General features: G+C 66.8%; 60 protein-coding genes (1 of these 60 running past the window's edge). 23 read left to right on the top strand and 37 right to left on the bottom strand.

Annotated features, from left to right (window positions below):
* A protein-coding gene (locus BM282_RS06015; protein WP_089877971.1) for a small ribosomal subunit Rsm22 family protein crosses the window boundary here: on the top strand, window positions 1-206 show its final stretch. It extends 1,234 nt beyond the left edge of the window; 206 of the gene's 1,440 nt are visible here — the last part of the coding sequence; the start codon falls outside the window, past its left edge; its stop codon occupies window positions 204-206.
* A 152-nt stretch (window positions 207-358) separates the two neighbouring features.
* A complete protein-coding gene (surE, locus tag BM282_RS06010) occupies window positions 359-1,162 on the top strand; it encodes a 5'/3'-nucleotidase SurE (protein WP_089877968.1) in 804 nt (267 codons plus the stop codon).
* A 56-nt stretch (window positions 1,163-1,218) separates the two neighbouring features.
* Here surE and BM282_RS06005 read toward each other — a convergent pair whose 3' ends face one another.
* Window positions 1,219-1,422: a hypothetical protein gene (locus BM282_RS06005; protein ID WP_089877965.1), complete on the bottom strand. Its 204-nt coding sequence runs from the start codon at window positions 1,420-1,422 to the stop codon at window positions 1,219-1,221.
* 87 nt (window positions 1,423-1,509) lie between these two features.
* On the opposite strand from BM282_RS06005, the gene BM282_RS06000 reads away from it, so the two are divergent.
* Complete coding sequence (locus tag BM282_RS06000; protein WP_175501407.1) at window positions 1,510-1,941, top strand: VOC family protein; 432 nt, start codon at window positions 1,510-1,512, stop codon at window positions 1,939-1,941.
* Window positions 1,942-1,956: 15 nt separating this feature from the next.
* On the opposite strand, the gene BM282_RS05995 is transcribed toward BM282_RS06000, so the two are convergent.
* The 5 genes from BM282_RS05995 to BM282_RS05975 form a co-directional block, all read right to left on the bottom strand.
* Window positions 1,957-2,814, bottom strand: a complete 858-nt coding sequence (locus tag BM282_RS05995; RefSeq protein ID WP_089877960.1) for an alpha/beta fold hydrolase — start codon at window positions 2,812-2,814, stop codon at window positions 1,957-1,959.
* Between the two features lie 63 nt (window positions 2,815-2,877).
* Window positions 2,878-3,321 (bottom strand): ester cyclase, encoded by a 444-nt coding sequence (locus BM282_RS05990; protein WP_089877957.1) that lies wholly within the window; start codon window positions 3,319-3,321, stop codon window positions 2,878-2,880.
* Window positions 3,322-3,440: 119 nt separating this feature from the next.
* Window positions 3,441-3,950 carry a quercetin 2,3-dioxygenase gene (locus BM282_RS05985; RefSeq protein WP_217642688.1) on the bottom strand — a complete coding sequence of 170 codons (510 nt, stop codon included), beginning with the start codon at window positions 3,948-3,950 and terminating at the stop codon, window positions 3,441-3,443.
* 107 nt (window positions 3,951-4,057) lie between these two features.
* Complete coding sequence (locus tag BM282_RS05980; protein WP_089877954.1) at window positions 4,058-4,486, bottom strand: ester cyclase; 429 nt, start codon at window positions 4,484-4,486, stop codon at window positions 4,058-4,060.
* Window positions 4,487-4,762: 276 nt separating this feature from the next.
* On the bottom strand, window positions 4,763-5,365 hold the full coding sequence (locus BM282_RS05975) for a class I SAM-dependent methyltransferase (protein WP_089877951.1): 603 nt from the start codon (window positions 5,363-5,365) through the stop codon (window positions 4,763-4,765).
* Window positions 5,366-5,610: 245 nt separating this feature from the next.
* On the opposite strand from BM282_RS05975, the gene BM282_RS05970 reads away from it, so the two are divergent.
* A complete protein-coding gene (locus BM282_RS05970) occupies window positions 5,611-5,856 on the top strand; it encodes an AbrB/MazE/SpoVT family DNA-binding domain-containing protein (protein WP_089877947.1) in 246 nt (81 codons plus the stop codon).
* A complete protein-coding gene (locus BM282_RS05965; RefSeq protein ID WP_089877944.1) occupies window positions 5,853-6,239 on the top strand; it encodes a PIN domain-containing protein in 387 nt (128 codons plus the stop codon). Before BM282_RS05970 ends, BM282_RS05965 begins: the two co-directional genes overlap by 4 nt.
* A gap of 371 nt (window positions 6,240-6,610) precedes the next feature.
* Here the strand turns inward: BM282_RS05965 and BM282_RS05960 are convergent, their stop codons facing one another.
* The 4 genes from BM282_RS05960 to BM282_RS05945 form a co-directional block, all read right to left on the bottom strand.
* Window positions 6,611-7,396 carry an alpha/beta fold hydrolase gene (locus tag BM282_RS05960; protein WP_089877941.1) on the bottom strand — a complete coding sequence of 262 codons (786 nt, stop codon included), beginning with the start codon at window positions 7,394-7,396 and terminating at the stop codon, window positions 6,611-6,613.
* Between the two features lie 373 nt (window positions 7,397-7,769).
* The gene (locus BM282_RS05955; RefSeq protein WP_089877938.1) at window positions 7,770-8,066 is read right to left on the bottom strand and encodes a chorismate mutase; all 297 of its coding nucleotides are present in this window, start codon (window positions 8,064-8,066) and stop codon (window positions 7,770-7,772) included.
* On the bottom strand, window positions 8,063-8,917 hold the full coding sequence (locus tag BM282_RS05950) for a shikimate kinase (RefSeq protein ID WP_089877935.1): 855 nt from the start codon (window positions 8,915-8,917) through the stop codon (window positions 8,063-8,065). Before BM282_RS05950 ends, BM282_RS05955 begins: the two co-directional genes overlap by 4 nt.
* Before the next feature lie 84 nt (window positions 8,918-9,001).
* Window positions 9,002-9,472, bottom strand: coding sequence for a MaoC family dehydratase (locus BM282_RS05945; protein ID WP_089877932.1), 471 nt, complete (start codon window positions 9,470-9,472; stop codon window positions 9,002-9,004).
* A gap of 114 nt (window positions 9,473-9,586) precedes the next feature.
* Here BM282_RS05945 and BM282_RS05940 point away from each other — a divergent pair, with 114 nt between their 5' ends.
* A complete protein-coding gene (locus BM282_RS05940) occupies window positions 9,587-10,015 on the top strand; it encodes a DUF5796 family protein (protein ID WP_089877929.1) in 429 nt (142 codons plus the stop codon).
* On the top strand, window positions 10,015-10,245 hold the full coding sequence (locus BM282_RS05935) for a DUF7508 domain-containing protein (RefSeq protein WP_089877925.1): 231 nt from the start codon (window positions 10,015-10,017) through the stop codon (window positions 10,243-10,245). The genes BM282_RS05940 and BM282_RS05935 overlap by 1 nt, the downstream gene beginning before the upstream one ends.
* Before the next feature lie 44 nt (window positions 10,246-10,289).
* Here the strand turns inward: BM282_RS05935 and BM282_RS18445 are convergent, their stop codons facing one another.
* Window positions 10,290-10,430, bottom strand: a complete 141-nt coding sequence (locus BM282_RS18445; protein WP_175501405.1) for a DUF7128 family protein — start codon at window positions 10,428-10,430, stop codon at window positions 10,290-10,292.
* A 203-nt stretch (window positions 10,431-10,633) separates the two neighbouring features.
* On the opposite strand from BM282_RS18445, the gene BM282_RS05930 reads away from it, so the two are divergent.
* The gene (locus BM282_RS05930) at window positions 10,634-12,781 is read left to right on the top strand and encodes a CDC48 family AAA ATPase (RefSeq protein ID WP_089877922.1); all 2,148 of its coding nucleotides are present in this window, start codon (window positions 10,634-10,636) and stop codon (window positions 12,779-12,781) included.
* A gap of 106 nt (window positions 12,782-12,887) precedes the next feature.
* Window positions 12,888-13,211, top strand: coding sequence for a hypothetical protein (locus BM282_RS05925; protein WP_089877919.1), 324 nt, complete (start codon window positions 12,888-12,890; stop codon window positions 13,209-13,211).
* Window positions 13,212-13,216: 5 nt separating this feature from the next.
* On the opposite strand, the gene BM282_RS05920 is transcribed toward BM282_RS05925, so the two are convergent.
* From BM282_RS05920 to BM282_RS05900, 6 genes are all read right to left on the bottom strand, one after another.
* Window positions 13,217-13,930, bottom strand: a complete 714-nt coding sequence (locus tag BM282_RS05920) for a class I SAM-dependent methyltransferase (protein WP_089877917.1) — start codon at window positions 13,928-13,930, stop codon at window positions 13,217-13,219.
* Window positions 13,931-13,979: 49 nt separating this feature from the next.
* Complete coding sequence (locus tag BM282_RS05915) at window positions 13,980-16,826, bottom strand: DEAD/DEAH box helicase (RefSeq protein WP_089877914.1); 2,847 nt, start codon at window positions 16,824-16,826, stop codon at window positions 13,980-13,982.
* A gap of 57 nt (window positions 16,827-16,883) precedes the next feature.
* Entirely contained in the window at window positions 16,884-17,009 is a 126-nt protein-coding gene (locus tag BM282_RS18745) for a transporter (RefSeq protein ID WP_217642687.1), read from the bottom strand.
* 85 nt (window positions 17,010-17,094) lie between these two features.
* Window positions 17,095-17,886: a metallophosphoesterase gene (locus BM282_RS05910; RefSeq protein ID WP_089877911.1), complete on the bottom strand. Its 792-nt coding sequence runs from the start codon at window positions 17,884-17,886 to the stop codon at window positions 17,095-17,097.
* A 1-nt stretch (window position 17,887) separates the two neighbouring features.
* A complete protein-coding gene (locus BM282_RS05905; protein WP_089877909.1) occupies window positions 17,888-19,876 on the bottom strand; it encodes a hypothetical protein in 1,989 nt (662 codons plus the stop codon).
* On the bottom strand, window positions 19,873-21,147 hold the full coding sequence (locus BM282_RS05900) for a Single-stranded DNA binding protein (RefSeq protein WP_089877906.1): 1,275 nt from the start codon (window positions 21,145-21,147) through the stop codon (window positions 19,873-19,875). Before BM282_RS05900 ends, BM282_RS05905 begins: the two co-directional genes overlap by 4 nt.
* A gap of 81 nt (window positions 21,148-21,228) precedes the next feature.
* On the opposite strand from BM282_RS05900, the gene BM282_RS05895 reads away from it, so the two are divergent.
* Complete coding sequence (locus tag BM282_RS05895; protein ID WP_089877903.1) at window positions 21,229-21,609, top strand: DUF7510 family protein; 381 nt, start codon at window positions 21,229-21,231, stop codon at window positions 21,607-21,609.
* Window positions 21,610-21,640: 31 nt separating this feature from the next.
* Here the strand turns inward: BM282_RS05895 and BM282_RS05890 are convergent, their stop codons facing one another.
* Window positions 21,641-22,078 (bottom strand): universal stress protein, encoded by a 438-nt coding sequence (locus tag BM282_RS05890; RefSeq protein ID WP_089877899.1) that lies wholly within the window; start codon window positions 22,076-22,078, stop codon window positions 21,641-21,643.
* 92 nt (window positions 22,079-22,170) lie between these two features.
* A complete protein-coding gene (locus BM282_RS05885; protein ID WP_089879434.1) occupies window positions 22,171-23,202 on the bottom strand; it encodes a glycosyltransferase family 4 protein in 1,032 nt (343 codons plus the stop codon).
* Window positions 23,203-23,304: 102 nt separating this feature from the next.
* On the opposite strand from BM282_RS05885, the gene BM282_RS05880 reads away from it, so the two are divergent.
* Window positions 23,305-23,967, top strand: coding sequence for a 2,5-diamino-6-(ribosylamino)-4(3H)-pyrimidinone 5'-phosphate reductase (locus BM282_RS05880; protein WP_089877896.1), 663 nt, complete (start codon window positions 23,305-23,307; stop codon window positions 23,965-23,967).
* A gap of 103 nt (window positions 23,968-24,070) precedes the next feature.
* Window positions 24,071-24,409 (top strand): thioredoxin, encoded by a 339-nt coding sequence (gene trxA, locus BM282_RS05875; protein ID WP_089877894.1) that lies wholly within the window; start codon window positions 24,071-24,073, stop codon window positions 24,407-24,409.
* Here trxA and BM282_RS18440 read toward each other — a convergent pair whose 3' ends face one another.
* Window positions 24,410-24,583, bottom strand: a complete 174-nt coding sequence (locus tag BM282_RS18440) for a hypothetical protein (RefSeq protein ID WP_175501403.1) — start codon at window positions 24,581-24,583, stop codon at window positions 24,410-24,412. It lies immediately after the preceding gene.
* A 226-nt stretch (window positions 24,584-24,809) separates the two neighbouring features.
* The gene (locus BM282_RS05870; protein WP_089877891.1) at window positions 24,810-25,133 is read right to left on the bottom strand and encodes a NifU family protein; all 324 of its coding nucleotides are present in this window, start codon (window positions 25,131-25,133) and stop codon (window positions 24,810-24,812) included.
* 148 nt (window positions 25,134-25,281) lie between these two features.
* Between BM282_RS05870 and BM282_RS05865 the strand changes: the two genes are divergently transcribed.
* A complete protein-coding gene (locus tag BM282_RS05865; RefSeq protein ID WP_089877888.1) occupies window positions 25,282-26,007 on the top strand; it encodes a ribosome assembly factor SBDS in 726 nt (241 codons plus the stop codon).
* A gap of 33 nt (window positions 26,008-26,040) precedes the next feature.
* Here the strand turns inward: BM282_RS05865 and BM282_RS05860 are convergent, their stop codons facing one another.
* Window positions 26,041-26,373 carry an FUN14 domain-containing protein gene (locus BM282_RS05860; RefSeq protein ID WP_089877885.1) on the bottom strand — a complete coding sequence of 111 codons (333 nt, stop codon included), beginning with the start codon at window positions 26,371-26,373 and terminating at the stop codon, window positions 26,041-26,043.
* Window positions 26,374-26,656: 283 nt separating this feature from the next.
* On the opposite strand from BM282_RS05860, the gene hflX reads away from it, so the two are divergent.
* Entirely contained in the window at window positions 26,657-28,015 is a 1,359-nt protein-coding gene (gene hflX, locus BM282_RS05855; RefSeq protein ID WP_089879432.1) for a GTPase HflX, read from the top strand.
* 57 nt (window positions 28,016-28,072) lie between these two features.
* Here the strand turns inward: hflX and BM282_RS05850 are convergent, their stop codons facing one another.
* From BM282_RS05850 to BM282_RS05840, 3 genes are all read right to left on the bottom strand, one after another.
* Window positions 28,073-31,240 carry a PGF-pre-PGF domain-containing protein gene (locus BM282_RS05850; RefSeq protein WP_089877883.1) on the bottom strand — a complete coding sequence of 1,056 codons (3,168 nt, stop codon included), beginning with the start codon at window positions 31,238-31,240 and terminating at the stop codon, window positions 28,073-28,075.
* 139 nt (window positions 31,241-31,379) lie between these two features.
* Complete coding sequence (gene moaC, locus BM282_RS05845; protein WP_394327786.1) at window positions 31,380-31,892, bottom strand: cyclic pyranopterin monophosphate synthase MoaC; 513 nt, start codon at window positions 31,890-31,892, stop codon at window positions 31,380-31,382.
* Window positions 31,889-33,322 carry an NAD(P)H-hydrate dehydratase gene (locus tag BM282_RS05840; RefSeq protein ID WP_089877880.1) on the bottom strand — a complete coding sequence of 478 codons (1,434 nt, stop codon included), beginning with the start codon at window positions 33,320-33,322 and terminating at the stop codon, window positions 31,889-31,891. The genes moaC and BM282_RS05840 overlap by 4 nt, the downstream gene beginning before the upstream one ends.
* 149 nt (window positions 33,323-33,471) lie before the next feature.
* Here BM282_RS05840 and BM282_RS05835 point away from each other — a divergent pair, with 149 nt between their 5' ends.
* From BM282_RS05835 to BM282_RS05820, 4 genes are all read left to right on the top strand, one after another.
* Complete coding sequence (locus tag BM282_RS05835; protein ID WP_089877878.1) at window positions 33,472-34,653, top strand: MFS transporter; 1,182 nt, start codon at window positions 33,472-33,474, stop codon at window positions 34,651-34,653.
* Window positions 34,654-34,725: 72 nt separating this feature from the next.
* The gene (locus BM282_RS05830) at window positions 34,726-35,346 is read left to right on the top strand and encodes a helix-turn-helix domain-containing protein (protein ID WP_089877875.1); all 621 of its coding nucleotides are present in this window, start codon (window positions 34,726-34,728) and stop codon (window positions 35,344-35,346) included.
* A gap of 3 nt (window positions 35,347-35,349) precedes the next feature.
* Window positions 35,350-36,867 carry a S8 family serine peptidase gene (locus BM282_RS05825; RefSeq protein ID WP_245758316.1) on the top strand — a complete coding sequence of 506 codons (1,518 nt, stop codon included), beginning with the start codon at window positions 35,350-35,352 and terminating at the stop codon, window positions 36,865-36,867.
* A gap of 46 nt (window positions 36,868-36,913) precedes the next feature.
* Window positions 36,914-39,265: an ATP-dependent DNA helicase gene (locus BM282_RS05820; protein WP_089877872.1), complete on the top strand. Its 2,352-nt coding sequence runs from the start codon at window positions 36,914-36,916 to the stop codon at window positions 39,263-39,265.
* 29 nt (window positions 39,266-39,294) lie between these two features.
* Here the strand turns inward: BM282_RS05820 and BM282_RS05815 are convergent, their stop codons facing one another.
* Both BM282_RS05815 and BM282_RS05810 read right to left on the bottom strand, forming a co-directional pair.
* Window positions 39,295-39,477, bottom strand: coding sequence for a DUF7576 family protein (locus BM282_RS05815; RefSeq protein ID WP_089879425.1), 183 nt, complete (start codon window positions 39,475-39,477; stop codon window positions 39,295-39,297).
* A gap of 57 nt (window positions 39,478-39,534) precedes the next feature.
* The gene (locus tag BM282_RS05810; RefSeq protein ID WP_089877869.1) at window positions 39,535-40,911 is read right to left on the bottom strand and encodes a CRTAC1 family protein; all 1,377 of its coding nucleotides are present in this window, start codon (window positions 40,909-40,911) and stop codon (window positions 39,535-39,537) included.
* Window positions 40,912-41,093: 182 nt separating this feature from the next.
* Here BM282_RS05810 and BM282_RS05805 point away from each other — a divergent pair, with 182 nt between their 5' ends.
* The gene (locus BM282_RS05805; RefSeq protein ID WP_089877866.1) at window positions 41,094-41,333 is read left to right on the top strand and encodes a DUF7511 domain-containing protein; all 240 of its coding nucleotides are present in this window, start codon (window positions 41,094-41,096) and stop codon (window positions 41,331-41,333) included.
* 36 nt (window positions 41,334-41,369) lie between these two features.
* On the opposite strand, the gene BM282_RS05800 is transcribed toward BM282_RS05805, so the two are convergent.
* The 3 genes from BM282_RS05800 to BM282_RS18435 all read right to left on the bottom strand — a co-directional run bounded on the left by BM282_RS05800 (window position 41,370) and on the right by BM282_RS18435 (window position 43,897).
* Complete coding sequence (locus BM282_RS05800) at window positions 41,370-43,118, bottom strand: helix-hairpin-helix domain-containing protein (protein ID WP_089877864.1); 1,749 nt, start codon at window positions 43,116-43,118, stop codon at window positions 41,370-41,372.
* Between the two features lie 74 nt (window positions 43,119-43,192).
* Window positions 43,193-43,441, bottom strand: coding sequence for a UPF0058 family protein (locus BM282_RS05795; RefSeq protein ID WP_089877861.1), 249 nt, complete (start codon window positions 43,439-43,441; stop codon window positions 43,193-43,195).
* A 294-nt stretch (window positions 43,442-43,735) separates the two neighbouring features.
* A complete protein-coding gene (locus BM282_RS18435; protein WP_175501401.1) occupies window positions 43,736-43,897 on the bottom strand; it encodes a DUF7563 family protein in 162 nt (53 codons plus the stop codon).
* A gap of 234 nt (window positions 43,898-44,131) precedes the next feature.
* On the opposite strand from BM282_RS18435, the gene BM282_RS05790 reads away from it, so the two are divergent.
* On the top strand, window positions 44,132-46,480 hold the full coding sequence (locus tag BM282_RS05790; protein WP_089877858.1) for a sensor histidine kinase: 2,349 nt from the start codon (window positions 44,132-44,134) through the stop codon (window positions 46,478-46,480).
* 118 nt (window positions 46,481-46,598) lie between these two features.
* Complete coding sequence (locus BM282_RS05785) at window positions 46,599-48,407, top strand: bacterio-opsin activator domain-containing protein (protein ID WP_089877855.1); 1,809 nt, start codon at window positions 46,599-46,601, stop codon at window positions 48,405-48,407.
* Between the two features lie 138 nt (window positions 48,408-48,545).
* Here the strand turns inward: BM282_RS05785 and BM282_RS05780 are convergent, their stop codons facing one another.
* The 6 genes from BM282_RS05780 to BM282_RS05755 form a co-directional block, all read right to left on the bottom strand.
* Window positions 48,546-48,950, bottom strand: a complete 405-nt coding sequence (locus tag BM282_RS05780; protein ID WP_089877852.1) for a response regulator transcription factor — start codon at window positions 48,948-48,950, stop codon at window positions 48,546-48,548.
* Window positions 48,951-49,056: 106 nt separating this feature from the next.
* Window positions 49,057-49,257: a DUF7835 family putative zinc beta-ribbon protein gene (locus BM282_RS05775; RefSeq protein ID WP_089877849.1), complete on the bottom strand. Its 201-nt coding sequence runs from the start codon at window positions 49,255-49,257 to the stop codon at window positions 49,057-49,059.
* A gap of 106 nt (window positions 49,258-49,363) precedes the next feature.
* The gene (locus BM282_RS05770) at window positions 49,364-49,771 is read right to left on the bottom strand and encodes a helix-turn-helix domain-containing protein (protein WP_089877846.1); all 408 of its coding nucleotides are present in this window, start codon (window positions 49,769-49,771) and stop codon (window positions 49,364-49,366) included.
* Between the two features lie 107 nt (window positions 49,772-49,878).
* Complete coding sequence (locus BM282_RS05765; protein WP_342712442.1) at window positions 49,879-50,361, bottom strand: YeeE/YedE family protein; 483 nt, start codon at window positions 50,359-50,361, stop codon at window positions 49,879-49,881.
* A 55-nt stretch (window positions 50,362-50,416) separates the two neighbouring features.
* A complete protein-coding gene (locus BM282_RS05760) occupies window positions 50,417-50,923 on the bottom strand; it encodes a YeeE/YedE family protein (protein ID WP_089877841.1) in 507 nt (168 codons plus the stop codon).
* A 3-nt stretch (window positions 50,924-50,926) separates the two neighbouring features.
* On the bottom strand, window positions 50,927-52,159 hold the full coding sequence (locus BM282_RS05755) for an MBL fold metallo-hydrolase (protein ID WP_089877838.1): 1,233 nt from the start codon (window positions 52,157-52,159) through the stop codon (window positions 50,927-50,929).
* A 248-nt stretch (window positions 52,160-52,407) separates the two neighbouring features.
* Between BM282_RS05755 and BM282_RS05750 the strand changes: the two genes are divergently transcribed.
* On the top strand, window positions 52,408-52,665 hold the full coding sequence (locus BM282_RS05750; protein ID WP_089877835.1) for a sulfurtransferase TusA family protein: 258 nt from the start codon (window positions 52,408-52,410) through the stop codon (window positions 52,663-52,665).
* Window positions 52,666-52,667: 2 nt separating this feature from the next.
* The gene (locus BM282_RS05745) at window positions 52,668-53,282 is read left to right on the top strand and encodes a DsrE/DsrF/DrsH-like family protein (protein WP_089877832.1); all 615 of its coding nucleotides are present in this window, start codon (window positions 52,668-52,670) and stop codon (window positions 53,280-53,282) included.
* 6 nt (window positions 53,283-53,288) lie between these two features.
* Here the strand turns inward: BM282_RS05745 and BM282_RS05740 are convergent, their stop codons facing one another.
* Complete coding sequence (locus BM282_RS05740) at window positions 53,289-54,092, bottom strand: N-acyl homoserine lactonase family protein (RefSeq protein ID WP_089877829.1); 804 nt, start codon at window positions 54,090-54,092, stop codon at window positions 53,289-53,291.
* Between the last annotated feature and the right edge of the window lie 19 nt (window positions 54,093-54,111).

Genomic DNA, 54,111 nt, shown 5'->3' with positions numbered 1-54,111 from the left:
ACCCGCTGTTCAAGGTGGGCGACGGGAGCGAGCAGGTCGAACACTACGCCGTGTTGACGAAGCGCGACTCGCTGAACGAGTGGGTCGCCCGCGCGGACTACGGCGACGTCATCGCGTTCGAGAACGTGCTCTGTCTGTGGAACGACGACGAGGGCGCGTACAACCTCGTCGTGGACGCGGAGACTGTCGTCGACCGAGTGGCGTGACGGTCGGACGCCGGTCGGTCGCAGACGGACGGAGGTAGACGGACGGGTGCAGACGATTCGGTCGCGGACGAGTCGGTGAGGACCGTCCGCCGCGGCCGACGACAGACCGCCGCGAGCGGTACACCTTTGCGCGGTCCGCCGTACCGAAGCACATGAGCGATTCGCTCTCTATCCTCTTGACGAACGACGACGGCATCGACAGCACGGGGTTTCGAGCGCTGTACGAGGCGTTCGACGGGTTCGCCGACGTGACGGCCGTCGCCCCCGCCGACGACCAGAGCGCGGTGGGACGACAGTTGTCCAGAGACGTGGACGTGACCGAACACGAGTGGGGGTACGCCGTCCACGGGACGCCCGCCGACTGCACCGTCGTCGGTCTCGAAGCCCTCTGTCCGGACGTCGACATGGTCGTCGCCGGATGTAACAAGGGCGCGAACCTCGGCGCGTACGTCCTCGGACGGTCCGGAACCGTGAGCGCCGCCGTCGAAGCCGCGTTCTTCGACGTCCCCGCGATAGCCGTCTCGTTGTACGTCCCCGGCGACGGCGACGTGCCGTGGTCCGAGAAGGCCGAGGACGTCCACGACTACCGCCACGCGACGGCGGCGGCGACGTATCTCGCGAAGAACGCGCCTGCTGCGGGCGTCTTCGAGGAGGCCGAGTACCTGAACGTGAACGCCCCGATGGTCGACGGCGACGGCCCCGTCCCCCTGCAGGTCACGACGCCGTCGACGATGTACGAGATGACCGCGCGTCACGACGGCGAGAACGGCCGAATCACGCTCCACGACGGCGTCTGGGAACGGATGCGCGAGAGCGACTTCCCCGACCCCGACGGCACCGACCGTCGCGCCGTCGTCGAGGGCCGGGTGTCGGTGTCACCGCTGACCGCACCGCACACGACGAAACGGCACGACGCGCTGGACTCGCTGGTGGCGTCGTACGACGGCGCCGACTGAGTCGGATAGGGGGCCCGTCGGCTACGAGTCGGTCGGTTGACTAAGGGGCCTGTCGGCTACGAGTCGGTCGGTTCTTCCCGGTCGTCGTCCACCGACGAGTACCCCGACGGGACGCCCCCGAGTGCGACGATAGCGGCCGGTATCAGGGCGACGACCGTCCACATGAGTAGTTCGGCGGGTCCGGCACCGGTCGTCACCGCCGAGGCGACGCCTCCGACCGCGACGAGGAGGCCGACGCCGACGGCGAGTTTCGTACGCATACGCAGACTATCACGAACGGCTATAAAACAGTTCGTGTCAGTCCATTCATGAATCACTTTCATCGTCGGGACTCACGTCTGTCCCTCATGGACCCTTCGGTGACGGAGACGTACCCGACTTCACTGTTCGTCCGACTGACCGTCGGCCGCCTCGACGCCTCGGTGGCGTGGTACCGTGCGGTCGGCTTCCAGACGGTGTCAGAGAGTCCCAAGATGGCGCATCTTCGGTACCGAGCGGACGCCGACGTGATGCTCGTCTCCGGAACGACCGGTACACCGCGCGGCAGCGGTGTCGCCGTCTATCTCACCCTCGACGGCGAGTCGGTCGACGACGTGGCCGAACGGGTAGCCGACGCCGCCGTCTCGGGAGGCGAGGGGCCGTACGAGACGTCGTGGAACACCCGCGAACTCGTTCTCACTGACCCGGACGGCTACCGCCTCGTGTTCTCCGAAGTGGTCGACGCGGACCGGTCGGTCGACGACGCGGCGGACTCGAACCGAGAGGACCGCCGCGTGTGACGGCCGCGAGGTTCGCTACTCCGACGGGTCGGCGTCCACCTCGGTGTCCTCGGTCGGACGAGACACCGCTTCGAGGAACCGTCGCACGCTCGCGGTGAAGTACTCCGGGTCGTCGAGGTTGCAGGCGTGTCCCGCGCCGGGAACTTCGTCGACGTCCACGTCCGAGAGCGACGCCGCCAACCGGGCGACGTGGGCTTTGACGGCCGGGAGGCCGTGCTCACCGAACAGCACGAGGCTGGGAGCCCGTATCGCCGAGAGGTCGACGGACTCCTCGTGGAACCGGGCCATCGACTTCGCCACCTTGGCGAACTCGGCCGTCGCCATCGACGGTCCGGAGTCTCGGAGTCGCTGGACGTTGTCGTAGTCGCCGCCGGAACCGGGAGCGAATCGCTCCGTCAGCCAGACGTTGGCCCGTTCGACGCGTTCGAGGCCGAACAGCCGAACCGGGAGGACGAGGGCGTTCAGAACCACGCGACGGAGCAGCCAATCGCCCGCCCCGACGAAGGGTGCGGTGAACGGTTCGGCGAGTATCACCCCCGAGACGTCCTCGGGGTACTGTGCCGCGTACGTCTGGGCGACCATCGCACCCATCGAGAGGCCGCAGACGACGGGACGGTCCAGTTCCAGCGCGGTGAGAAGCGCACGCAGGTCGTCGGCGTAGCGCGCCACGGAGTACCTCGCCGCCGACGAACCGCCGGTCATCCCGTGCCCGCGAACGTCGTAGACGACGGTCGTGTAGTCGTCGCTCAGCGCCTCGACCTGCGCGTCCCACAGCGAGTGGTCCAGCATGGAGGCGTGGACGAACACTATCGCGGGGCCGTCCCCGCGTCGTTCGTAGTAGGTGTCTATGTCGTCCGTTCGAACCGTCGGCATCGGGGAGAAGACGCGCGCTGAGGGCATGAACGTGCAGGAAAAAGCGGCGTCTCGACGCCCACCTCACCCCAGTGGGAGTTCGAGACCGAGTTGCTCGACGAGCGTCGCCATGCTCGCCGCGTCCTTCAGTTCGACGACGCGCCCGTCGCGGAGGCGTCGGAACGAGAACCCGTCCACGGCTATCTCGTTGCCCGTCGGTTCGACGCCCCGGAACGTTCCGCGGTGAGTCCCGCGGAGCGTCCACCAGACGAAGACCACGTCTCCGTCGGCCGCCAGTTCGTTCACCTCGGCGCTCGCGTCCGGGAATCCCTCGTCCCACTCCGCGTGGACCGATTTGATGTCCTCACGTCCCACGAGGGGACCTTCCGAACCCGTTCGCTTCGTTCCGACGACCACGCTCTCGGCGTACAACTCGTCGAGAACGTCCAGGTCGTCTCCGTTCCACGCCTCGTCTATCTCTCGCCGTACGACCGCTCTGTTCTCCGCCTCCGATTCTATCGTTGACATGTTCTCACCCCTGCATCGACAGCCCTCGCGCGTGGCACGAGCTATCAGTAAACGTACGTTAGTCGCCGTCATCACTCTACCTCCACTCGTTTGGGCGGGAGAACGTCCCGTTCGGGAGACTACGCCTCGAACGGCGGCGGCCCGAGAATCTCCAGTTCGTACGTCTCCAACACGTCGTTCAGCCGTTCGAGTTGCGCGTCTGTCGGGGTCGGGTCCGGAAGCGAGAGGTCGTGTGCCGGGTCGCCGACGGCCTCGAAGAACGACTCGCCGCCCGCGTTCCGGACGATGTAGTATCTGCTCGCGTCCTCCTCGACGCGGAAGGCGTGCGGCTTTCCACGAGGTCCGAACGCGACGTCGCCCGGCCCCACGTCCATCGTCTCTCCGTCGACGTGGACGGAGAGGCGGCCGTCGACGACGACCCACAGTTCGTCCTCGGCGTGGTGGACGTGCAACGGCGTCTGCATTCCGGCGTTCGCCCGTTGTTCGATGAGTCCGTACGCACCGGCCGTCTCCTCGCCGGTGGCCTTGACGAACGTCAGGCCGCCGAACATGTTGAACCGGTCCCCCTCGTCGGCGCGGCGGACGAACGGAACCGCGCCCTCGTCTCCTGGGTACTGTGCTCGTGCCATCGCAAAGAAGAGAACGCATCGTCTCGGCATCAAGAGAGACTGATACGTGTTAGATCGGGTCCGAAAGCGGAGTCGCTCTGGGACCGGTCGGCCGCACCCGTCTCCGGTCAGTCGTTCTCGCGACCAACCTGACGGCTCATCTCCCTCGGGTCGTAGTACACCCGTTCGCGCTGGATTCGCCCGTCTTCGACCGTCAGCGCGTCGGCGTACCCGATTTCGACGGGCCGTCCGGTCGGCGCAACGCCGTCGAACACGCCGTCGTGCGTCCCGCGGAACGTACCTTCGAACATCGCGACGCCGTCGCCGACGACGAGTTCGTCTATCGTCAACTCGAAGTCGGGGAACCCCGTCGCGTAGCGCTCGACGAGCGACTTCAGGCCGTCTCTGCCGCGTACTTCTCTCCCCGGTGCACCGGATTCGACCATGACGAACGACGTCGAGACGAGGTCCGAGATATCGTCGTACGCCCTGTCGTTCCAGAGTCCGACGTACGCTCGGACGGTTTGCTCGACGCTTCGAGTCGCTTTCGGTTGCATACTCACACCCCCACTAGAGAGAGGACGCGCGGGGACAAATACGTGCGTAGCGGGAGCGAGCGACGACTCACGGGGCGGCGACGAAGCGGAGTCGGCGGACGAGGAAGAGAGACTCGCGAACGTGCGTTCGGTCGTGAGAGCGGGCGACGGCGCGGCAGTCGTTCGAGCGCACCTTCGCTCGCCTCGTGCATATCCTCGACCGGATTCCGGAACTCCCACGGAAGGGGGCCAGCGAGGGAACGTCGTCGCCGCGTATGCTGTGGCCTGTCCGTCTGCCTATCCAGTCGTTCGAGAAGCGACGAGGACGCCCACGGAGCCACTGACGATTTCCACGTCCGTGAGCGTGAAGCCCGCATCGGCGAGCAGATTCGCGACAGTTCCCATCTGCGGGAGTCTCTCGTAGTCGCCGCGGGGTTCCGCTGGCCCGAAGAACATCTTGTCGGCGACGACGAGATGGCGGGGATTCAGCGACGAGATGCCTTCGATTGCGGCCCGCAACTCCTCTTCGCCGCCCTCGTCGTACGCCATGTAGAGCGCGTAACTCGCGACGACCACGTCCACCGCCTCGTCCACGTTCGGTTCCCGAAACGACCCGTGGCCGAACGAGACGTTCTCAACGCCTCTCTCCGTCGCCTTCTGCCGAGCGTATCGAAGCCACTCGTCGTTGACGTCGCGCCCGAGGACGCGTTCGCAGTTCGGTGCGAGTTCGAAGGCGACGATTCCGGTTCCGGTCCCCACGTCGACGACAGTGTCTTCGCGGCGGATAGGGGTGTGTTCGACGGCGTACGACACGCACGTCTGGTACGCCTCGTCCGCCGCACTATCTTCGTCGTAGTCTCTCGGGGTATACCCGTGAGAGCGTTCCCCTGACTCGCTCATGGCTACTCAGCCGTAGCGACGGCGGAGCATAAGGGTTCCAAGAGTTATCGTTGACAGGTCACGAGGGAGTGACGTGCTGTCGGTCGGTACGCGTCACCAAACACCACCTCGAACTATCGGTTCTCACCCTGTTCGGCCTTGTTCAGGACAGTGAAGTCTATCATGGGTTGTCACGAGTCACACTCCGTACCATAGAGATATATCTAGTGGTAACGTTCAACTCTCGTGCCATCGTAGTCTATCCTATGTCAGCAGAGACGGACCGACAGGGGCGACTGTACATCCCCAAAGAGGTACGGAAGAAGTACGGTGAGAAGTATCACATCGTGACGTACGAAGATAGAATCGAACTCATCCCGGTCGCAGACGACCCGCTCGCTGCAGTCCAAGAGGCGGCAGGTGGCCTCCGTGATGCGTCCATCGAGGAGATTCGAGAAAACGTCGAATCGGAGGCGAAAGCCAACGCCGGAGAGAAGGATAGCGATAGATGACGGTGTACGTCGAGACGGACTTCTTACTCGCACTTGCCAAAGATTCAGATTGGTTGCAGGGGTCGACGGAAGAAGCACTCGATAAATACGAGGTCGAAACGTCGGCGTTCTCGTATCTCGAACTCGTCCTCGCCCGCGAACGCTACGAGTTCGACTTCGTTCCGCTGGTGGCGAACCTGCTCGAACTCGTCCCAGTGCGAGACGAAGAAGAGAAACAAATCGTCCTGAAGGGAGTCAACTACTACGACGAAGGGATGACACCGTTCGATGCGTTCCACGCGGCGACAGCGGAGACGCGAGGCATGGACGTACTCTCGTCAGAGAAAGACTACGAAGACATCGACGTGTCGAGAATCCAGTTGGAACCGACCGACGAGGAGTGAGTTTGATTCGACTCACTGCCGGACCACATTGTGAGTCGAGACTACAACCACGAGTCCGACGAAGAGGCCCGTAAAGGAGAAATTCGCCACCACGCCCTCCGATTCGAGTACGTAATCGATGCCGGCGTCCGACGTTAATCCTTGGCCAATCATCGGTCAGAACCAGAGGAAGGCCCAAACCGGAACACCACATCTGAATCGGGAATGAAACGCCGACTCACATCCGTTTAGTGCTATCTAGACTCGCGTTGCTCGGCCTTGTTCAGTTCAATAACTCACGTAACACGGTCGCGTGTACTTTTCCGGTATCCAAGTATCCCTTCTGTGGTAGTTGGTGATCGTTCATCTCTCTCGCGTCCGAACAGTTGTGTTCACTCGTCGTTCGCAGTGCTCGTAAGGATTAGTTCGGTCGCCTCGTCGGGAGCGTCCCAATGAGGGTAATGCCCACTGTCCTCGAACCAGTACAACTGAGCGTTGGGGAACCTGTCCAGCGCGCGTTTTGCCTGCCTGGGCAGGGTAACTCGATCCTTGCGCCCCCATCCGATTACGACCGATCCCGGTGTGGAGTCCGTCCCCGGTTGGCTCGGGCCGAACGCCAACCGACGAAGTAGTTCGTCAAACGACGGCGAGTCGGCGAAGGTCCGCATCTCCTCCCGTGTGACCTCGGCGGAGAGGTCCCAGGGCCGTGCCGAGAGCTGAATCAGGAGCATGGTCCGACCGACGGCACTCCCCATCAGCCGGTCCATCACGGGTTGGAGGAGGCGAACGAGACGTATCGAGGGGGCGAGCGTCGCGTAGAAGAAGTACCGCTCCCACCCCTTCCAGAACCCACCGGGATCGAGTGCAACGGTTGTGCCGACCTCCCCGCGGCGCGCGAGTTCGAGGACGAGTCGCGCTCCCATCGAGTTGCCGACCACGTCGACGCCGGCGAGGTCGTTCGCATCGAGAAACGAAGTGACGGCATTGGCAAGGGTGTCGATGGATACTTCACCGGAGAGCGCCGGCGTCTCCCCGTGACCCGGGAGGTCCACTGCGACGACTTCCCGTTCGGCGGCCAACCCGTCGAGGATGGGGGTCCACGTCCGCCAACTCCCGCCCAGTCCGTGGATCAAGAGTAACGGTTCACCGGACCCGCGACAGACGTGATTCATCTCCATACACTACTAGGGAGGCTCCAGGGTTGTATCAGTTCGTGTACGAAATCGAAACTCGTCGTCGCGTGCCGCTCGCGGTTGTCCACGAACAGCGATTCTGCGTCAGGGGATGTTGGCCACTGAACGACATCTGATTGAACGGAATACGGTCGCAATCCGACCGTCTTGTCGAGGCCCCTCGGCAGGGACTCGATACCGCTGGCGTCCCTGACTCGTGAGTCGCCAGTCGAGCCCCGCCAGTCGATGAGTCAGGCAGTCGACCGACCGACGGTTGCGTCGGGGCCCAGCAGGAGGGTCCCGTCCAGTGACTCGAGGCCGATGTTGTACTCGTTAGCTCCGTAGATACAGGTGCGTAAACGGGACGTCCGGGTCCCTACTACCTGCTTTCCCGCTGCTCTACCTTGTTCATCTCGATGAGCAACCGGAAGATGGCCTTCACGAGGTTCGAGTCCACCTCGAAGTGCGCCGCGTTCTTTCCTGCGCGTTCCATCACACGCTCCTCTTGGGATTCGTCGGTGGTCGGCAGGTCCTTCTCGGCTTTCACCTGCGCGACGGTGTCGGCGACGTACGTCCGCCGCGCGATGAGTTCGACGATGCCGCGGTCGATGTCCTCTATCTCTTCGCGCAGTTCGTCCAGGTCCATCTCTTCGGGTCGTGTCTCGTTCTGTGTCATCGGATTCGTCCTCCGTCGTTTCGCGTCGTCGTCAGCCACGTCGCCCCCGGTCGGTCGCCCCACAGGTCGCGGACGGGGTCCAGCGCACCGCTCTCACTCTCCGCGACGGCGACGACGCTCGGTCCCGTCCCCGAGAGCGAGACGCCCGCCGCGTGAGGCATCGCCTCCACGGCGGGGTCGGTGGGGAAGTCCAGCGCCGCCGAGAACGCGAGGCCGTTGACCGTCATCGCCTCGGCGTACCGGCCGTCTAAGGCGAGTTCGGCGACGAGTTCGGCCATCGGCGCGACGTTCGCGCAGGCGTCGACGTCGGCGTCGGCGCTGTAGGCGCGTTCGTGGGGCGTCCAGACGAGGACGTCCCACTCGACCGAGTCCCGGGAGAGCAGTTCGTCCTCGGCGTTGTTCGTCACCGTCACGCCGCCGAGCATCGACGCCGAGGCGTCGTCGAACGCGCCCGTCACCGTCACGCCCGCGTCGCGGGCCGCTCTGACTCCGAGCCGACACGCCTCCTCTCTGTCGGGGTCGACGCCGAGTGCGTCCGCGGTGGCGAGCACCGCGGCGTTCGCGGCGGCGCTGGAACTCTTCAACCCGGCGGCCATCGGCAGGTCGCTCTCGGTGCGGACGGTGCCGCCGTAGTCGTCGTCGCCGTATCGCTCGACGGCGAGTTCGACGCAGCGCTCTATCAGGCGCGTGTCGGCGTCCTCGTCTTCGGCGACCGACCCGCGAACCGCGTCGGTGTCGTCGAGTTCGACGGTCGCAGTCGTCTCTGCGTCGATAGCGAACGCGGACCCGACGCCCGTGGCGAGTGCGTTCAGAACCGTCCCGGCACCGAGGGCGACTGCGCGGCCGTGCATACCTGTACGGAATCGAGCGGAGTCAAAGGTGTAGCGGTCCCCGCCGTATTGGCCTCTGTCTGCGCGGTCGGTCTGTGCGACCCCTCACGCCGCGATACGAACCATCCCGAGCACCGTCCACGTGACGACGACGTCGCCGTCGGCGTTCGTCCCCGTGACGTCCACGTCGACGTACCCCCGGTCGGGGTTCGACTCGGAGACGCGCTTGGTCGTCACCTCGACCGAAACCGAGAGCGTATCGCCCGGCCGAACGGGTCGGTGCCAGCGCAACTCGTCGACGCCGCGGCCGCCCATGAACGCGACGCGCGAGAAGAACGCCTCCGTCGCCAGACGGTTGCAGGCGCAGTAGGTGTGGAGGCCGCTGGCGACGAGGCCGCCGAACATCGAGTCGGCTCCCGCATCGTGGTCGAGGTGGAACGGTTGCGGGTCGTACTCGCCGGCGAAGGACGTAATCTCCGCTTCGGTGAGCGTCGTACTCCCCCGCTCGAACGTGTCGCCGACGGCGAGTTCGTCGTACGTGAGCGTCGTCTCGGTGGCGGCCGATGAAGCGTCCATACCTCCTTCGACACGACGAACGACAAATCGGCTCCGCTTTCGACGTCGGTGCCGTCCACGCCTTCGACCGACCGTACCGCGCATCTTTTCACCGCACCGGCGTAATCTCGACCAATGAGTGCGCGAAACGACGTTCCGCCGAGTACGCTCGGCGTCGAACTCCTCGACCACGGCGTGCAAGTCGAGTACCTCGACGGGCGAACGACGCTCTATCACGGCGTCCCGGAAGCGGTGACGGGGACGCTCACGACGCGTCCCGCGAAGGAGACGCACGTCCTCGTGACGGACCCGACGGAGACGGAGGGCGTGATGATGTACGTGAACGACCTGAAGACGCACGACGACATCCTCGAATCCACGGGCGTCGGGCGCGTCGTCCTCGAACCCGACGAAGAGGAGGAACTGTTCCCCGGCGTCACCGTCCGCCGAACGGGCGGGATGCGAACCGAAATCGAAGCGGACCCCGAGGTGGCCCGCGGCCGCGTGTTCGTCTTCGAGGAGGACGACTGGGGGGAGTCCTCCTACGAGTTCGTGACCGAGTGATGGCGCTCCGAAAACGCTGGCGGTCGCTCGAACGCAAGACGGTGGGCGCGGCACCGGACGCCTACGGCGTCGTCGAGTTCGGCGACGACGACGGCGACGTGCTTCGGGCCGCCGCCGGGTTCCTCCCGGACGAACTGCGCGAAGAACTCTCCTACGGCGACGCGACGAAGGTGCGCTGGAAGCGCGCGCAGTCGGCCGACCACGCCGAGCGACTGCTCGCAGACCTGTAGTTATCGCGGCCGCCGACGCCGACTGCCGCGTCGTCGGTCGGCGTCTACTGGAGGTACGACGGGGTGTCGTCATCGCTGTCGCAGTTCTCCTCGTGCATCTCCGCGTCAGTCTGCGAGTCGAACAGCAGTCCGCACTCCTCGCAACGGTACCACGTCGCGTCGTCTTTCTGAGTCGTGGACACCATACGTTGAGATGTGGTAGCACGAATGATAACGTTTCTGCCAACTCGGGGCCTCGGACCGCGTCGTCCGACCCGTCGCGGTCGTCCGGAGTGGCGTCGCCTCGTCGCGGTCAGTCCGTCGCAGTCGCGCCATCGGAGTCGGGCGGTCGCGCGGCGAACACGTCGTAGACGCTACAATAAAGGCCGGCGGACTCCAAGCCGACACCATGCCAGACGACGAGGGTCTCGAACTCACCGTCCGCGGTGCCGAGAAGCGCGACGCCGGTCGGGGAATCGCCCGCCTCCCCGAGTCGGCCAGACAGCGACTCGGCGTCCTCAGCGGCGACACCGTGGTCGTCGAGGGGTCCCGCGAGACGGTGGCGAAAGTGTGGCCCGCAGGCGGTGGGACGCCCGACGGCGTCGTCCTCATCGACGCCGACACGCGCACGAACGCCGACGCGAAGATTGGCGAGACGGTCCGGGTCCGGAAAGTCGACGTCGAAGACGCCCGGTCGGTGACGTTGTCGATGCCCGACGACGTGGCGTTCACCGACGACGACAGAGCGGTCGAACTCATCAAGCGGGCGATTCAGGACAGACCCATCCAGTCGGGCGGCCAGATTCGTTTCGAGTCGCTGAGCGCGGACCCGTTCGTCGTCAGCGAGACGAGTCCCGACGGGATGGTCCGCGTCACGGGCGACACCCGACTGAAACTCGGAAAGAAGGGGACCGTCAGTCGCGTCGTCACCAGCGTCTCCGGCGGCGAGGACGAGGACGCCCCGACTGGGGTCACCTACGAGGACATCGGCGGACTCGACGAGGAGTTGGACCTCGTCCGCGAGATGATCGAACTCCCCCTCTCGGAACCCGAGGTGTTCGCGCACCTCGGCGTCGACCCTCCGAAAGGCGTCCTGCTTCACGGCCCGCCGGGAACGGGCAAGACCCTCATCGCCAAAGCCGTCGCCACCGAGGTGGACGCGACGTTCATCACCATCTCCGGCCCGGAGATAATGTCGAAGTTCAAAGGCGAGTCCGAGGAGAAACTCAGAGAGAAGTTCGAGGAGGCGAGAGAGAACGCCCCGGCCATCGTCTTCTTCGACGAGATAGACTCCATCGCCACCAAGCGGGACGACGGCGGCGACGTGGAGAACCGCGTCGTCGGCCAACTGCTCAGCCTCATGGACGGCTTGGACGCCCGCGGCGACGTCATCGTCATCGGCGCGACCAACCGCGTCGACTCGTTGGACCCGGCCCTCCGCCGAGGCGGGCGGTTCGACCGCGAGATAGAAATCGGCGTCCCGAACGAAGTCGGCCGCCGCGAGATTCTGGAGGTCCACACCCGGCGGATGCCGCTTGCCGACGAGGTGGACGTGGACCGACTCGCCGCGCGGACCCACGGCTTCGTCGGTGCCGACTTAGAATCGCTCTCGAAGGAGGCGGCGATGACGGCACTCCGGCGCGTCCGCCGCGGCGGCGAGAGAGTCGAGTTCACGGACCTCGAAGTCACCCGCGAGGACTTCGAGGCGGCGATGGCGGCGGTCGAACCCTCCGCGATGCGCGAGTACGTCGCCGAAGCCCCGACGACGACGTTCGACGACGTGGGCGGTCTGGAGGAGGCGAAACGCACGCTCGAACGGGCGGTGACGTGGCCGCTCACCTACGCGCCGTTGTTCGAGGCGGCGAACACCTCGCCGCCCTCCGGCGTCCTCCTCCACGGGCCGCCGGGAACGGGCAAGACGCTTCTCGCGCGCGCCATCGCGGGCGAGAGCGAGGTGAACTTCATCCACGTCGCCGGACCGGAACTCCTCGACAGATACGTCGGCGAGTCCGAGAAGTCCGTCCGCGAGGTGTTCGAACGCGCCCGACAGGCCGCGCCCGCCATCGTCTTCTTCGACGAGATAGACGCCATCGCGGCGAACCGCGACTCCATGGGGTCCGACTCCGGCGTCGGCGAACGCGTCGTCTCGCAACTGCTCACCGAGTTGGACCGCCTCGCGGACAACCCGAACGTCGTCGTCCTCTCGGCGACGAACCGAAAGGACGCGCTCGACCCGGCCCTCCTCCGGCCCGGCCGCCTGGAGTCGCACGTCCTCGTCCCCGACCCGGACGTGGACGCCCGACGGGCCATCCTCGGCGTCCACACCCGCGAGAAACCCCTCGCCGAGGACGTCGACTTAGACGAACTCGCCGCGCACATGGACGGGTTCTCCGGCGCGGACATCCAGGCCGTCTGCCGCGAGGCGACGATGCGCGCGATAGAGGACGTCGCAGAAGCGTACGAGGGCGCGGAAGCGAACGACCACGCCGACGAGATTCTCGTCACGCAGGAACACTTCGACGCCGCCCTCGGCGTCGTCTCGGCGGCCGACGACTGACTGCTCGCCTCCCGAGACTGTCTCGCCGCCGCGCAATACGGAGTTATCTGACCTTCTCGCTAGTATGCGGTATGTACACAGTAACCGATGAGAGAGAGGGTCGGCCGTGAGCACCTCCGGATGGCGACGACGCGTCGGAGACGAGTGGGGACAGTTGACCGGCGGTCCGCTCTCGGCGACGTGGTGGCTCACCCGCGCCGTCCTCCGCGTGGCGTTCATGGAGGCCATCTTCATGTTCATCATGCTATTGAACACGCGGCCGGAGGTGCTGGAAGGAGTCATCGCGGGGTCGGAACCGTGGTGGGCGCTCCTCGTCGCCATCGTCACGACGCCGATACTGTTGGGCGCGTTCCTCTTCGTCGCCGTCGTCTCGTTCGTGCTCCCGTTTCTCCCCCGGCGCGACCCGTCGCGTCCCGGCGCGTGGCGCTGAGGGGTTCACTTCTCCAGTCGCGCTCTGTAGTATCCCGTTCCGCCGTCGCCGTAGGTTACCTCGGTGACGTTCCACGCCGTCCCCTCGCATGCGTCGCGGAGTCTCTCGGGCGAGAACGGGCGAAATTCGAGGAGCGGTCCGACCAAGTCGCGGCCGCGGTACTCCACTCGGAACCGTCGACGCCCGATACCGTCCTTGTCCGTCGGACGATTACCGTGTGAGCGGCCGGTTCGCTCGGGGTCGTACGAGTCTATCGACGCTTCACCCGTCGTCGTCGTGACGCGAGCGAGTTCTCTGAGGAAGTCGCGGAGTTCCGTCCTCGACTCCGCGAGCGTTGCCTGCGTGCCGTTCACCAGCGCCGTCTCGAACATCTCGTCACGGACCGGCAGGTGAAACATATCGGCGACGAAGGCGTCGACGCCGCGGGCGCGGGTCGTCCGAACGGCCATCCGACTCGCGTCGAAGGCGACGACGCGGCCGCGTTTTCCGACGAGTCGGGCGTAGCTTCCGGAACCGCATCCCACGTCGAGCATCGGCGTCCGGAGGCCGTCGACGAACGCCCGTTCTCCCGCCGACCACTCCTCGTACGGCGTGAAGTAGAACTCCTCGATGGACGCGTCCCACGTCTCTCCGGACTCGGGGTCGTAGTGGACGCACGACCCGTCGTAGTCGTCGTGCAGGAAGTCCCACATCGCCGTCCCGAGGGCGTCGTCGGCCACGCCCGGAACTCGAACGGGGAACGTGATAAGCGTTCGATAGGTGTGCGAGTCAGTCCCAGAACGACTGCGTCCGGGCGTACTGTCGCTCCTGTTCGAGGATGTCGCGGTAGAAGTCGTCCTCGTCCTCGCGGAGTTTCCCGATGATGCGGGCGGCGTTGTGGGGGCCGACGCCGCGGGCCGCGAGGGCGACGACGGCCTGGTGGCCGTGGCTCTGGACGAGACTCGCCGAGCGATACGCGCGCTTCTTCAGTCGGTCCTGTTCCTCGTCCGGGTCGTTCGCGCGAACGGCTTTCACCGTCTCGTCGTCCCACGGGTTGAGACAGGCGATGCGCGTCGCCCCGCACTCGGGACACTCCGGTTGGTCGCGGACGCGGCGCACCTTCCGCGTCGTCTTCCAGTCCGTACAGTGCAGACAGAGGAGGATGACCCGGTCGTTCTGGATGCGCTCGCGGATGGCCTGGATGACGCTCGCGTCGGCGTTCTCGGGGACGAGCAGTTCCCTCCCGCTCGACTGCCCGTCGATGCCGATGGGCGTCCGTTCGCGCGCCGTCTCAAGCGACACCTCGCCGGCCCGTAGCTTCCGGAGGAGGGCCGCCGTCTCCGACACCGCGAGGTCCACGTGGAACACCTCTCTGACGGCTTCGTCGTAGATCGGCGTGTCTTCGAGGGCGGCCATCAGTCGGTCGCCGCCGAAGCGTTTGTTCCCCTGATAGCGTTTGAGCGCGCCGAACTTCGCGGCCACCTGCGCCAGCGTGAACTTCAGCGACTCGGAGTGTTTCAACGCCAGTTCGAGGATACCCTCGACGTGTTCGGGGTCCGTCGTCTCCAACACCTCCGCGAAGTCGTGGACCGACGCCTTCGGCGGAATCTCGAACTCGACGCGGTAGGCGTCGGTGTCGATACCGATGGAGGACCCGGTTCGCTGGCCGACCAGTGCCGCGAGCATCCGCCCGAGCGTCTCGTTCACGCGGTGGCCGTAACAGGAGTTGAGCACGACGGTCCGCCCCTGTCCTTCGAGAACGAGACGGTCGGCCGTCGGAACCGGCAACTCGGTCTCGACCTGTCGCTCCGTCGGCTTCAGCGACTTCGAGACGGTGCGTTCGTCCGTCGGATACCGGTGGAGGAAGTCGCGGGCGACGGCGGACCGTTCGCCGCCGCGTTCGAACTGACGGGCCGCCGTCTCGCGTATCTCGCCCACCTCGCCGGCGACGTGCGCGGGGACGGGAATCTCCGACCCGGTCCACGACGGTACCTCGCCGCCGGGGTCTTCGATGGGCGTCACGTTCACCTCCGCCTCGTCGTCGTCGATGTCGTTGATGCGCCACATCTCGCCGCGTTGGATGAACGACGCGCCGGGTTCGGCGAAGTTGACGACGAACCGTTCGTCCAGCGTCCCTATCTGCCGACGCGAGGACATATCGTACACGTCGTACGTCTCCTCGTCGGGAATCATCGACAGGTTGGCGTAGAAGTACTGCCACGTTCCACTCGACTTCTCTAAGACGTCCTTCTCCTCGTCGACCCAGAGGAGACGGTTCTTCGACAACTCGCGGACGATTTGGCGGAACGTCTCCTCCTCCAAATCGCGGAACGGGTACGCCGCCCGAACTAGTTCGTACGTCTCTCGGGCCGACACCTCGCCCTCGTCCATCACGACGCCGACGACCTGATTCGCCACGGTGTCGAGACTCGCGTGGTGGATGCGCGCGGGTTCGACCTCACCGGCCTCGGCCTTCCGCGCGATGGCGAGTGCCTCGTGGGTGTCGTCCGGCGAGGACGTGACGATGGTCCCGCGAGAGGTCTGGTCGCGGCGGTGACCCGCGCGGCCGACTCGTTGGAGGAGTCTCGACACCTCTCGGGGACTCCCGTACTGGACGACGTGGTCGACCCGCCCCACGTCGATACCGAGTTCCATCGAGGAGGTACAGACGAGGGCGTCCAACTCGCCCGCCTTGAACCGGTCTTCCACGTCGATGCGGACGTCCTTCGAGAGCGACCCGTGGTGGACCTCGATGGGTTCATCGAGCGTCTTAAAGCGCGACCCGAGTGCCTCCGCGGTCTGACGGGTGTTGACGAACACCAGCGTCGACTCGTGGTCGCGGACGATGTCGCGCACCACGCGGACGTGACTCGCTATCTCGTCGTCGGTGGCCAGTTTCCCGGCGAGTTGCTGGTCTTCGCGCGTCACGTCGGGGCGAACGACGGTGAACTCCACTTTGCTCCCGGCGTCGACTTCGACTATCTCGAAGCCCCTGTCGCCGGTGAGGAACTTGCCGACTTCCTCGGGTGACCCCACCGTCGCGGAGAGGCCGATTCGCTGGAAGGGACCCGCGACCCGCCGAAGGCGTTCCAGGCCGATGGTCAGTTGCGCGCCGCGTTTCGCCGAGGCGAGTTCGTGCACCTCGTCGACGACGACGTGGCGCACGTCGGACAGCGCCTTCCGCAACTTCTTGCCGGTCAGCATCGCCTGTAGCGTCTCCGGCGTCGTCACCAACACGTCCGGCGGGTCGTTCGCCTGTTTCTGTCGCTGGTACTGCGTCGTGTCGCCGTGACGGACGTCCACGTCGACGTCCAACTCCTCGCCCCACCAGTCGAGTCGTTCTCGCATGTCGCGGTTCAGCGCCCGGAGCGGCGTGATATACAGCGCGGAGAGTCCCTCGCGGTCTTCGGGGTCGGATTCGACTATCGAGTCGAGGACGGGAAGCATCGCCGTCTCCGTCTTCCCCGTCCCGGTGGGGGCGATGACGAGGGCGTTGTTCCCGGCCGAAAGCGGGGGAATCGCGCGACGCTGTGGCTCCGTGGGGGTGGTGAAGCCTCGTTCCGAGAGCGCCGCCCGAACCGTGTCGCCGAGCGCGGTGAACGCGTCCATTCCGCGCGCGGCACTCGCGTCTCCCATCGTCCCTCGTAACGGCGCGAGCGGATTAAGCACACCGCTCGCGGTGGTCTCGTCGCGTTACTCGACGAGGAACCGGTAGGCGATACCCGCGAGAATCAGGATTGGCGCGAGAACCGACGTTATCGGTTCCGGGACGAAGAACAGGACGATACCGACCAAGACGATGAGTGTCGACGTTCGCATACCACGGGGCTACTCGGAGGCCGATGTTAGGTGTATTCGCCGTTCGGCTGAGAGTCGCCAGACGGTGAACGAGCGAGCGTCGCGTCTACACCGACCGATACGGCCCGAGTCGCGTCCCGTCCAAGAGGTAGGCGTCGGCGTCGAACACCCCGTCGGGGAGGAACGGCGAGAGGAAGCCCTGCCCCTCGACGTTCACCCACGTTCCGCCGGACCGGTCGTTGAACGCCGGAAAGACGACGAGTTCGGGCGCCCGCCAGTCCAGTTCGCTCACGTCGATACCGAGGTGGTCGGCGAACGGTTCGGGGTTCATCGGCCCGCGAAGCCACGCCCGTTCCTTCCGCCCGCCGCCGACGTCGTCTTCGAGTCTGACGGCGGGGTGTTCGTGCGCCGCGCAGACGACGTCGCTCTCGACCACCTCGCGGGCGGGCCACGTGTGGCCGTGGACGAAGCCGACGCGTCCGAGTCGGACGCCGGACCCGTCGGTCACGTCGATTCGGTCGCCGAACGCCTCGGCGATGCCGCCGTCGTGGTTCCCGCGAACGAGCGTGACGGGCACTCGCGGCGTGACTCTGTCGACGAGTATTCGCAACTCCTCGGACTCGTCGCCTTTCGGGTTCCCGATTCGGTGTCCCAGGTCGCCGAGGACGACCAGTCTGTCCGGGTCGGTGCGGTCGAGCAGTCGGGTGAGTCGCGCGAGGCGAACGTCCGCGTCGCTCTCCAGTTCGATACCGCGTTCGTAGCGCAGGCCCGCCTCGATACCGGCGTGGTAGTCGGCGACGACGAGCGCCGTCTCGTCGTCCGCGTCGGGGCCGAGGCGGGCGACGGCCGCCGGGTCGCCCGGGACGGGTTCGACTATCGGGCCGTCTCGCCGCGCCATCTCAGATGGACTTCAGCGTCCCCTCGGTGGGTTCGTAGCACCGGCCGCCCATCAGCGCGCTCTGAATCGCGTCCTCGACGTCGTCGGCGTCGGCACCGTGTCGGTCCACGAGCGTCGAGACCACCGTCTCGCGGTCCGCGCCGTCGCCGTCGTCCAACTCGGCCATCAACTCGACCACGGCGTCTTCGAGGTTCACGTCTTCGGCCGGTTCGGCGTCCGCGTCGGCGGCGGCGTCAGCGGCGTCGTCAGCGGCGTCACCGGCGTCGTCGTCGCCGTCGGCGTCCGCGGTGGGGACGGTGTCGTCCGCGGCCGTCTCTGCCTCCGCGGGCGTCTCCACGTCGTCCGCGACGCTCCCCTCGGACGATTCCGCGGCCGCCGTCGGCGACTGCGTGTCCGGACGCGCGTCGTCCGGCGTCGCGGCCGGTTTCTCCGCCGTCGGTTCGGATTCGGCGGCCGTCTCCGACGGCGCCTCGCCGTTCGTCTCGGCGTTCGCCTCCGTCGCTTGCGCCTCCAACTCGTCGGCGTCGGGGACGTCGATGTCCGCCTCGCCGGCGTCGTCGACTTCGTTGCCGGTGGAGAACTCCGCGCCGAACTCTTCTTCTATCTCGGCGCGTTCCTCGTCGTCCATCTCGTACATCTCGCCGGTGGACGCCGCGGCTTCCGTCGTCGGCGTCGTCTCGTCGTCGCTCGTCTGCGGCGTCTCGGAGTCGACGCTGGCCGGTTCGCTCGTCGTCTGCGCGTCCGCGTCGCCGGCGTCGAAGTCGCCGAGTCCGCCCGCGTCCGTCTCCGCGGACGCCGCGTCCGCCGTCTCCGGTTCGTTCGTCGTCTCCGATTCGCCCGCCGTCTCGGCGTCCGCGTCGTCGGCGTCGAAGTCGCTGAGGCCGCCGGTCGTCTCGTCGTCGGAGTCCGACTCGACGGCCGACTCCGTGGCTTCCGTCGCCACCGACTCGGCGTCCGTCGCCGTCGCGTCCGTCTCCGTCCCCGTCTCCGACATCGACGGCGTGTCGAGCGTGTCCGTCGACTCCGACGGCGCGCCCGCGTCGTCTGTGACTTTCCCGGCCGACTGCGGGTCGTCGTTCGCATCGGGAGTCGTCTCAGAGTCGCTCACCGTCGACTCGTCCGCCGTCGGTTCGCTCGCCGTCGATTCGGCCGCCGGCGGTTCGTCCGTCCCCGACTCGGCCGCCGTCTCGACTTCCGCGACGGTGTCGTCCGCGTCGTCGGCGCGCGTCTCCGTGACGGCGACGGCGCCTCCCTCCGGAGCGGACGCCGCCGCGACGGTCGGAACCGGACCGAGTTCGTCCGGGCCGGTGTCGCCGGGCGCGACGGTGAGCGAGTCCACCGAGTCGCGTTCGCCGGCGACGAGTTCGAGCGCTTGCACGGCGAGCGTTCGGACCGCTTCGAGGTAGTGTTCGGTCGTCCCGTAGTGGTCTATTGCGAGGGGGACGCCCGTCGCCAGCGACTCGGCGACGCCGCGGGCTTCGAGGGCGACGCGCAAGTCGTCGCCGCGGCGGTCCATCGCGAGCGCTTCTTTCATCGTCGCGACGCGGTCGAGCGTCGCCCGCGCCGCGGAGACGACCCAACTGTCGCGCGTGTTCGCGTCGACTTCGTTGATGCTCTCCGGTCGAACCGAGGTGAACACGCGGTCGGAGTCGTCGGGTTCGTACGTCCGCGCCTTCCCCGTGATGGAGACGAACATGGGCGGCGTCGCCCGGTCCAAGAAGTTCATCGCCTCCGGTTGGTACTGTCCGGCGTAGGTGACGAACACGCCCGTCGGGTCGGCGATGCGGCCTCTGAGAACCTCCTCGTTCACCGACTCGACTTCCGTCAGAGCGCCGACGGCGAACAGGCGGTTCACTCGCGCGCCCGTCGGCGTGACGACGTAGTTCGGCGCGCGTTCTTCGTCGCCCTCCGAGTACGACAGCGAGGCGTCGTCGAACTCGGCGGCGAACAGTCGGTAAGCCACCTCGCGGCGGTTCTCGACGACGCTCATGCCGTCACCTCCGAGAGCAGGGCCGTCGCACGCGCGGCCGGGTCGTCGTCGGTCTCCTCGAACTCGGTCGCTTCGAGGTTCGCGCCGTAGTCGTCCACCGAGAGGTTGCCGCGGACGCGGAACTCCCGGCCGACCACGCGCTTTCGAATCTCGTCGGCGACGACTTCCTTGTCCATCGCCTCGCGGGCGGCGTCCATCGCGTCGGCCATCGTCCCGCCGTACAGTTCCTCCGTGAGGTCGCGGTCGAGGACGGCGGTCACCGTTCCGCTGCCGTCGTCGAGAATCGCCTTCACGCGCATGTCGTCGTCGCCGTCCACGTCGCCGTGCGTCCGGCACTGACCGTTCTGGAGGACGCGTCCGCAGTCGGGACAGCGTTCGATGAGGCCGGAACCGTCGCGTACTTCGAGCAGGTTGCCGACGACTTCCACGTCGAACATCCCGCCGGACCCGACGGCTTCGCCGACGCGCATCCGCGGCGCGTCCTCGTTCACTTCCACGTCGCGCGAGAGGGGTGTGACCGTCGAGAACTCCGAGAGGTTCACCTGCGGGACGCCGCGGAACTCGCGGACGTAGACGTCCTCGAACCGGAACGCCTCGCCCTCGCGGAGTTCGGGGCGCGCGCCCCAGTCGGTGAAGGGGAGTCGGGCGGACTCGTCGGCGACGACGCCCGACCGGATGGTGGTGTCACCGTCGCGCCCGGAGATGACTCGCTCCTCGGATTCGAGGACGCGAACCTCGACGTTGCGGCCGCGGTCACCCGCGCGCAGGTCCATCAGGTCCGTGTCGCCGCCCACCTCGTACGCCGTCTCCACGGGCGTCGTCTCGACGGCGACGGTGGAACTCTGTCCGAGGTTCAGTTCGGGTTCGCCCTCCCACTCGCGCACGCCGGCGTTGCCGATGGTGAGCGAGTCGCCGGGTTCGAAGCCGAAGTCCTCCCACGCGGTGTAGGATATCTTGCCCGTCGCGTCGGCGAGTTCGCCCTCTCGAATCGTTTGTTCTTCGCCCTGGTAGCGAATCGACCGCTGTCCGACGGTGAGGACGCGGACGGTCACCGTGACGTTGCCGTCCTCGGTGGAGATGTCCGCGACGTCTTTCGCCGTCGGCGTCGCACTCGCGCCGTCGCCGCCCCCGCCGTGCTTCCGGCGGATGCTCTGTTTGGCCTCGTCTATCGGCACGCTGTACGATATCAGGTTCTCTAGGTCGGATTTGACCTCCGCTTTGTCTACCCCGAGGGTGGAGGCGAGTTCCTCGGCGTGGTCGTCGATGTCCATCGCTCGGAGATAGCGTCCCGTTCGGTAAAAAGGGTTCCCGGAGTACGAACTGCTAAGTGCGATGCCGTCTCACACCGAGACATGAGTGACGCGGCCACCGACTCCGGAGCAGAACAGGTTTCGCTCTCGGTGAACATCGAAGACGGCGAGACGGTCATCACGATGCGCGGCGACAGAGACACCGCCGTCGTCGTCGAGTCTGAGGTTGGAGAGCGTATCTACCTCCCGCCCGAGGACTTCGAACGCGACGCGCGCCGACCGAACGACAGTCCGTACCAGTCCGCACGACAGGACAGTCCGTATCAGTCCGCACGCGAGGATAGCCCGTACCAGTCCGCGCGCGACGACTCGCCGTACCAGGCGGCCAGACAGAGTCTCCCGCGCGAGGGACTCGTCCCGACGGCCGACGGCTACCGCATCCGACATCCGGAACCGGTCACGGACGTTCGACTCCTCCGCTAACGACGCTCGACCCGCCGTCCTCTCGTCCGACTCACACTCCCTCAGTCGCTTCGCCGCGGACGCCGTCGACCCGTCGCACGCCGCCCGTGATGGTCACCGGCCGGTCGGCGTCCAGAACCACTTCCTGCGTGACGCTGCCGAACAGCAACGACCCGAGCGGGGAGCGTTTGCGGCCGCCGAGGACGACGGCGTCGACGTTCAGTTCCTTCGCCGCCGCCAGAATCTCGGTCGCCGGGTCGCCCACGCGGACCAACTCCTCGACGCCTATCTCCGCCTCTGTGAGCCGTTCGTACGCCGCGCGTCCGCCGTTTATCTGTCGGGGATTCGTCGTCTCCGCTCTATCCCTGTCGGAGAACACGTGCAGGAGCGTCACCGTAATCTCCGCCGCCGCCGGCAACGCGGCCACCGCCTCGGCCTGTGCGTACCCCCGTTCCTCGTTCCCGTCTATCGGCATCAGTACCTCGAACATGCTAGCACGTACCACTGCTCGGGCGATATATCCCACAGATACCGGGCGGAAACGACGGGCGAGTAGCGGACAGGCGGCCGGCGCGAACGCGGTTACTCGCCGGCGATTCGCTCGTAGAAGTCGATGGTGTCGTCGACGACGTCCGCCCACGTGACGGGGTCGTACTCCGGCGGCCCCTCGAGCGAGAGGCCGTAGTCGATACCGTCGGCCAGCGAGTCCGACGCGGGTTCGACTTCGATGACGCAGTCGTCCGGGAGCACTTCGTTCACGCCGCTCTCGGTGGCGACGACGCGCGTGCCCGCCGAGAGCGCTTCGGTGATGGTGATTCCGAACGGTTCCGACAGCGAGGGGGAGACGAACAGGTCCGCCGAGGCGTAGTAGTCGCCGAGCGCCTCCTCGGGGATGTAGCCGACCCACTCTATCTGGTCTTCGACGTCGAGGAGTTCGGCGAACTTCTTCAGTTGCGCCGTCAGGTGGCCCGACCCGCCGACGACGAGCGTCACGTCGTCGCGGCGGAGTTTCTCCATCGCGTAGACGAGGTGAGAGATGCCCTTCTGGTCGGTGTGTCGCCCGACGAAAAAGAGCATGCTACCGTCGATGTCCAACTCCTCTTTCAAATCCCGGCCGGTCGTCTCACACTCGGAGAAGCCGTTGTAGATGACCTCGGGGTCGCCGCCGTAGAGGTCTCTGACCCGTCCCGCCGTGAGTTCGCTCACCGCGAGGAGGTGGTCGCAGCGTTCGGCGATTCGGCGTTCCGTCTCGACTTCGCGCTTCGGTGGGTCGAGGTTCCGGTCCGACGACAGCGAGTGGAACGTCGTCACCCACTCCACGTCCGCGTTCGACTTCGCGCGCGACCCGGGGCCGTAGCCGAACCAGTCGTGCGTGTGGACGATGTCGGCGTCCTGCGCGTGTTCGGCGAACGCCGAACTGAGCCGTCCGATGCGGGTGATGATGTCGCCTTCACCCGTCGGAACGCCGTGTATTCCGTCTCGGTCCTCCGGCGCGTACTCCGCGGGGAGGACCAGTTCGATATCTACGCCGCGCGCTTGCAACCCGTCGAACATCTCTCCAACGTGGGTGTCGAGACCACCACTTACGTTGGGCGGGAAACCCCAGCCCAGCATCAACACTTTCGGCGGCATTACTGTCAGGAAATACCACGGAGGCATATATAACTCCCGTCCGTCGACCGAAATTCGCTTCCCGCGGGCTATCCACGGACGTGTATGCACGTCGTCGTCAACGCCGCGACGAGCGTCGACGGAAAACTGTCGACGCGGCGGCGCGAACAGGTGAAGATAAGCGGCGAAGCCGACTTCGCTCGCGTCGACAGGCTCCGCGCGGACAGCGACGCCGTCCTCGTCGGCGTCGGCACCGTCCTCGCGGACGACCCGCACCTGACGGTCGACGACGCCGACTTCCGCACCGAGAGGGCGGCGGCGGGACGCCCCGCCCACCCGGCCCGCATCGTCGCCGACTCGCGCGCGCGGACGCCGACGGACGCTCGCATCCTCGACGACGCGGCGACGACGTACCTCCTCGTGAGCGAATCCGCGCCCGACGACCGACGCTCGGCGCTCGAAACCGCGGGCGCGACTGTCGTCGTCGCGGGCGAGTCTCGTGTCTCCTTTCCCTCGGCGTTCGCCGAACTGGAACGTCGCGGTATCGACCGACTGATGGTCGAAGGCGGCGGCGAGGTCATCTTCTCGCTGTTCGAGGCGGGCCTCGTGGACGAACTCTCGCTGTACGTCGGGTCCCTCGTCCTCGGCGGCCGCGACGCCCCGACGCTGGCCGACGGCGAGGGGTTCGTCGAGTCGTTTCCGTCGCTCGAACTCACCGGCGTCGAGCGAATCGACGACGGCGTCCTCCTCACCTACGACGCGTCGTGACGGAGGCGGGAGGACGACGCCCCACCGACGAACTCCGCCGGTCGTGCGGCCGAGCGACACCTCCTCTCAATAGTTAAGGGCATCGAGTAACTATTGTTCACCGATGAGTACACCGGAAACGAAGGGGAAACCCGTCCACGTCGAGAGCGCCGACCAACTCGAACGGTTCGTCGCCGAGAACGACGTGGTTCTCGTCGACTTCCACGCCGACTGGTGCGGCCCGTGCAAGATGCTCGAACCGACCGTCGAAGAGATAGCCGCCGAGACGGACGCACTCGTCCTGAAGGTGGACATCGACGAACTGCAGGAACTCGCCCGCGACGAGGGAATCCGGTCGGTACCCACGCTCCAGTTCTACGAGAAGGGCGAACAGGCCAAACGCGTCATCGGCGTGCAGGACAAATCCGACCTCGTCGCCATCGTCGAGGAACTCTCGAACTGATCACTCGGCGGCGACGGCGCCGACGACGACGCGGTGCGCCGTCTCGGACTCGTGACGGTGCGCGACTTCTTCTGCGGCGTTCCCGTCCCGTTCGACCGACTCGGTCGGGCAGTCGCGACAGACGACGTGATAGCGCGTTCGAGTCTCCGGTGAATTTCGGGTCGTCTCTTCCATACCCACACAAACCGGGTACGTCCCTATAGATACGACTGGGCTATCGCGGGTTTAATCACCGACTTCGGGCGGTAAACGGGCGGTAACGAGCGATCGATTTATGTAGTATTCCGTCGACCGGAACCGGCGCGTTCGGCGTCACGCGGTCGGAACGGGGTTCGGGCGGGGGTGAACAGTGCTCGGACGGGGAGAATGCATTCGGGCAGTCAGACCGGCGTTCGGACGGTCAGAACGGCGCGTCTTCGCGACTCCGGGCGAAGGGGTCCTCGGGCGTGTCGTAGTCGAACGACCCGCCCGTCGTCGCGTGCACCTCCAAAATCTCGTCGAACTCCGTCACCATCCGCGACTTCAGGGCTTGGACCGTCATCGGAGAGATACCGCATCCCGAGCAGGCACCGCCGAGTGATATCCAGACTTCGCCGGACTCCTCGTCGATGGCGTCGATGCCCGCGCTCCCGCCGTGCATCTGTATCTGCGGGAAGTTCCGCTGCATGAATCGGTCCAGTCGGTCTTCGAGGGAGGGTTCGCCGCCCGCCGTGTCGGTACTCATGCCGGGAGGGATGCGGTCGGGAGATATAGCGTTTCGCTCCGCGGCACGGCGGTGCGCGTGGGAGCGACGAACCGCCGGCACCGACCGACCGACCGCAGGCGGTGCAGTTCGGGGAGGGCTTTTTAATTCGGAGCGAGTATCGTGCTCTATGATTTCACTGGACGAAGCGGTGACCGCCCGACTCGAATCCCACGGCGAACGGTTCGAGGTACTCGTCGACCCCGACGCGGCACTCGCCATCAAGCGAGGCGAGTTCGACGGGGAGCTAGAAGACGTCATCGCGGCCGAAGACGTCTTCGAGGACGCCTCGCGCGGCGACCGACCCGCAGAAGAGGACTTAGAGACGGTGTTCGGGACGACGGACCCGATGGAGATTATCCCGGAAGTCGTCAAGCGCGGCGAGATTCAGATCACCTCCGAGCAGCGAAAGGAGATGCAAGAGCAGAAACGAAAACAGCTCATCAACACCATCGCGCGGAACGCCGTCAACCCGCAGATGGACAACGCGCCGCACCCGCCGGACCGAATCGAACGCGCCCTCGAACAGGCCGGGTTCAAGGTCGACCCGATGGAGAAAGTCGAGACACAGGTCGACGAGGCCTTAGACGCCCTGCGTCCGGTCATCCCCATCCGGTTCGACGAGGTGACCATCGCCGTGCAGATACCCGCGAACTACGCCGGAAAGACGCAGGCGCAGGTCCGCGAGTACGGCGAGTTAGAGCGCGAAGAGTGGCAGAACGACGGGTCGTGGGTCGGCGTCGTCACCTTCCCGGCGGGGATGCAGAACGACTTCTACGACATGGTGAACGACTACACCTCCGGCGAGGCGGAGACGCGTATCGTGAAGGACAAAGACGAACTCAGCACGCGATAGCGGCGCGAAAATCGAACGACGACCCGACGACGACTATCCCTTCTTGAAGCCGACGAGGAAGCCGCCGGTGAACCCCGCGGAGATAGAGAGCGTCGAGAGGATGGTCGACACCCAACTCGGCGGCGTTCCGGTGGTGGCCGACTCCGTGGTCTTGAGGAGACCGGCGCTGAGTTTCTCCCAGTCGACGGTCAGTATCTCGCGGGATTCGAGGAACTTGAACAGCGCCAGTTCGAGACCGACGATGACGGCGACTATCTTCGCGACTTTCTTCGCCGCGAAACCGATGATACCGCCGATGACCGCACCGCTCCCGAACTCGAGTCCGAGGGAGGTTGGGTCGATGGACAGTTGTAGCGGGTCCGGCATAGCCCGACGTGGTTCGTCATCCGTAATAACCTTTGTGCGATTAGACAGGTTTGTAACTGGACTGGTCACGCTCGGAGAGATTCTACCCGGGGCGCGGGGAACTTACAAGTTCACGGATGCCCAACGCGGGGATATGGAACGGGCGGAGACGACGAGCGGCGAAATCGGGGTGACGGACCGACATCTCCGTTGACCGCCCCCGAGGAGCGTTCAAGTACGCCAGTCGCGTAGGACAGCTAGCAACCGTGCACCAGAGCGTCCAGTGGTCGAGCGGGTGGTCTCGATGAGCGACGGCACCGCGGCCGTCGTCGCCAAACGCGTCGACGCCGGAGAGTCGGCCGACCTGACGGAGATTTCCGACCTCGCGCGCGCCGCGGGGTACGACGTCGTCGGCGAACTCTCGCAGTCGCGAGACGAGGACGGCGCCTTCCACTTCGGCGAGGGGAAAGTCGACGAACTGACCGCCCTCGTCGCGGAGACGGACGCGGCGGCGGTCATCGTCGACAACAGACTCGGCCCGTACCAGACGTACAACATCGGCGGGAAACTCCCGCACGGCGTCGAAGTTATCGACCGCTTCACGCTCATCTTAGAGATATTCGCCCAACGGGCCAACACGCGGAAAGCGCAACTGCAGGTCGAACTCGCCGAACTCCGGTACGAACTCCCGCGCGCGGAGGCGAAGGCGTCGCTCGCGAAACGCGACGAGCGACCGGGGTTCATGGGTCTCGGCGAGTACGACGAGTCGCGCGAACGGGACATCAAGGCCCAGATTTCGCGCATCAAGAACGAACTCGACGCCATCGCGGAGAAAGAGGAGACGCGGCGCGAACAACGCCGCGAGTCCGGGTTCGACCTGGTCGCCCTCGCGGGCTACACGAACGCCGGGAAGTCCACGCTGATGCGCCGTCTCGCCGAGGACCTCGAAGTGGGCGAGAACGACGGTCTGCACCCCGATTTGGACCCGACCGCCGAGTCCGAAGACCGCCTGTTCACCACGCTGGGAACGACGACGCGCCGCGCCGAGACGGGCACGAGAGACGTCCTCCTCACCGACACCGTCGGATTCGTCTCGAACCTCCCGCACTGGTTGGTGGAGTCGTTCAAGTCCACGCTCGACTCGGTGTACCGCGCGGACCTGGTGCTCCTCGTCGTCGACGCCTCCGAACCCGTCGAGGAGATGCGGGACAAACTCGTCACCTGTCACGACACGCTGTACGAACGGAACGAAGCGCCCATCGTGACGGTGCTGAACAAGCGCGACGTCGTCGACGAGGGCGAACTCGACCGGAAGATGGACGCGCTTCGCGCCCTCGCGCCGAATCCCGTCGCCGTCTCGGGGTTGACCGGCGAGAACGTCGCCGAACTCGCCGCGCGCATCGAACGCGAACTCCCCGAGTGGCGCGAAGAGCGTCTCCTCCTCCCGATGTCCGACGACGCGATGAGTCTCGTCTCGTGGCTGTACGACCACGGTCACGTCGAGAACGAGGAGTACGACGGCGAGAACGTCCTCGTCGAGTTCGCCGCGCGCCCCGCTATCGTCGAGAAGGCGCGGGCGAAAGCCGCCGACGTGCAGTCGGGGACGACCCCCGAGGCGGAGGCGGAGGCGGAAGCGGAGACGGACGGCGGCTATCGCGAGTAGTCGGCGTCTCGCGTTCGTTCGGTGCGTTTCGGTACGATTCTCTTCCGTTCTCCGCCGCTACCGTCTCAGCCGTGCGACCACGGCCGTCAGCAGAATCGACACCAGCGCGACGGGTGCGCCGAATCCGGGAACGCCGGTCTCCGTCTCCGTCGGTCGGTCGGTCGACGCCGATTCGGTGGCAGTTGCCGTCTCCGCCGCGGTTTCGGTGGCCGTCTGCGTCGCGGTCTGTGCCGGCGTCTGCGTCTCGGTCGCGGACTCGTCTTCGCTGTCGCCGTCCGCTCGTTCGGACCCGACCGCGAACACGGAGAATCCGGGCGTCTCCGCCTCGTACGTCTCGTTACCGAGGTACGTCGTGTTCAGTCGCTGCCACTCGCCGTCGTGGTAGCGGTACAGGCGCACCTCCGAGGGCGAGATGCCGCGAGCGTCGAGTTTCGACGCGGGTACGTCGAACGTGATGGTCGCGTTCTCGACGGCGTCGTCCGTCGTCCCCGAGAGGTCGATGGAGACGTAGTCGATGGCACCGCCGGACGCGCCGTCGCCGTCACCGTCTTCGGCGGCGTCGCCTCTGTCCAGTTCGGGCGTTCCCTCCGGCACCTCCTCGTGCGAGGAGACGTTGACGCCGACTTCGGCGGCGTCGTCGGAGAGGTTCAGTCCGAGTTTCCGGACCTGTGACCGTTCGTTCGACCGATTCGTCGTCTCGTTCTCCGACTCGCCGTCGACGTTTTCGGTCGCGTTGGCGGCCTCCGCCGCGTTCACCGCCGTCTCGGAGGCGTTCAGGTCGGGAATTCGGAACTCGACCGTCTCGTTCGCCGAGGCGTTCGTCACCTTCGCAGACGCAGACCGGCCGTCGGCGGCGGGCGTCGCCTCGACGGTGCGTCGGTCGTCGGTGTCGTTCGAGTCCGTCGTGTCGGGCGTCTCTTCGACGGGTTGCGTGTCCGTCGAATCGTCCGAGTCGTCGGTGTCGTCTGTGTCATCGGTGTCACTCGGCGGACTACTCGTCGAGTCGCCGCCGTCGTCTCCCGTGTCGCCGGACGAATCGTCGCCGGAGGAACCGTCACCACTCGAACCGTCGTCCGCTCCGATAGCGGCCGCGTCGGGTGAGAGTTGGACCGTCCCCGTGGAGTACGTCGTCGGGAACGAGATGCGAACGTCGCCGTCGTCCGTGACCGTCGGAGACAGCGCCACGCCGTCGCCTTTGTACGTTCCGGCGAGCGTGTTCGGGTCGGAGACGCCCCACGTATCGAGGAGTTCTGCGGGAACGAGTGCCTCGTAGCGACCGGTGTTGTTCTCACCGTCCGTGGTCTCGTGCGGGGCCGCGAGTTCCACGTTCAGCGTCGGCGACCCGTTCACCATCCCCGGGTACGGGAACGTCGCCGACTGCGCGTCGCTGGCGACGACCATTCCGCTGATTCCGTCCATCGAGGTGGACTCGTTGTCGAGGAACGCCAAGGAGAACATCGGCGTGTAGGCGTGCGTCGCCACGTCCTGTTCCGCGGAGAGGTTCTCCCAGTCAGAGACCGACTTCGGCCCGTCGACCTTGTACGCGGCGTTTATCGGCTGTCCGACGACGGTCACTTCGTAGTCGTCGGAGGTGTTCTGGACGCTCCACGAGACGTTGTGCGCCGTCGCGAGGAGAACCGCGGGTTCGTACGAGTGCGGCACCGAGAGGACGACTTCGAACCGACTCGACTCGTCGAGACCGGAGCCGTTCAGGTTCTGCGGTCGGTCGCTCTCGAGCGTCTCGTACGTCAGGTCGAACTGCAGGAGGCCCCCGTCGTCGGAGGGGGCGATGGTGCTCGTTCCGAGTTCGGACGTGTTCGCCGTGCCGCCGACGTGCGTCAGCGACTCCATCGTCACGAGGGGTTCGAGCGTTATCTCGGGACCGGCGAAGTTGCCGGTCGAGAGGTTGTACGTCCGGTCGGTGTCGAAGTGCGCCGGGAAAGAGACGTTTATCGTTCCCTCGGCGGACTGGCCCGGTTTTACGGTGAACGTCCGCTGTGCGAGCGGCGTCGTGCGGAACTCGCTCGGGTAGAGGAAGACGGTGTGGTTCTCCACCGCGTCACCCGTGTTGTCGACGCGGACGGACACTTCGTGCGTCTGCGCTCGCTTGAGCGTCGTACTGGAGACGTTCACGCGCCCGACGGAGGTGTTTCCGACCACCTGGACCGTCGCCATCGAGAACGAGCCCGAGACTCGGTCGCCCGTCGAGTCGTTCACGACGTCCGTCTCCAGACGGTAGCTCCCGGCGGCGGGGCGGGCGGGGAGCGTGAACGTCGTCGTTCCGTTCAGCGTGGTCAGAGAGTCGTTGTAGGCCACGAGGCCGTTCGGACCCGAGAGCGTCAGGTTCGCGTCGGCGAGCGAGACGCTCCCGGTGAGGTTGACGCGGACGGGAACGTCGACGGATGCGTTGCGGTTCGCGTTCACTTTGTCCGGCATCCCGGTACACGGCGTGTACCACTGACACTGTCCGGACACGTCCGGCGTCGGCGCAGCGTCGTTCACGGCCACCGTCGTCGTCGGTTCGTCGTTGACGGTGAAGTTCACCGTCTGCCCGCGGTACTGTTCGGTGAACGTCACGGGGAGCGTGACGAACTGCGTCGAACTCGCCGGGACGGAGACGACGGTGCTGTTGAGTGCGTCGGCGTCGCCCGTCTCGGGGTAGGCCGCGACGCGGAACGTCTCCGCCGTCTCGCCCGTGTTGTTCAGTTCGACGAAGAGGTCCGTCGTGACGCCCGGCGCGACGGGCGTCGACGAGAGCGAGTACGAGTCGACGGTCACGTTCGAGGACGTGTGTACGACGGCGACGCCCTCGGCCTCGAACGCCGACTCGTCCTGGTCGTACGTTCGGACCCAGACGCGACGCGCGCCGTCGGCCTGCACGGGCGTGTCGCCGAACGCGGCGCCGCCGCCGTACGTCAGGTTTCGCTCGCCGGTGTCGCCGGTCAGGTCGGTGTCGTAATCCGTGGCGAACCCGGAGTCGTTGAGGAGCCAAAGCGTCGTGTTCGCCGGGTCGGACGCGCCGGTGACGTTGTACGCGACGGTCACGTTCGCGTCGGTACCGGGGTCCCACGTCGTCGTCGTGGCGTTCACGCCGGGGGACTGTCCGGGAACGGTCGGTGTCGGACCGTTCGCCGAAGCGAGTCCGGCGAATCCGACGGGACCCAACGACGCGAGTACGACTAGCGCGGCGACGGTGACGACCACCGCGCGGTCTCTCTGTTTCATTCTGTGAGAAATAGAGACTGTCTAGTATTTCAATATTTATGTAGTGGTATCAACTGCTGCGACTCCGTCGCCGAACCGCCCTCGGACCGGCACGCGGCGCTCTGGATGCGTTTCGAGAGAGCGCCGGTCAGCAGACGACCTACGCCTGCGATTTCTCTTTCGTCACCACGCGAACGTCTGAGATTCGCGTGTCGGGGTACTGCCCGTCTGCGTCTTTCTCGGCGGCTTTCACCATGTCCCAGACGACGTTCAGTCCGGTCGTGACGCCCTCCAACGCCTCCATCTCACATCCGGTCTTCCCCGTCGTCTCGACCGTCACCGAGAGCGTCACCCGGTCGTCTTCGACGTCGAACGCCGTCTCGACGTTCGTGACCGGAATCTGGTGACACATCGGGATGGTCTCCCACGTGTGCTTGACCGCCTGTATCGCCCCGATTCGCGCCGTCGCCAGCACGTCTCCCTTCCCGATCTGGTCGCCGCGAATCGCGTCGATGGTCGATTCCGTGAGGTGGATGGTTCCGCGCGCGACGGCCCGGCGTTGGGTGTCCGGCTTCGACCCCACGTCGACCATCTGCGCGTTCCCCTCCTCGTCGACGTGCGTCAGGTCCCGTTCGTCGGCGTCGGCCCCGTGGTTCTCGTTCGACACGGTCACTCCTCCCTCCGGAGCGCCGCGGGCAGTCTGTCCACGAGGTCCGTCGCGAGGAGGCCGTAGCCGTTCTCGGCGACGGCGTCGTCGCCCGCCCGTCCGTTCGCGTACGCGCCGACGGCGGCGGCGTGCAGTGGGGAGAGCACGCAGGCGAGCGCTCCCGTCGCGCCCGCGAGCACGTCGCCGGTACCGCCGACGGTCATCCCCGGGTTGCCGGTTCGGTTGACGCGCGTCTCCTCGCCGTCGGAGACGACGTCGTACGCGCCTTTCACGAGGAGGACGTGGCCGAGTTCCGCGGCGAACGACTCGACCAGTTCGGCTCGGTCCTGCCAGTCGTCGGCCGTCTCCCCGCCCATCTTCCGGAGTTCGCCCTGGTGGGGCGTACAGACAAGCGTCGCCTCGGTGTCCACCTCGGGGACGACCTGAAGCGCGTCGGCGTCGACGACGGCGGTTCCGCCGTACTCCGCGAGGAACTCGGCGACGGCTTCGAGCGTCTCGTCGTCGCCGCCGAGTCCGGGGCCGAAGACGGTCACGTCGTGGTCGCCGGCCAGTTCCACGAGCGAGTCGACGTTCTCCGGCCGGAGGTGGTCGCCGTCGAACGGGCGGACGATGAGGTTCTCGCTGTAGGCCTGTACCTCGCGGGCGACCGAGTCGGGACAGGCGACGCGGACGAGGTCTGCCCCGGCCCGAAGCGAGGCCTGCGCGGCGAGTGCGGGCGCGCCGGAGTACGGCCCGCCGCCGACGACGAGCACCTCGCCGTGGTCCCCTTTGTGGCTCTCTGACTCCCGCGAGAGCGACCGCAGGTCGCCGGGACCGGTGAACAGTTCCGCCGCGCGCGGGATGCCGATGTCGGCGACGGTCACCTCGGCGTCGAGCGAAGCGAGGCCGGGCTTCTCGTCGTGGAAGGTGACGACGTGGTCCGCGTCGACGGCGACGCCCTCCGCCTCGCCGGTGTCGGCGTCGACGCCCGACGGAACGTCCACGGCGACGACGGGCGCGTCGAGCGCGTTCATCCTCTCCGCGGCCGTCGCCTCCGGTTCACGGAGGGCACCCGTGACGCCGGTTCCGAGCATCGCGTCGACGACGACGTCGGGGGACCCGAGTTCGAGCGACTTCGAGTCCGTCACGACGCGCGCGTCGTACTCGGCTTCGTCGAGGGCCGCCCAGTTCTCGCGGGCGATGTCCGTGCTGATGCTCTCGGGGCGGCCGAGGAGGTGGACGGTCACGTCGTAGTCGTCGAGAAAGCGCGCGGCGACGAACGCGTCGCCGCCGTTGTTCCCCCGTCCGGCGACGACGGCGACGCTCGCGCCGGGGTCGGCGTGGTCGCGAACCGCGCGGGCGACGGCGTTTCCGCTGGACTCCATCAACTGCTTCCGCGGGACGCCGAGCGCCGCGGCGTTCTCGTCCACCGCGGCCATCCGGTCACTCGATATCATAGACGGCCGTTCGACGCGGGCCGTGGTAAAAGGGACGCCCGAGTCGGTCGGTCCGGTCCGCCCGGTTCGTCCCGCCCGTCGCGATTGGGTCGAGCCGCCTCGTTCGCCGCATCCACAACCTTCCTCACCCCCGTCGGAGAACTGTCGACGTGACCAGACGACTGTTCGGGACGCTCTGCGGGTTGGTCTTTCTCGTCAGCCTCGGGCGGACGGTGTTCGCGCCGTTGGTGGAGACGTTCCAGACGGAGTTCGGCGTCGGTACCGCCGCCGTCGGCGTCGTCACCACGCTCGTCTGGCTCGGGACCGCCCTCCCGCGAATCCCCGTCGGCTACCTCCTCACGCGCGTTCCCCGCCACCGCGTCGTCCTCGCGACGGGCGCGCTCCTCTCCGTCGCCGCCGGGTTCACCGCCACGGCGACGACGATTCGAACGCTCCAACTCGGCGCGTTCGGCATCGGCCTCGCCTCGGGGGGCTACTTCGTCGCAGCCATCCCGCTCGTCGGCGAACTCTACCCGGAGGCGGTGGGCCGCGCCATCGGCGTTCACGGGACGGCGGCCCAACTCGCGGCCGTCGCCGCGGCACCGATAGCCGTCGCCCTCGTGACCCTCGCCGACTGGCGCGCGACGTTCTGGGTGCTCGCCGTCCTCGCCGCCGTCGTCACCGCCGTCCTCGCGTACGCCGCGCGCGACGGCGACGGCGTGGACGCGACGGCCGCAGACAGGGACTTCCTCGGCGCGCTCCGCCACTGGCGACTGATGCTCGTCGGGATGCTGATGATAGCGACGGCGGGGTTCGTCTGGCAGGGCCTGTTCAACTTCTACGTCGTCTACCTCACGACGGCGAAGGCGTTCACGACGACGGAGGCGAGCACGATGCTCACCGTCGTCTTCGCGGCGGGCGTCCCGGCGTTCTGGCTCTCGGGCCGCCTCGCCGACCGGTTCCCCCGCGTCCCCTACATCATCGTCACCCTGAGCGTCTACGTCGCCGCCCTGTTGGCGCTCACCGAGGTGACGGGCTTTCTCGCCGTCCTCGCCGTCACCACGGTCATCGGCTACACCATCCACAGCCTCTTTCCGGCGCTCGACGCGTGGCTTCTCGACACGCTCCCGGCCGACGTTCGGGGAAGCGCCTACGCCGTGTTCAGCGGGGCGTCGCTCCTGCTCGAAGCGAACGGGAGCGGTGCAGTCGGGTTCTTGACAGACGCCGGATACGCGTTCGACGCCGTGTTCCGGACCTTCGCGCTCGGCCTCGTCGCCGTCGTCGCCCTGCTCACCGTCCTCTACGTCCTCGGCTTCGTCCCCGGTACCGAACGTCGGACCGCGGCGGAGTGACGGCGCTCTGTGCGGTCTCTCCGTCGTATCACGTCCGAAATATTTACTACTCGCACGTTTGAACGGTAAAGCATGGCAGGGTTGCTACCGTCTGACGCGGACGTCTCCGACGTCGACGCGGACGCGGACGGTGACCTCCGGGTCCTCTGGTTGGACGACGAGGAGGCAGAGCAACTCATCGGGTGTCTCTCCTCGGACACCGCACGCGACACGTTCGCCGCCCTCCAACGGCGTCCCTCGACCGCCTCGGAACTCGCAGACTCGGTCGACACCTCCCTGCAGAACGTCCGGCACCACCTCGACAACCTCCGGAACGCGGGCCTCGTCCGCGTCGCCGACACCCGGTACTCGGTGAAGGGGCGCGAAATGAAGGTGTACGCCCCAACGCAGGACTCGCTCGTCGTCTGCGTCGGCGGCACCGACGACAAGGACTCGTTTCTCGACGGGTTGGGAAAGTACGTCGGCGCGGGTGCGGTCCTGTTCGTCGCCGCGTTCCTCGTCCAGTCGCTGTTCGGCGCGGGCGTCGTCGACCTCGGCGGCCCCGGGTCGGCACCTCGCGTGACCGACAGTCTCGGCGGCGGCGCGGAACCGCTCTTGGGTCTGCTCCCGCCGGGCGCGGCGTTCCTCGCCGGGGGACTCGTCGTCCTCGGCGTCCTCCTCGCCGTTCGGGCGTACGAGTCCCGCGCGGAGTAGCCCATGAGTGACGCGTCGGCGGCAGACACGCGAGGACAGGCCACCGTCGTGGTCGTGAGCCTCCTCCTCGTCGTCTCGACGCTCGTCCCGGTCAGCGTCTTTCTCACCGGCGGCACCATCGACCCGACGACGGGCGACGACGTCCCCGACATCGACACCGCCGACGTGCCCGAGTCGACGGTTCCGGACGCCGAAACGCGGCGCGAGGCCCGCACGAGACAACAGATTCGAGACCGTCTCGGCGTGGTCGACCAACGCGACGCCCTCCGGTCCGTCGGCGCGTTCGAGGCGCACACCCACGGCGTCACCGGGGCGGGCGTCACCGTCGGCGTCGTCGGCAAATCGTTCGCCTCCGACGCCGAGAGCATCGAGACGCGCGTCGGCGGTCACGAACGTTTCGGCGGACGACGGCGGGCGAACGTCGACACCGGACACGGCACCGCCGTCGCCGAGATAGTCGCCAACACCGCGCCCGAGTCGACGCTCTACCTCGCCGCCGTCGGCGAGGAACCGACGACCGACCGCTACGACGACGCCGTCCGGTGGTTGGTCGAACGCGACGTGGACGTCGTCGTCGACGCCGGGAGTTACTTCCCGAAGACGGCGAACGACTCGGCCAGTCTCTCGCAGACGGCGCAGTACGCCATCGACAACGGCGTCATCTACGTCACCTCGGCCGGAAACTATGCCGGCCACCACTGGTCGGGCACCGGCACCGAGTCGGGGTGGGTGACGTTCGCCGGCGAGACGCAGGCGAACGCACTCGGCGACGGCCCCCTCTCGGGTCGCGTCTCGCTCCGGGCGCAGTGGGACTCGCGGGCCGACTACGACCTCTATCTCTACCGTGACCTGCCCGGGTCGGACGACCCGGTGGTCGCGAAGTCGACGCGGCGACGGTTCGGCGGGATGGAAGCGATAGACGTCGTCGTCCCGCGCGGCCAGTACTACCTCGCCGTCTACGCGCACGACGGCGTCTCCGACCCCGGGACGGTACAGGTGTTCTCGGCCCGACACCGCCTCGCCACGACGGACGCCGTCGGAAGCGTCGCCGCGCCGACGACGGGCGCGGGTATCATCACCGTCGGCGCAGTCGGCCCCGACGACACCGTCCGGTCGTACAGTTCGCTCGGCGCGGACGGCACCGTCGACCTCTCGGCGCCCGACGGCGTCGAGACGGACTCGGTGGGGGCGTTCTACGGCACGTCCGCGGCGACGCCGTTCGTCGGCGGCGCGGCGGCACTCGTCGCCTCCCAAGGCAATTTCACGCCCGCCGAGACGGAGTACATCCTCGAACGGACGAGTCGAGAGAACGGCCTGAACGCCTACGCCGCGGTGTCGGCGGCGTCGCGACCGTTCGACGTGCCCGAGTCGGCCGTGACCGGGCGGCCGGGCGGCGCGCGCGCCGAGACGCCTGCGAACGCGACGGTTCCCGCGAACGCGACGGTGTCTGCGAACGCGACCGTCTCCGCGAACCGAACCGCGACGGACGACGCGAACGCGACGGCGGCGCGGGCACCGTAGGCGGCGAACGTTCAAGTACCGGGAGGCGGCCAGCACCGACATCCCTATGACCACCGCGGCGCGAGTGAGGCGCGTGAACTGGCAGGCCGTGTTCGGCCACTCCGAACCGTATCCAGAGCAAGCCGACGGCATCGAGGCGGCCATCGACGTCGCCGAGGACGACGGCTTCCTCGTCGTCGAAGGCGCGTGCGGAACCGGGAAGACGATGCTCGCCCTGACGGCGGGTATCGACCGGGTCCGCGACCCCGATTCGGAGTACGAACGAGTGCTGGTCCTCACGAGCGTCAAGCAACAGCTCAGACAGTTCGAAGAGGACCTGCGAACGATAAACGACGGCCTGCCCGAGGACTGGCGACCCGTCTCCGGACTCACCCTCGTCGGGAAGGCGGACGTCTGCCCGTACAGCAGAGAGAACGTCGCCGGTATCGACGACACCACGGTGTACGACCGCTGTGAGGGGCTCAGAGAGCGAACGCGAAACCTCGTTGGAGAGGGGGGTCTCGCCTCCACGGGCAAACTAGTGAAGGAAGCGCGAGCGGCCCAGACGGGACTGCTCGACACCGGGAGTTCCGGGAGCGGCCCGAACTATCTGGAGACGGCGGGCGAACCGACGCCGTACCTCCCGGAGACGGCCGAGTACGAGGACACCGAGTACTGTCCGTTCTACGCGACGTACCTCGACGACCTGCCGGAGGACGGCGACCCCGTGGAAGCCGTCCCGTTCGACGTGACGGAGTTGGGTCTCGTCGACACCGACGAGTTGGTCCGTCTCGCGGCGGGGTACGGCACCTGCCCGCACTCGGTGATGGGCGCGGTCCTCCCCCATGTCGAAGTCGTCGTCGGAAACTACTACCACGCGTTCGACCCGACGACGGTGGGGTCGTTCACGGGCGCACTCGTCGACGACTCGACGTTCGTCGTCTGCGACGAGGCGCACATGCTCGAACCGCGCGTCCGCGAACTCGTCAGCGACGGCGTCGGCGACGCCACCCTCCGCGACGCGGAGAACGAGTTGACGCGCGTCATCCAACCCGTCGAGTTCGAGAGCGACGGGAAGGAGACGGCGGACGCGGACCTCGTCCGCGGCGAACTCGAAGACAGCGACGTGACCCTCCGCGAACTGAAGGAGACGCGCGACTTCGTGCGCGACGTGCGCGAGGAACTCGACCGGCGGGTGACCGCGCACTTGGACCGGACGCTCCCCGACTGGCGAGCGGACCTCACCCGTCTGCACGACGACGAGATTCCGCTGCGAGACCCCGAAGAACCGGGCGAGGACGAGTTGACCGCGTGGGCCGACTCCGAGGGCTACGACGAGGGGACGTGGGTCCGCGCCGAGACGGTCGGCGCCGTCGTCGCCCGCGTCCTGAACAGCGCCGAGGAGGAGGACAGACGCCGCGCCGCGCCCGGCGTGGGTCGTCTCCTCGCGAACTGGGCGCGGGCGGACCACACCGGCTACTTCCGCGAGATAGAACTCGACCGGACGTGGGACGAGACGGCCAGAGAAGACTCGTGGCGGCGCGCGTACAACGCCCATCTCGCGCTTCACAACTGCGTCCCGGGCGACGCCATCGCCGAGCGACTGGGCGAGTTCGGCGGCGGCGTCCTCATGTCCGCGACGCTCGAACCCCTCGACGTGTTCCGGGAGGTGACGGGGCTGAACGCCCTCGAAGCGGACGGACGCCCCGTCGTCGGACGGACGTACGGACTCGGCTTCCCGGAGGAAAATCGCGCGTCGTTCGCAGTCGACGTGCCGAAGTTCACCTACGAGAACCGCGGGCCGCCCGGCGAGGAGAACGAGACGCGACGGGCGTACGTCGACGCCTGCGCCGAGATAGCGCGTTCGCCGGGGAACGTCCTCGTCGGGATGCCGAGTTACGCCGAGGCCGAGTGGATGGCGGGCGAACTCGACTCTCGACTCACGAAGACCGTCCTCTTGGACGAGGCGTCCGACGACGGGGCCACGGAGCGACTGAAAGCCGACTTCTTCGGCGGCGAGGAGAAGGTGCTCGTGACGAGTCTGCGCGGCACCCTCACCGAAGGAGTCGACTACCGCGGCGACAGACTGTCGGCGGCCGTCGTCTGCGGCGTCCCCATCATTAACACGTCGAGTCCCCGAACGCGGGCGGTGAAGACGGCGTACGATAGAAAGTTCGGCGACGGGTTCGAGGCGGCCCTCACCGTCCCGGCCGTCCGGAAGGCCAGACAGGCCATCGGACGCGTCATCCGCGGGTCCGACGAGGTGGGCATCCGCGCGTTCGTGGACGCACGCTACGCTCGCGACTCGTGGAACAGCGTGCGCGAGTACTTCCCCGCGGAGGAGCGAGACGAGTTCTCGCCGGTCAGTCCGGACATGCTCCGGTTCGGCGTCGAGCGGTTCTGGTCGTCCGTCGAGTAGCCGGCGGGCGAGTGCGCCGACGAGCGGCGTTACTCCGCGAACGCGTCGCGGCAGTCGTCCGAACAGAAGTGGCGATGCTGGACGCGGCCGTCTTCCACCCACGTGACGACGCGATGCGTCGGCGACTGAACGATTGGGTCGCCACAGTTTGCACAGGTCGGTGCGTCCGCTTCGTCGATATCCTCCCCGAGGTCGGACGTCGGGTCTACCATCTCTCCGACGAGACTCGCCGGACGCACTTCACTCCGACTCAGGTGGCGGAACTTGCCTCACGTCTCGCGGGTCGCCGGATGCGAGACCGTCAGTTCGGTCTCCGTCGCTCGCGTCTCGACGACCCGTTCGCGGCCGTCCGGCCACCTGACGCGAATCTCCCGCGGGTCTGCGAACGGCGCGGTGTCGCCGCCGAGGCCGAAGTGCGCGACCGGTTCGGTCTGGCAGAGATAGCCCGACCCGCCGCAGACGAGACGCGTCTGGGTGCCGCGGTCGGTCGTCAACGAGACGACGGCGTTGCGCGCGGGCGCGCCGTGTTCGGTCAGCGGACGGACGCGAAGCCACGCGTTGTCGGTCGGTGCGGCGTACATCGACAGCGGTTGCGACCCGATTTCGCCGTGGACGACGAACAGTTCGAGCGTTCCGTCGCCGTCCACGTCGCAGATGGTCGCCCCGGTTCCGAGGCCACGAGGTTCTCTGGCGGCCCCGGGGTCGGTGCCCTGCCACTCTCCGTCCCGGCGGCGGAGCAGGCGATTCGGCGCGCCCATCGCGTTCGTGAACACCTCACAGCGGCCGTCGTTGTCGAAGTCGGCCGCGATGACGGTCCGCGTCCGCGTCGGCGTCGCCCACTCCTCGGGCGCGACGTCGACGAACGAGTCGCCGCGACGCTCGAAGATTCGGTTCGGCCCCTCCCAGTTGCCGACCACGAGGTCGAACCGGCCGTCGCCGTCCGGGTCGACGAGGGCGACGCCGCGGGCGTGTTCGTCGCGGGCGTCTAACCCGAAGTCGGGAGCGACGTCGGTGAAGTGTCCACCGTCGTTCCGGAGGAGGTAGTTCGGCCCGCGTTCGTTCCCGACGAACACGTCCGTGCGGTCCGAGACGATGGGTCCGGGGACGAGCGAACGCCCGCCAGTGAGGAAGTCGACGCCGACGGACTCGGCCAGGTCGGTTACCTCGCCGTCGTCGCCGAGTTCGTAGAAGCGCATCGGGGCCCCGTAGCACGCGAGGAGAAGACCGTACCGACCGGTCCCGAGACGGTCGACGGCCGCCACCGACCGCCCGGCGCGGACGTTCTCGCGGCCCGCGTTCACCGGGAGGGCGAAGACGTCCCGCCACCCCGTCGGCGTCGGGTCGTACAGGCGGTCCATCTCCGTGGCGATGCCGCCGTAGGCGTCGCTGTTGTGGACGTACACCTCCTCCTCGCCGTCGGCGTCCACGTCGGCGGCGACGACGCCGAACGCGTGGCCGTGCGGGTCCGTGAGCGACTCCGGCGTGGCGTCCGCCAGTCCGGTCGTTCCCTCCGCGGCGAGGACGCGGTTGTCGGTTCCGTACCCGCCAACGAAGACGCGAGGGCCGTCCGGTCCGGTCGTCACGGCCGCGCCGTAACCCTTGAACGGCGTCCTATCGGGGAGGCGGCCGGAACGGTCCTCGAACATACCCCCCTCTCTGAGGTGAACACCGAAAAACGTCAGGGTCGAACGAACGCCTCGTCCGCCCGAGCGACGGATCTAGTCCTCGACGAGAATATCGAGAGCAGTAGATAGTTTTCGAGGAACTATTGAGGTAACTTAGTAGGGGTTATGTGTCGCGAACGATAGTTCTGTAGACGAGGACGCATATGTCCGAATCACCCGCACCGAAGGGGGGGACCGAATCGCAGCGACCGACCGGGGGGGAGACCGGTCCAGCGCACGCAATCGACGGGCGAGACTACGACCTCCACAGCGTGGTCGTCGCCCACGAAGGCGAGCCGGACCGGTGTACGATGTATCCGCGCCGAGACCGCTGTCTCGACCGGATGGCCGCGTGGCTGTCCGCCGACCTCGACGCGTTCGTCGGCCTCGAAGAGATGCGGTAGTCGGGGCGTCGTCCCGTCACACCGCGACTCCCCGTCTCAGGACCGCGTGTCCGTCTCGACGTCCGACAGCGTCTGCTGGACCGCCTCTTCGCCGACGGCGGCCGCCAGCGCCTCGAAGCCCTGTCGCTCCGCGCGGTCGCTCGCGTTAGCGACGAGTCGAGAGACGATGAACTCCGGCGTCGACTTGCCGACGGTGCCGAACCGCGGTTGGTAGTCCACGCGGAGCGCCAACTCATCTGTCAGTCCTTCCGCGAAGATACCGTCGATACGCGCTTCGTCGGGGAGGGGACTCAGGTCGTCGGCGAGGTGCGTCACGTAGACGCCGAGTGCGTCCTGTCTGACCGTCAGCGAGACGAGGCCGTTCAGCAGGTCGGCCGCCCGCCCGGGTTCGGTGATGGCCTCGAACTCGTCGACGAGCATCAGCGTCCTGCCCCCGGAGGAGAGCGGTGGGACGATGGACTTCAGCGTCGATTCGAGGACGCCCGCGTTGAAACTCGCGTGTCGGCGGTGGAAGACGACGGTGTCGAAGTCGCCGACTTCCGCCTCCTCGGCGGGGACGGGAAGCCCCATCGACGCGAGGAGGGCGACCTGACACAGCGTCTCCAACAGCGTCGTCTTCCCGCCGGAGTTCGCCCCCGTCAGGACGGCCACGCGGTCACCGCTGGGCGGCGTCGGCGACCCGCCGACGAGTCCGTGGGTTCCGACGGCGTAGGAGATGGGTTCGGCCTCGCCCGAGAGCGTCAGGTTCCGCGCGCCGACGACGGCCAGTCCGTCCGAGACGAGGGCGGGGCGCGTCAGGTCGTGTTCGGCCGCGAACCGACCCAAGGAGAGTTCGAAGGCGATGTCGGAGACGGCGGTGACGGCCGCGTCGACGTCGGCCCGCGCGGCCTCCACGTCGGCCGCCAACTCGGCCGCGACGGCTTCTTCTCGCTCGGCGACGTCCTCGCGTAACTCCTCGACGAGCGTTCGGAGCGTCGTGGAGGCGAAGTCAGCCTCGTCGTACGCGTCGTCCGTCGTCGCCGCCTCGATGCGGCCGCGTCCGAGGTCGGTCTCGCGGGCGACGTACTCTACGAACGCCGAGCGGAACTCGTCGAGACTGCGCACGCCGCGCGAGCGGACGGCTTCGAGCACGTCCAGCGACCCGTTCTCCAGTTCCTCGACGGTGTCGAGTCGCGCGCGGAGGCGGTCGAGTTCCTCGTCGGCACCCGCCGCGACGTCGCCGTCGGCGTCGACGTATCCGAGCGCACCGGCGGCGTCGCGCAGTGCGTCGTCGTCGACGCCGTCGAGGGCGGCGAACGTCGTCCCGCGGAGTCCCGCACCGCGAAGCGAGAGGGCCGCCTCGACGGCCGCGCGGTCGGTCCCGCCGGCGTCGTCGTACCGTTCGAAGGCGTCGAGGACGGCCGCTCTGGCCTCGTCGTCGAGCGCCACCCACGCGTCGCGGGCGGCGAGGACGTCGTCTAAGCGGGCGTCGCGCTCTTCGGCGTGTTCGAGGGGCGTGAGGACGCGGATGCGGTCCGCCGCGTGGGCGGTGACGGCGTACTCGCTCGCGAGCGTCGTCAGGTCGTCGTACACCTCGTGGACGTCGCGCGTCCCCAGCGCGTCCATTCCGCTCGCGCCGTTCGCCCGGCGGAGGATTCTGACCGCTCGTCCGCGGGGGAGGCCGGCCTCGGCGAGCGTCCTGATGTCGGCGCTCTCGATGGCCGAGACGGCGCGTTCGACGCCGAGCGTCTCGCGGAGTCGTTCACTCGTCTTCGGACCGACCCCCCAGTAGTCCTGCAGTCGCATGTACGGTCACGTCGTCGGGGGCCGTCTTGTATCGTCGGGTCTCGGTCGGAGACGAACGGCCCGCGGCGTCGCCGTCAGGAGGAGACCGGTTCGCTCTCGGACGCCGGTCGGTCGGTCTGGCCGCGCGCCGCCGTCGAGAGTATCTCCGCGAGGACTCGAACGGCCGCCTCGTGGTCGTCACGAGAGGCGCGAAGCGACATGGGAGAGACGCCGAGCGCCCGATACGGTGCGAACGCCTCCGGTTCGACGACGCCGCGTTCGACGAAGTCCTCGGCCACGCACGTCAACAGCGAGTGGACGTGGACGAGTTCGTTCTTCTTCATTGCCCTCCCTACGTCCTCAGACGGGGTAAACCCCGCGCCGACCGCGAAATCGGCTCCGAACGGCGTCGTTCTCTCGGTCCGTGGTCGTCGGAAGCGCCGCTCCCGACACGGGGTAGTGGGAGGGTGAGAAGGCGAGGCCAGGAGAGCGACTGAGGGCGTTCTGAAAAGCGGATGCAGGTGAGTTCTGAAAAGCGGGTGTAGGTGAGTTCTGAAAAGCGGGTGTAGGCGGCGTTCGGAGAGCGAGGCGGCCGAACGGACGCACCTCCTTCGGCGGCGTTCGACGGCGACGTTCGACTACGAGGTGACTCGCTTCGCCCGGGCGTCGCGGACGTCCGCCCCGTCTCGGAGTTTGTCCTCGCAGTGCGGGCAGACGCGGGGGTCCTCCGAGTCCTGCGGGGCGAACACGCGAACGTAGTCGCGCGTGACGAACGACTCGCAGTTCTGACACTCAGGCATCCGCCGACACCTCGGCGGCCGTCGGCGTCGTCGGGTCTCTTTCGGCCGGGGTCATCGTTCGGTCAACCATGTTCGTCCCGAAAAATAGCCGGAGACGAGGTAACTCGGAGTCCTAGGTGGTTAGGTCGCATCCGGCGCAGTGGGGGAAAGCGGTATATGTTTCGGCCGACGATGCCTCCACAAAGAAGTCGGCTCGTTCGGGAGCGAAAGACGAGTCGGCCGCGCCAGAAAACAATGGAGGACTCTACGAGACGACCGGTTGGCCAACTCGACACCGACGTGCAGGAACACCTCGAACGCATCTCCGATGCGATGTTCGCGCTCGATACGGACTTTCGGTTCACGTATCTGAACGGCAAAGCCGCGCGGTGGCTCGACCGAGACCCCGAGGAACTGGTCGGCGAGAGGGTGTGGGACGAGTTTCCCCAAGCCGTCGGGTCGACGTTTCAAGAGGAGTACGAACGGGCGTTGAACGAACAGACACCGGTTCGGTTCACGGAGTACTACGGACCCCTCGACAAGTGGTTCGAGGTGAACGCCTACCCGTCCGACACCGGACTCACGGTCTACTTTCAGGACGTGACCGACCGTCACCGCCGAGAGGATATACTCGAACGACAGCGAGAGCGACTCGACATCTTGGAGACGTTCACGCAGGTCATCACGGAGGTGAGCAGTGCGAGCGAGGACGCCATCTCGCGAGAGCACATCGAGCAGTTGGTGTGTAGTCGGTTGGTCGAGACGACGCCGCTGGCGTTCGTCTGGATCGGTCGCGTCTCCGGAACGGACGTCACGCCGTCGGCGTGGGCCGGGACGGGAGACGACTACTTGGACGAGGTATCGTTCTCCGCCGACCCCGACGAGGCGGACGGGAGAGGACCGGCGGGCCGCGCCATCACCTCGCAGAACGTGCAGATAACGACGGACATCGAACAGGACAGCGCGTGGGGACCGTGGCGCGAGGCGGCGCTGAACCGCGGGTTCCGGTCGTCCGCCTGCGTCCCACTCCTCTATCGGGAGTCCGGGTACGGTATCCTCTGTATGTACTCGAGTCGAACCGGTGCGTTCGGGTCGGAGACGGGGCCGAAAGACTCGTTGCACCAACTGGGCGACGCCATCGCGCACGCCATCGACACCGTCGAACGACGGCGGGAAGAACGCGAACTCAAGCGCCGCCGCGAGGAGTTCACCGCCTTCGTAGAGGACGTCGAGGAGTACGCCATCTTTCGGTTGGACCCCGACGGCTACATCGCCAGTTGGAACCGCGGGGCCGAGCAGATAAAGGGGTACGAGGAGTCCGAAGTGCTCGGAAAGCATCTGTCGACGTTCTACACCGAAGAGGACGTGGAAGCGGGCTACCCCGCCGAACTCCTCGGCCGCGCGCGACGAGAGGGACAGGTCAAAGACGAGGGCTGGCGCGTGCGCAAAGACGGGAGTCGCTTCTGGGCGTCGGTCACCATCACCGCACTCACCGACGACCGGGGGACGCACACGGGGTACACGAAAGTCGTCCGCGACATGACGGAGCGAAAGCGCCGCGAACGTCGGTTAGACGCCGTGTTCAATCGGACGTTCCAGTTCATGGGGCTCATGGAACCCGACGGAACCGTGGTGAAGGTGAACGACGCCGCCACGGAGTTCGCCGGGACGGACCGCGAGGAACTGGTCGGCAAACCGTTCTGGGAAGCGCCGTGGTGGCACGCGAGCGAGGATACGGTCGCGGGCCTCAAAGACGCGATTCGGTGGGCCTCGGCGGGCGAGTTCGTCCGGTACGAGGCGACCGGAGCGGACCCCGAGACGGGCGAGGAACTCGTCGTCGACTTCTCTATCACGCCGGTGACGAACGAGACGGGGGAAGTCGTCCTCCTCGTTCCGGAGGGGCGCGACATCACCGACCGGAAACAGCGCGAACGCGAACTCAGACGGGAGCGAGAGCGACTGGAGTTCATGAACCGCATCCTCAGACACAACCTCCTGAACGGCCTGAACGTCGTCAGCGCCCGCGCGGAGATTCTGGAAGACTTCGTGGACGACCCAGGGCGAACGCACCTTTCGACGGTCCGAAGTCGCGTCGAGGAGATGGTCGACCTCGTCGAGACGATGCGGTCGTTCACGAAGGCCATCGTCCACAGCGAAGCGCACGAACTCGACGCGAAACCGTTGGGGAAGATTCTCGTCCGCGAACTCGAACGCATCGACGACGACTACGACCGGGCCGTCGTCTCCGTGGACGGCCCCATCCCCGACGTGGACGTCCTCGCGGACGATTTGCTCGACCAGGTGTTCGAGAACGTGCTCACGAACGCCGTCCAACACAACGACAAGGCCGTCCCCCGGGTCGCCGTCGCCGTCCGACAGACGGGCGACGAAGTGACCGTCAGCGTCGAGGACAACGGTCCGGGCGTCCCCGACGAGGAGAAACGACACATCGTCGAGAAGGGCGTGGAAGGCCTGTCGACGCCCGGGAGCGGGTTCGGTCTCTACCTCGTCAAGGAGTTGGTCGACAGTTACGGGGGCCGAATCGACGTGAGCGACAACACGCCCGAGGGTGCCGTGTTCACCATCACGTTCCAAACCGTCTGACGGCGTGAGACGCCCGGAGAGACCACCTCGTTGCCTTCGATAGCGTCAGTGGTGAATAAATTTCGCGGAGTGAGGGGCCAGATATATATCCATGGGGCAAGTTAGACACCCTATTAGCATGTCCACCGAACGCTCGTCGGGTGACGATACGGAGACTCGCTCGACGACGCCAGTCGTTCTGGTCGTCGACGACGACGAGGACCTGGCGGACACCTGTGAATACTGGCTCCAGAGCGACTACGACGTCCGGGTCGCCTACGGCGGCGAGGAGGCGCTGGAGCAGGCAGACGAGTCCGTGGACGTCGTCCTCTTGGACCGGCGGATGCCGGGACTCACCGGCGACGACGTACTCGACGCTCTCCGAGAGCGCGGACTCGACTGTCACGTGGCGATGATGACGGCCGTCGAACCGGACACCGACATCGTCGACATGCCGTTCGACGACTACCTCGTCAAACCGGTGACGAAGACGGACGTCCGCGAGGCGGTCGAAGAGTTGGTCGTGCGGTCGGACTTCGACGACGAGGTTCGCGAGTTCTTCGCCCTCGAATCGACCGAGGACGCCCTCCGGGCGCGCGACGCCGAGGACCTCCGCGACCCCGAGGTCCTGAGCGAACTCCGCGAACAGGTCGAGGCGGTCCGTCGCGGGCAGGAAGACGAAATCGCGAAGCGGCAGCGACAACTCGACCGACTCCACCACATCAACGACCTGCTTCGGGAGGTCGACCGAGCGCTCGTCGACGCGACGACCCGCGAGGAGATAGAAGAGACCGTCTGCGAGTCGCTCGCGTCGTTCGAGACGTACTCGGCGGCGTGGGTCGCACGGTACAGCAGCACGGTCGGCACCGTCGACTGCCGGACGTCCGCCGGTATCGCTCCCCCGCGACTCAACGGGAGGGCCGATGCCGTCACCTCGCTCGTCCAGTCCGTCCTCGAAGACCGCCGCGTGGCCGTCCTCGACGACGTCGACGCCGAGCACTTCGAGGCCGTGTTCGAGTCCGGCGAGGTGCCGTCGGGAGTCGACCGCGAGACGCTGTCCGCCGTCGTCGTCCCCATCGCGTACCGCGACGCCGCGTACGGCGCACTCGTCGTGTACACCGACCGAGCGGAGACGTTCGACGACGACGACAGAGCGGTGTTCGACGAACTCGGCGCGACCATCGGCCACGGCATCAACGCCGCCGAATCGAAGCGCCTCCTCTACAGCGACACCGCGGTCGAACTGGAGTTCGACCACGAGGACAGCGGCGACCTGTTCGTCGAACTCTCCGCCGTCGTGAGCGACGCCGTCTCGCTACGTGGGTTCTCTCCCTCCAGCGACGGCGGAATCTCCTGCTACGTGAGCGTCGAAGGGGCCGACCCCGAGAGCGTACTGGAGTATCTCACCAGCCACGACGACGTCCAGAACGTCCGAACCATCACGAGCGGTGCGGACGAGTCGCTGTTCGAGGTGAACGTCGTCGGGTCGACGGTACTGGGTCCCCTCGTCGAGTTCGGCGCGAGCGTCGACACCCTCACCGCGACGGACGGTCACGGGTCGCTCGTGGTCACCGTCTCACCGGACGCGGACCTGCGCGTCCTGAGCGACACCGTCCAGTCGGCGTTCCCCGGACTGGAAGTCGTCGCGAAGCGCGAAGTCGAACAGTCCGTCCAGTCGACGGAGACGTTCAAGCGCGAACTCGAAGACAAACTCACCCCGCGCCAGTACGACGTGTTGGAGACGGCGTTCGTCTCGGGTTACTTCGGGTGGCCCCGCGGCAGTACCGCCGAGGAAGTCGCCGAGTCGCTCGGCATCTCCGCGCCGACGTTCCACGAACACCTGCGTTCGGCCGAGCGGAAACTGATGGAGACGTTCTTCGAGCAGACGTCGGAGGCGCTCTCCACGGAACAACGACAGACCGCGACGGCGGACAGCATCTCTCGGTGAGGAGCGCTCGGAGCGAGTCGGTTCAGTCATCACTCGACCAGCGACGTCACCGCGAGAAGTCGACAAGCATCTACCGACACCGCACGCCCATCTCGCACGCCGGCACCGGTCGCCACTACCGGTGTCTCGGATGGTATCTCAGCGCTGGGCGGGTTCGGACTGCGAAGAGAGAGCGGAGACGGCGTCTAGAAGTTCGTCTCTCGATATCGGCTTGGTGAGGTGAGTGTCGAAGCCGAGGTCCTCGACCTCCGGTCCGAAGTCGTCCGTACTCGTCGCGGTAAGAAGCGCCACTTTGGGGCTCGCGTCCGACTCGTTCAGACGCTTCATGACGCGTTCACCGGACAGACCGGGCATGTGCCGGTCTAAGAGGACGACGTCCACACTGGGGTCGAACTCGGAGAGTGCTTCGTGACCGGTGTACGCAGTTCGGACTCGATAGTCGTCAGACAGCCACACGGCCATGCTGTCTGTCAGGGCAGCCTCGTCGTCCGCGATGAGGACTGTAGGTCGCTCTGAGGGCACGTCAGCGGATGTAACGGTCATGGTCACGATGAATGCACCGAAGTTTCGGCGTCGCCGCTGGGGGCCACCCGTCTGCCTGGCGGGCGGGAGGGACGACGATTGCCGGTCGATACGGAGGTGTGGTGGTTCACGCGTCGTTCATTCGTTGGAAGTTCTCGTTACCGCACTTCGCGCACTCGGTGACGCGGTACGGTTCGCGCGAGAACTCCTGGTTGGTCTGCTTCGAACTCTCGGTCTTCAGTTCGATAGATACGTTGTGGGGGGCTCGCACACCGCAGCTATCACAGTACTCCGTCAACTCCGTCAATCCCGGTTCGCTCTTCGACATTGTGGTTCGCCACTTACTGGTAACGGCTTTGCGGGCATAGACAGTCGGCCTAAGCGGTTAGGGAAGGCCTGAATCCGGCCTCGTACAGCACGGTGAAAGAAACAGTCTACTCGGTCGACACGGCTTCCTGCGGCGGTTCGTCGGCGTCGTACTTGTCGCGGAACTCCTGAATGAGCGTCCCCATCTTCGCGTACCAGTCGTTCAGCATCCGTTGCATATCGTCTGCGACTTCGTCGGGGTCGGTCGGTCGGTAGACGTGGTAGTAGCCGCCCTGGTCGTAGTTGACCTGCTCTTTCTGGATGAAGCCCGACTGGAGCAGTCGCTGAACCGCGCGGTACGCGGTGGAGCGTTCGCGTTCGACGCTCGCCGCCACGTCGTCGACGGTCAGCGGTTCGGGCGATTCGACGAGCGTTCGGAACACCTGTTTGTCCAGTTGCTTGAGACCGTGGATACACTCCAAGAGCCCTTCACATTCCATGTCGGCTTGGAGGTACTCGGCCATCGAGTCCGGCATCTCGTTCGTGGTACGAGGTCCGCACGCAAAAGACTTGCTCGAACGGTGCAACACTGCCGAAGCCACGGGTTTCGTCCGAACGCGGCGGAGGGAGGCGGCGAACGCCGTCAGTCGGCGCGGGCGGCCGTCTGCGTCTCCGAGGCGGAGAGCGCGTTCCGGAGGTAGCCCTGCGCGTACGCGCCGAGGAACATCCCTGCGATGCCCCAGAGGATGGGGAAATTCCCGACGCCGAGACTCGCGTAGGCCGCGCCCGGGCAGATACCCGAGAGTCCCCATCCGACGCCGAAGACGGCGCCGCCGAACAGCACGTTCCGGTCGAACGACTTCTCGCGGCGTTCGTACAGGCGGTCGGTGAGCGGTGCGGTCCGGTCGAGTCTGACCCCGACGGTGAACGTGACGGCGGTGACGGCGGCGGCACCGCCCATCACGAACAGGAGGCCGAGGTCCTCGAACTGCAGGAAGTTCAACACGACTTCCGGGCGGGCCATCTCGCTCAGGCCGAGTCCGAACCCGAACACCATCCCCCCGAGGAGGACGACGGGCAGGAAGAGGGGATGAGCGTCGTCCTGCGTCGGTCGATGCTCGCTCACGAGTCGTCCCCTCCTCGCTCGCCGTTCCGAGCCTCTCCCGACGGTCGATGCTCGCTCACGGCGTCACCCCCATCGCGGCGACGAGTTGCGCCGTCCCGATGGCGAGGAGCATGAACGTCGCGACGTTGACGAACGAGGTGTTCGACCCCGACCCGACGCCGCAGACGCCGTGGCCCGACGTACAGCCCTTTCCGAGGCGGGTGCCGACGCCGACGAGAGTGCCGCCGACGAACAGACGCCACGGTTGGACCTCGGTCGTGAACCCGCCCGGCCCGAGCGTCAGTGCGTAGACGGCCGCGCCCGCGACGATGCCGACGGTGAAGACGACGCGCCAGTCGCGCGAGCGGACGTACTTGCCCTTGTTGAACCGCGGGAGGTCCGAGACGTACGACAGCGTCGTCTCCAAGAACGTGCTCGCCCCGGCGATGATGCCCGTCCAGAGGTAGATGACGGAGACGCCCAGACCGATGAGGACGCCGCCGAGTGCGTAGTGGAGGACGCCGTTCGGGAAGAACCCCTCCAGCGGCGTCCCGGCGAACACGGCGAGTGGAAGCGATAGCATCGCTCAGTCGCCACCCGCGGCCCCCGCCGCACAGTTGTTCGGGCCGAGTTCGAGCGTGAACGCCTCGTCGTCGTCGACGTCCGTTCGGCCGAGGTTCGTCTCGATAATCTCCTCGTAGTTCGCCGGCCGCGGCGGCATGTCGGCTAAGACGTAGTCGACGAACGCCTCGCGGTCGTACTGGAGTGCCTCCATCTCTTCGAGGAGTTGTCCGAGGGGGGCCGTATACGTTCCGTCCTCGTGCGCGTCGGCCGCACCAGAGGTGTGCGCGGGTGCAATGCGCGTGTCGTCCGGGAGAGCGAGAATCGTCTCCTGAATCGTCTCGTACAGCGTTCGCGCGGCGTCGCGCGCGCCGTCGTCGCCCTCTTCGAGGTCCGGGCGCGCGACGCTGTCCGTGAACAGTCCGTCGCCGGTGAGGAGGACGTCGCCGACGCGGAACGACGTCATCCCGCTGGTGTGACCGGGCGTCGCCAGTACCTCGACGTCGATGTCGCCGACGGTGAGCGTGTCGCCGTCACCGGACTGCATCCGGTTGCCCGAGGTGCTCCGCACCTCGCTGTCTTCGACGAGGACGTCGACGTCGAACGCGGCACCGCGGTCGGCGGCGGCGGCCGAGAGAACCGTCTTCGCGCCCGTCTCGGCGGCCAGTTCGCGCAGGCCGCTGACGTGGTCGGCGTGGACGTGCGTGTCCACGACGTACTCGATGGACGCGCCGTAGTCGGCCGCGTCCTCGACGTACCGGTCGGTGAACGCGCGGAGAGGGTCGAAGACGGCCGCCTCGTCGCCGGAGACGACGAGGTAGGCGAGGCACCCGCTGGACGGACGGTAGTACTGACCGACCGTCGCGTCGGCGTCGGCGTCGGCGTCGAGTTCGGCGTACTCGTACAGGCGCGCCCAGCCCTCCATCCCCTCGTCCAGAGCGACGGCGTCGTAGCCCGCCTGTTGGAGTTTCGCGGCGACGAACTCGCTGGAGTGGCCCTTCGCGCAGAGGACGACGAACGCCTCGTCCTCGGGGAGTTCGGCGACGTGGTCGTCGGTCAGGTCCTCGCCGAGATAGTCGTAGTAGGGTTGGTTCACGTGCGTGGCCGCGGGTGACTCGATGCGCCACTCGTCGTGCTTCGCGGGCGGGCGCGTGTCGAGGAGAACGGTGTCTTCGCCCGCGTCCAGCCGTGACTTCAGCGTCTCTGCGTCGATTGTCGGGACGTCGACGTCGATTTCGGGGAGGTCCGGTTTGCTCATCTCTACGTCGACCTACCGGCTACGTCTCCTTAAGCGTTTTCACAATCGTGCTCAAAGTATGAAATACTGCGTCCTGAATTCGACCGTTCTCACGGGGTGAAGACAGCCATTCAGTGGTACTGTGCCGCTTAGGTGGTCTCTTCCCAAATTCCGTGCCTGACTTGTATTGTATAGTACGCACAACAACCAACACACTTATTCCGCTCACCCCGGTATTGTGGAGTACGTACAATCAGCGTGGATACACAATGAGCACTGAATACGACGTCACCGAGACGCTGGACGTGAAAGGACTCTCGTGCCCGATGCCCGTGGTACAGACGAAACAAGCGGTCGACGAACTCGACGCGGACGACGTGTTGGAAGTCGTCGCGACGGACTCGGGCAGCGTGAGCGACCTCAGCGGGTGGGCCGACTCCACCGCGGGTGTCGAACTGCTCGGACAGGAAGAGGGCGAAGCGGGCGGCGAGGCGGTGTACCGCCACTACGTCCGCGTGACGGAGTGACGATGAGTGCCGATACCGACCCGACGGCAGAATCCGCGAACGCGAGTGGCGACGTCGCCGACGCCGCGAGCGTCGAGGAACTGCGCGCACAGGTCGAAGCGCTCCGGTCGGAACTGTCCGACCTCCGGTCTGCGGTCGACGCCGACGGCGGCGACGACACGAGGCGGATGACCATCATCGCGACGAAAGGGACGCTCGACATGGCGTACCCGCCGCTCATCCTCGCGTCCACCGCGGCCGCGTTCGGGTGGGACGTCGTCGTCTTCCACACGTTCTGGGGACTCGACATCCTCCACGAGGAGCGCTCGAAGAAGCTCAAACTGTCCGCCGTCGGCAACCCGAGCATGCCGATGCCGAACGCCGTCGCCAGTCTCCCGTTCATGGACGACGCGGCGACCTGGTACATGAACAAGAAGATAGCCGACAACGGGACGGCGACCATCGACGAACTCATCGAGACGTCGCTGGACATGGGCGTGGACCTGCAGGCCTGTCAGATGACCATCGACCTGATGGACTACGACGAAGACGAGTTCCGCGACGGCGTCACCGTCGGCGTCGGGGCCGCCACCGCACTCCAGCACATGGCCGACGCCGACGTCCAACTGTTCGTCTGAAGCGAGTCAGAGGTTCCAGCCCTCGCCGAACGACTCGAACCGTTCGAGGTCGTGGCCGTACAGCACGTCCCCGCCCGTCCGTCGCTTCAGTTCTTTGAGCGTCTGCAGACTCTCGAACCACGCGCGTTCGGACCAGAGCAGTCCCGGACCGAGCGGAACTTCTCCGTTCCAGTTCGCGTCGACGTAGCACTCGTCGCCCGCGACGATGACCGTCTCTCCGGGAAGGTCGATTCTCGCGCCCAGCACGCCGGGTGTGTGGCCCGGCAGGTGGTACAACTCGAACTCTTCGGCGAGGGTGTGGCGGTGTCTATGGACTACCTCCCAGTTCAGGTCGCGGTCGAAGTCCGACGCGAGGTAGGCGATAGAGCCCTCGGTCGTCTTCGCCGAGTAGTAGGCGAACTTCAGTTCCTCCTCGTGGACGTAGACGGGCACGTCCGTCCCGGCGAACTCGGACAGTCCCCCCGCGTGGTCCAAGTGGAGGTGACTCATCACGACGGCGTCGATGTCGGAGACGTCGTAGCCGACGCGGTTCAGGTCCGCTTCGAGTTCGTGGTCCGCCGCGTCGTAGTGTTCGAACGCCTCGTACAGCGGTTCGGGCCAGTAGCCGTCGCCCGCGTCGGGGTGCGACCCGGTGTCCCAGAGGAACGTGCCCTCGGGATGGTCTATCACGGCGTTCCAGACGACGAACTCGACCATCTCGTGGTCGGGGTTCGGATTCGACGCGTTCCCCATCGAGGCGCCGTCGACGACGTATCCTTCGTCCGCGCGAACTCGACCCCGGTCCACCAGTCTGACTGTCGCGTCGACCATGCCGGTGCTACGGGCGGCG

The organism is Halogeometricum limi (assembly GCF_900115785.1).
Classification (GTDB): domain Archaea; phylum Halobacteriota; class Halobacteria; order Halobacteriales; family Haloferacaceae; genus Halogeometricum; species Halogeometricum limi.
The sequence above is the reverse complement of the archived record's forward strand: the minus strand, read 5'-3'. Positions and strand labels throughout refer to the sequence as shown.

Excerpts from the sequence above, each read along its gene's own strand:
- surE (WP_089877968.1), top strand. The coding sequence starts at position 359 with ATGAGCGATTCGCTCTCTATCCTCTTGACGAACGACGACGGCATCGAC.
- BM282_RS06005 (WP_089877965.1), bottom strand. The coding sequence starts at position 1,422 with ATGCGTACGAAACTCGCCGTCGGCGTCGGCCTCCTCGTCGCGGTCGGA.
- BM282_RS06000 (WP_175501407.1), top strand. The coding sequence starts at position 1,510 with ATGGACCCTTCGGTGACGGAGACGTACCCGACTTCACTGTTCGTCCGA.
- BM282_RS05995 (WP_089877960.1), bottom strand. The coding sequence starts at position 2,814 with ATGCCGACGGTTCGAACGGACGACATAGACACCTACTACGAACGACGC.
- BM282_RS05990 (WP_089877957.1), bottom strand. The coding sequence starts at position 3,321 with ATGTCAACGATAGAATCGGAGGCGGAGAACAGAGCGGTCGTACGGCGA.
- BM282_RS05985 (WP_217642688.1), bottom strand. The coding sequence starts at position 3,950 with ATGGCACGAGCACAGTACCCAGGAGACGAGGGCGCGGTTCCGTTCGTC.
- BM282_RS05980 (WP_089877954.1), bottom strand. The coding sequence starts at position 4,486 with ATGCAACCGAAAGCGACTCGAAGCGTCGAGCAAACCGTCCGAGCGTAC.
- BM282_RS05975 (WP_089877951.1), bottom strand. The coding sequence starts at position 5,365 with ATGAGCGAGTCAGGGGAACGCTCTCACGGGTATACCCCGAGAGACTAC.
- BM282_RS05970 (WP_089877947.1), top strand. The coding sequence starts at position 5,611 with ATGTCAGCAGAGACGGACCGACAGGGGCGACTGTACATCCCCAAAGAG.
- BM282_RS05965 (WP_089877944.1), top strand. The coding sequence starts at position 5,853 with ATGACGGTGTACGTCGAGACGGACTTCTTACTCGCACTTGCCAAAGAT.
- BM282_RS05960 (WP_089877941.1), bottom strand. The coding sequence starts at position 7,396 with ATGGAGATGAATCACGTCTGTCGCGGGTCCGGTGAACCGTTACTCTTG.
- BM282_RS05955 (WP_089877938.1), bottom strand. The coding sequence starts at position 8,066 with ATGACACAGAACGAGACACGACCCGAAGAGATGGACCTGGACGAACTG.
- BM282_RS05950 (WP_089877935.1), bottom strand. The coding sequence starts at position 8,917 with ATGCACGGCCGCGCAGTCGCCCTCGGTGCCGGGACGGTTCTGAACGCA.
- BM282_RS05945 (WP_089877932.1), bottom strand. The coding sequence starts at position 9,472 with ATGGACGCTTCATCGGCCGCCACCGAGACGACGCTCACGTACGACGAA.
- BM282_RS05940 (WP_089877929.1), top strand. The coding sequence starts at position 9,587 with ATGAGTGCGCGAAACGACGTTCCGCCGAGTACGCTCGGCGTCGAACTC.
- BM282_RS05935 (WP_089877925.1), top strand. The coding sequence starts at position 10,015 with ATGGCGCTCCGAAAACGCTGGCGGTCGCTCGAACGCAAGACGGTGGGC.
- BM282_RS18445 (WP_175501405.1), bottom strand. The coding sequence starts at position 10,430 with ATGGTGTCCACGACTCAGAAAGACGACGCGACGTGGTACCGTTGCGAG.
- BM282_RS05930 (WP_089877922.1), top strand. The coding sequence starts at position 10,634 with ATGCCAGACGACGAGGGTCTCGAACTCACCGTCCGCGGTGCCGAGAAG.
- BM282_RS05915 (WP_089877914.1), bottom strand. The coding sequence starts at position 16,826 with ATGGGAGACGCGAGTGCCGCGCGCGGAATGGACGCGTTCACCGCGCTC.
- BM282_RS18745 (WP_217642687.1), bottom strand. The coding sequence starts at position 17,009 with ATGCGAACGTCGACACTCATCGTCTTGGTCGGTATCGTCCTGTTCTTC.
- BM282_RS05910 (WP_089877911.1), bottom strand. The coding sequence starts at position 17,886 with ATGGCGCGGCGAGACGGCCCGATAGTCGAACCCGTCCCGGGCGACCCG.
- BM282_RS05905 (WP_089877909.1), bottom strand. The coding sequence starts at position 19,876 with ATGAGCGTCGTCGAGAACCGCCGCGAGGTGGCTTACCGACTGTTCGCC.
- BM282_RS05900 (WP_089877906.1), bottom strand. The coding sequence starts at position 21,147 with ATGGACATCGACGACCACGCCGAGGAACTCGCCTCCACCCTCGGGGTA.
- BM282_RS05895 (WP_089877903.1), top strand. The coding sequence starts at position 21,229 with ATGAGTGACGCGGCCACCGACTCCGGAGCAGAACAGGTTTCGCTCTCG.
- BM282_RS05890 (WP_089877899.1), bottom strand. The coding sequence starts at position 22,078 with ATGTTCGAGGTACTGATGCCGATAGACGGGAACGAGGAACGGGGGTAC.
- BM282_RS05885 (WP_089879434.1), bottom strand. The coding sequence starts at position 23,202 with ATGCTGGGCTGGGGTTTCCCGCCCAACGTAAGTGGTGGTCTCGACACC.
- BM282_RS05880 (WP_089877896.1), top strand. The coding sequence starts at position 23,305 with ATGCACGTCGTCGTCAACGCCGCGACGAGCGTCGACGGAAAACTGTCG.
- trxA (WP_089877894.1), top strand. The coding sequence starts at position 24,071 with ATGAGTACACCGGAAACGAAGGGGAAACCCGTCCACGTCGAGAGCGCC.
- BM282_RS18440 (WP_175501403.1), bottom strand. The coding sequence starts at position 24,583 with ATGGAAGAGACGACCCGAAATTCACCGGAGACTCGAACGCGCTATCAC.
- BM282_RS05870 (WP_089877891.1), bottom strand. The coding sequence starts at position 25,133 with ATGAGTACCGACACGGCGGGCGGCGAACCCTCCCTCGAAGACCGACTG.
- BM282_RS05865 (WP_089877888.1), top strand. The coding sequence starts at position 25,282 with ATGATTTCACTGGACGAAGCGGTGACCGCCCGACTCGAATCCCACGGC.
- BM282_RS05860 (WP_089877885.1), bottom strand. The coding sequence starts at position 26,373 with ATGCCGGACCCGCTACAACTGTCCATCGACCCAACCTCCCTCGGACTC.
- hflX (WP_089879432.1), top strand. The coding sequence starts at position 26,657 with ATGAGCGACGGCACCGCGGCCGTCGTCGCCAAACGCGTCGACGCCGGA.
- BM282_RS05850 (WP_089877883.1), bottom strand. The coding sequence starts at position 31,240 with ATGAAACAGAGAGACCGCGCGGTGGTCGTCACCGTCGCCGCGCTAGTC.
- BM282_RS05840 (WP_089877880.1), bottom strand. The coding sequence starts at position 33,322 with ATGATATCGAGTGACCGGATGGCCGCGGTGGACGAGAACGCCGCGGCG.
- BM282_RS05830 (WP_089877875.1), top strand. The coding sequence starts at position 34,726 with ATGGCAGGGTTGCTACCGTCTGACGCGGACGTCTCCGACGTCGACGCG.
- BM282_RS05825 (WP_245758316.1), top strand. The coding sequence starts at position 35,350 with ATGAGTGACGCGTCGGCGGCAGACACGCGAGGACAGGCCACCGTCGTG.
- BM282_RS05820 (WP_089877872.1), top strand. The coding sequence starts at position 36,914 with ATGACCACCGCGGCGCGAGTGAGGCGCGTGAACTGGCAGGCCGTGTTC.
- BM282_RS05815 (WP_089879425.1), bottom strand. The coding sequence starts at position 39,477 with ATGGTAGACCCGACGTCCGACCTCGGGGAGGATATCGACGAAGCGGAC.
- BM282_RS05810 (WP_089877869.1), bottom strand. The coding sequence starts at position 40,911 with ATGTTCGAGGACCGTTCCGGCCGCCTCCCCGATAGGACGCCGTTCAAG.
- BM282_RS05805 (WP_089877866.1), top strand. The coding sequence starts at position 41,094 with ATGTCCGAATCACCCGCACCGAAGGGGGGGACCGAATCGCAGCGACCG.
- BM282_RS05800 (WP_089877864.1), bottom strand. The coding sequence starts at position 43,118 with ATGCGACTGCAGGACTACTGGGGGGTCGGTCCGAAGACGAGTGAACGA.
- BM282_RS05795 (WP_089877861.1), bottom strand. The coding sequence starts at position 43,441 with ATGAAGAAGAACGAACTCGTCCACGTCCACTCGCTGTTGACGTGCGTG.
- BM282_RS18435 (WP_175501401.1), bottom strand. The coding sequence starts at position 43,897 with ATGCCTGAGTGTCAGAACTGCGAGTCGTTCGTCACGCGCGACTACGTT.
- BM282_RS05790 (WP_089877858.1), top strand. The coding sequence starts at position 44,132 with ATGGAGGACTCTACGAGACGACCGGTTGGCCAACTCGACACCGACGTG.
- BM282_RS05785 (WP_089877855.1), top strand. The coding sequence starts at position 46,599 with ATGTCCACCGAACGCTCGTCGGGTGACGATACGGAGACTCGCTCGACG.
- BM282_RS05780 (WP_089877852.1), bottom strand. The coding sequence starts at position 48,950 with ATGACCGTTACATCCGCTGACGTGCCCTCAGAGCGACCTACAGTCCTC.
- BM282_RS05775 (WP_089877849.1), bottom strand. The coding sequence starts at position 49,257 with ATGTCGAAGAGCGAACCGGGATTGACGGAGTTGACGGAGTACTGTGAT.
- BM282_RS05770 (WP_089877846.1), bottom strand. The coding sequence starts at position 49,771 with ATGCCGGACTCGATGGCCGAGTACCTCCAAGCCGACATGGAATGTGAA.
- BM282_RS05760 (WP_089877841.1), bottom strand. The coding sequence starts at position 50,923 with ATGCTATCGCTTCCACTCGCCGTGTTCGCCGGGACGCCGCTGGAGGGG.
- BM282_RS05755 (WP_089877838.1), bottom strand. The coding sequence starts at position 52,159 with ATGAGCAAACCGGACCTCCCCGAAATCGACGTCGACGTCCCGACAATC.
- BM282_RS05750 (WP_089877835.1), top strand. The coding sequence starts at position 52,408 with ATGAGCACTGAATACGACGTCACCGAGACGCTGGACGTGAAAGGACTC.
- BM282_RS05745 (WP_089877832.1), top strand. The coding sequence starts at position 52,668 with ATGAGTGCCGATACCGACCCGACGGCAGAATCCGCGAACGCGAGTGGC.
- BM282_RS05740 (WP_089877829.1), bottom strand. The coding sequence starts at position 54,092 with ATGGTCGACGCGACAGTCAGACTGGTGGACCGGGGTCGAGTTCGCGCG.